Consider the following 57671-nt stretch of genomic DNA (forward strand, 5'->3'; position numbering starts at 1 on the left):
TCTTTTGCCACACAATTGGAAAAAATCCAACGATTGCCAGAAATTTCCGGAAAGCTCCAACTAATTCCAAGAGATTCCAGTAGAACTTAGAAAATCCCAATTTCCCCGACTGGTGAAACCTCTGGTCGGGAAAAATCTTTACTTTTATACGTGGGAGGCCGATGGCTTACAACCTTTTTAATGCGGCTGTTGGCTATGGCTACACGGTTGACATACCGGCCCAGATATTCCACCACATGATTTGATCCCCTGACCGGCTTCTTGGCATAAACGACCCATTTACGACGGTAAAGTGGATGAAGCTGTTTTTGAGACAAGTCAATAGGTGCATCCTGTTTAATGGTGCCTCTTTCATGCAACTTTTGCAGTCCATCGGTGAACTTTCCCCTGAACATCTTACTCAGTGCTTTTACCGGGTAGAGATACTTACCTTTGGCTTTGGACCTGCGCCACTTCCCTTGCGGTGTTAATCCTCCGGCCGGCACCAAACAATGAATATGGGGATGCAGACTGATGTTTTGGCCCCATGTATGCAACACAGCAATCATCCCTGTTTGAGCACCAAGGGACTTCTTCCCAAAAGTCTGCATGGTTTTCCATACCGACTGAAACAACAAATTATATATCTCCCTCGGATGCTGAAGGCACAATGGATTTAATTCATGGGGCAGGGTAAAAACCACATGAAAATAACCCACCGGTAAGAGATCTTCCTTCCGGCTGAGAATCCATCGCTCTCGTTTGATGTGGGTACATTGGGGACAGTGACTATTGCGACAACTGTACCACATCAGATGGGTATGCCCACAACAATCACAGGCTTTTAATCGACCACCCAACACAGGTGTGTGGCACTGACTAAGATGGGTCATCACTGTTTTCTGACGACTGGTAAACCCGGTTTCATCCATACGATTCCGAAACCGCGAAATCACCTCTGCAATACCTGACCTTTTCATACAACGGGGAACATTTTATCCAAGGGATTTATCACATCACTCTTCATGCGATAATTGATGTGCAGATAGATCATGGTCGTCAGAATGCTTTGGTGACCCAGCAAATCTCGAATGACCATGAGATTTACTCCCATGCTTAAAAGATGAGAGGCAAATGAGTGACGAAGAGAATGTACATTAAGTCCTCGTTGCAATCCTTCCCGTTTAAGAGCCTGGCATAAGGCCCAACGGATGCAGGATGCTGTAATGGGAGTTCCTTTTTTGCGACCATTGAATAAATAATGTCGTGGCCAGAAATTATGGATATAGGAACGCAATTCTACCAACATGTGACGCGATAACATCACATAGCGGTCTCGCCGTCCTTTACCACCACGTACGCGTATTTGCATATTCTTGGTGTCAATGTCACTTAAAAGAATGTTACAGGCTTCACCCCGACGCAAGCCGGCAGAGTAAATCAGTTTTAAGAGTACGCGGTGCTTTTGATTTTTTATGCCCTGAAACAAACGCTTAAGCTCTGCACCGGTGAAAACTTCAGGGATATAACGCTCTGCTTTGGGATAGGGAAGCTGCTCGCAGATCTCAGCACGGTTCAAAAAATGTTTGTAGAGATAACGGATGCCGTTCACCGCGATACGCATGGTGTTGCGCTTTTGCTGCTTCTCTTCCCTTAAATACACCAAATAGGATAAAATCTGATCCGAAGTAATCTCTTCAGGGGGTTTGTTGTAGTAACGGATCAGTTGGCGCGGACCATTTAGGTAGGATACGATGGTGCGCGGCGAGAGGTTTTCCAGAACCATGCGTTGCCGCATCTTCTCCAGTAATGGAGCTGCCTGATTTAAGGCTGCTTCTTTTTGTTTTTCATGTTATTTACTTTTAGTTAAATTCTGTAAAGTAAACATTTTTAGCTATTTTTATTTCTCCCGACGAAAGGAGGGTTTAGTTCAACAATGTGTATAGCAAATAAGCCAGTCAAGTTATTGTTTCAATTAAAAGTTTCGTGCGTGGCTTACTTGCCATACACTCGTCCGTTCTCTTGCATTAAAAAAAATGAATCCATCATACTTATAACATAATATGAAAACATTACAGATAGTACTAATTATCATTGCAATAAGTCAACTAGGATTGGCACAAGTTCCTACTCTTAGTGTGCATCGAGAAAGTGGAAGTGAAAGTCTTGAAATCTCTGAGCTTAATATTAATGTTGAAATCTTGGGTAATATAGCCACAACAACTTTTGACATTGTTTTCTTCAATCCTTATAATAGAATCTTAGAGGGAGAATTATCAATGCCTCTGAAAAATGGGCAAGAAATCTGTCGCTATGCTTTAGATATAAATGGAAAACTACGCGAAGGTGTAATTGTTGAAAAAATTAAAGCAAGACAAACATTTGAAGCGGTTGTTCGACAACAGATTGACCCGGGAATAATAAATAGAACCAAAGGAAATAGTTTTAAAACAAAGATTTACCCCGTTCCTGCCAAAGGAAGCAAGCGTGTTGTTTTGGCTTTTGTAGAAACTCTTTTTGGAGATGCAGAAAATCTGCACTACTTACTCCCTTTGGAAAATATGCAAGAGGTAAAACAGTTTTCTCTCAATGTGAAAGCGATAAAAAGCGGTTTGAAGTCTAAGAAGATAAGTTCTGGTTTTCAAAATATAGAATTTGACAATCAAGATGATGCTTATGTGTTTCATTTAGAACGTGATAATTTTACAACAAACGAACCTTTAAATTTTACTGTTCCCCGTTTTTCAGAAGATAAGTATCAGCTTTTTACCTGCGATTATGATGGAGAAACATATTTTTATCTGAATATGAAACCCGATGAATTAGGAATCAAAAAAAAAGCTTCACCCAAAAATATTGCTATATTCTGGGATAATTCATTTTCAACAACAAAGCGAAAAATTGCAGCAGAGTTAAATCTTTTACACTCATACTTAAATACATTAAATTCAAAAGTAAATATCTCTGTTACTGTATTTAATCAGAATGTTTCTGAACTTAAAAATTTTACGTCTGCTAATGAGGTGATAAGTTACATTAAGAGTTTTGAAAATGATGGTGCAACCTTATTTGAAAACATAAAACTACCTAATAATGTAGATGAGATTTTTCTTTTTTCTGATGGTGTAAACACAATCGGAAAAGATGAACTGTTATTGACAAAGACACCCATATACGCAATAACATCAAGTGCAGGTAGTAATTACTCCTTTTTGAAACATATATGTGCTGAAACTAATGGAGAATTTATTGATTTAGGTGTGGTGTCAAACGATAGGGCATTGCGACTTTTAATGTATGATGAGGAGAAGTTTTTATCGTACGATTATGATTCCGGACTAATCAAAGAAATTTATCCAAAAGTGTCGAAAAGAGTTGATGATTACTTTGAAGTAGCAGGAATACTTATTGGAAATGAGGCAGAGTTAAAGGTCAATTTTGGGGGTAAAAGCGGTATAACGCAAACAAAATCCTTTACTATAACGAAAAAAACCGGTTCTGAAACCATTGCACGACTGTGGGCCGCTAAAAAAATCGCTGCATTGAATTCTAATTATGAGCAAAATAAAAATGATATACTTATTTTGAGTCAAAAGCACAACATCATAACAAAGAATACATCATTGTTGGTATTAGATAGAGTAGAGGATTATGTATTTCATAAGATTACACCTCCCTCTGAATTGCTGGATGAATACAACAGACTTTTGACATTGAGTAAAGATAGTGAACCCGAAAAGCCATCAGTTGATGTCATAGAGAAAAGAAATACTAACCGGTTTAAAAAATTAGAACAATGGTATGAAAGACCTTTGCAGCCAAATACTAAGAAACAGTCTGAAAGTGTATCTGAAGCTTTATCGGGATCAGTATCTGGATTAGCTGAAGAGGAGGAAATCATTCCTGTTACAAGACAAGAAGCTGTCACACCGCCACCACCACCTCCTCCTCCCAATGTTTCGGAATCGCTTAATATCGTTGACGATGATGTTGAGTTGGAAGAAGAGTTGGTTATCGAAGATCCAGAAGCCACGGAAGAAATGGAGCTCGATTTCTCTAATATGGAAAGTGAAGAAGAAGGTGAAGATGTTTTATTTATGGTGACAAGTTCAGCATCTCATTATACAACACCAAAATCCTCAATTAAGGTACTATCCTGGATTCCCGATGCTCCTTATATTAAAGAGTTAAGAGTTGCGAAAGATGAAGAACTTCTTCCGCTTTATTACAAACTGAAAGATGAAAATATAAGCCGTCCTGCGTTTTACATTCAAGTATCCGACCTGTTCTTTTCAAAGGGAAGGAAAAGCGAAGCTATCAGGATTTTATCAAATGCAATTGAATTGGATTTAGAAAATCCCGAATTACTTAAAGTCGTTGCAAGACGACTTTTAGATGAAGGTGAGTATGAACTTGCTATTAAAATCTTTTTGGAGATTAAAGATTTACGTCCTGAAGAACCACAATCATTCCGGGATTTAGCAATGGCCTATAATGAAAACAAAGAGTATAACAAGGCATTAGACATGTATTTATACATTTTAGATAATGAATGGGGGCGTTTTGAAGAAATTAAGGATGTAGTATTTAATGAATTAAACTGTCTTGTAGCATTATATGGAGATTATTTGGACTTGACCAAAGTAAGTAAGGATTACATAAAATCAATGCCCCTTGATGTTCGCATCACCATAGATTGGAGCAGTAATGAAAGTGATATTGATTTATGGGTAATTGACCCCAATGGTGAAAAATGCTTTTACAAAAACACGCACACAAGAATTGGAGGGAAGATAACAACGGATTTTACACAAGGCTATGGACCCGAGGAATTTTCTTTAAAAAATGCTAAACGTGGTTTTTATACGGTTTATGTAAACTATTATAGTGAATCCCGACAAACAATAACCGGACCAGTGACTGTTTATGCTGAGTTAACAACACATTATGGAACAGAGAAACAGGAAACAGAGAGGATAGCCGTTCAATTGGAAAATGACAATTACAAAAAAACAATGCAAATAGGACAATTGGAATTTAAAGAATGAAACGAGCATGACAAGAAACCTCAAAGTATCGTTGATTATTTCACTTCTATTTGTCGGATTGATAAGATTCCGACCGATTTGGGAAAGGAATCCGGGAGGGTCTTGGAATATTTTATTTTTTTTGGGAATTGCAGTTTTATTCTTCTGGCTGATTGTTAAGATTATTATTGAATTTGTCAGACTAATAAAGCAACGAAAAAACATGACTTTTAAGATATTCATCTCAATTATTATAATGATAATTTTACTTTTTGATGGGATGTTTAACCCATTGAAGATAAATCTGGATAAAATATACGGGCAAGTGGATTTTCGAGCATGTTATGAAGGAACACAGAATCAAGCAACTCTTAAATTAAGAGAAAATGGAAAATTTGATATTCATTGGACTGGAGTATTTTTTTCAGATAACTTCTATACAGGAGATTATATAAAATCTGAAGATACGTTATTGTTACATTTTGATACTGAGATTCCAAGAAATTTAAATGACACGTTGATTGTGAAAGGAGAATATATATATAGAATACAAGCTGACTCTTTAATTTCAACTCACTTTTATTTAGGACATTGCAAAGGGTTGAACTGATAATTTGAATTATACTTAAAGAATATAAAAAAACAAACGGAGAGATTATTAAATTACCTATAGGTTTAAGTATGTAAATAGAAGAAACTTCCAATTGTGTATATCAGGTTGATTAATTTGATGCTCAAGGACGAAGTGTTGACAATCATGGAACGGATTTGGTCGAAATTATTGCATAAGCGATTCTTAATTTAAACAGGATGAGACGAATTCAAAAAATATTTAAGTGGATAACCTTACTGTTCTTTGGAATTGCAATCTATGCAATGACTATTGGACAAGTAGTTCCAATTGAGTTCGCTGATTGGCATCATACGCATCTTTTCTATGATATAATTCTTCAAGGACTCCCTATTGCAATTTTGCTGACACTTGGATGGACTTTGAAAAAGGACAGACCCCAAAAAACAAACATTGTTATTGTAATTTTGACACCAATAATTGCAGGTGGAATGTTTATCGGAACAATCTTCCTGATGTTCTCATTTGGGTTTGGAGCCTGGGTGGATGAAGAAATAATTTATGAGAGAAGAGAAAACCCGAAAGTGACCATTAGGCACCAAATGTGGGACATAGGTGCATTTGGCTACGGCGGACAAAGGACCGTAAAGTTAACTCCGTTTTTAGGATTCTTGAATTTGGTTGAAATTGTAGATACGGCCACGATTGACAAAAAAAATTGGACTTTAGTTGAGAAAGAAGGAGAAATTAAATTTCCGTAAATTGAAAAGGAAAAACCAGGTAATTACCTGATAGTAAGTGTAAAAGATGTATTTCAACTATTTTAGATTTCAGCGTATTAATAATTTTTGCTTTCCTTTTTCAAAATCATTAAATCCAATTGCAGTCATATTTGAAATTTATCAAAAAATATAAGCAAAATTATGAGGTTCTACTTTATTGGTTCTATGACTTTAATAATTGTTATCCTCAGGTTCACAGCTTTTAATATAAAGTTTGAGCCAAGAAGGGAACATGGATTTTTATCTATATGGGAATATGGATTTATGATGACAAAAATAATCCCCAAAATAGCATAATGAAAAGCATGATATTGATAATACTCGGACTGGCTTTTTCTTTAAATTCTTACTCTCAAGATAAATTATTAACGATTGAGAGAGGGGTTAATGAATATTATGCTGATACACTTTATAATCAAATAGATTTGCATTATTTAAATTCATCTGACAGTGTTCTGGTCTTATGGATTGAGAAAGAATATGTTGATTCATTATCTAATAGTCAAAAAATTAAAAATCATTTTTTTACCCGGAAAGGCGATTCGTCTTTGATGCAGATGATTTGGGACGGGAATGTTGAATGCTTTGTTCCAGGTTTGTTTGATAACTTTATGAAAATTATTAAGCCCAAAGATCGATTTACAGTTTCCATTTTAAAAACAGGAAAAGTAAATTCAGAATTGATAAGGTCAATTGAGAAGCATATTGTGATTGTGAAAGCTAATGATATAAAAGGACTTCAAATTGATGACTCCATTAATATGTTTAATTATAAAGGAAATAATGTAATTTTATTAACTGAGTGGATGAAATGAACTATCCACAGCATATTGAAGGTTTGGTTTTACTTTTTTAATAGCTCCGGCCCGATAAAACCACAGCTGGTCAAAAAGCCACGCCCAAGCGCATTTTCATCCGGAAAGTTACGGTCATGCAGAGAATCCGCAATACGGAGATTAGCAGCAATAATCCAGGCATAATTTGCGGAGAAAGTTTCATTTGCGGAGAATAAAGACTATATTTATCGCAAAATATGCGGAGAATGAAGATCTATATACACGAAAAAGAGAATTGGACTGACTTCACATGGGACAGTAAAAAAGTGATGCTAAAACTGGGTGAAGCAAGAAATCTACAAGGCAGGCTGCTTGGGAAAATGGAATCGCTGGGTTTTGATTTGCAAAATGAAGCGATTTTGAACACGCTTACCTTAGACGTTATCAAATCATCTGAAATAGAGGGTGAATTCTTGGCAATAGAACAAGTCCGTTCTTCTATTGCCCGTCGATTGGGAATTGATATAGCGGGAGCGGTGGAATCGGAACGGCATGTTGACGGAATCGTTGAAATGATGCTTGACGCAACTCAAAGATATGATTTGCCTTTGACCAAAGAGAGATTGTTTGGATGGCATGCTGCATTGTTTCCGACAGGTTGGAGTAATCTGTATAAAATTACAGTTGCAGGCTGGAGAAAAGATACGACTGGTCCAATGCAGGTAGTGTCAGGTCCTATGGGAAAAGAAAAAGTTCATTACCAGGCTCCGGCTTCAGACAGAATAGAACCGGAAATGAAAAAGTTCCTAAACTGGTTTGAAAACGAGCATGAGCTGGATTTGGTTCTTAAAGCAGCTATTGCTCATTTATGGTTCGTTACAATTCATCCGTTTGACGATGGGAACGGACGAATCACAAGAGCCATTACAGATATGACATTGGCACGGTCTGATAAAAGTATCAGGCGCTTCTACAGTATGTCTGCACAAATCAGAATTGAGCGAAAACAGTATTATGAAAAGCTTGAAAAGACCCAAAAAGGAAATTCAGATATAACAGAGTGGATTCTGTGGTTTTTACAATGTTTGATAAATGCTATTCACTCCACTGACGACACTTTATCGAAAATACTTCATAAAGCAGAATTTTGGAAAATCCATTCAACCACAATTCTGAATGACAGGCAGCAAAAAATAATAAACAGACTACTTGATGGATTTGACGGGAAGTTAACAACCTCCAAGTGGGGGAAAATTAATAAGTGTTCACAAGATACAGCTCTTCGGGATATTCAGGATTTGATAAAGAAGGATATCTTACAAAAGGATGCAAGCGGTGGGCGAAGCACAAATTATGAATTGAAGGAAATTCCGGGTGGGTAACAGGTATTAAAGCAAATAATTATTTTGAATGAGGATTCATTTTATTGGGGCACGTGGTACACAATGTTGAACAGCACAACCTGGATATAAGCAGCATTGAAGCTTTGGTCAAAGATTTATCACAGAGGTTTAAGGCCAATGTGGAATAAAGGGCTTTTGATGATTTCTACTATGATTGGGATGTTTTTTCGGGAGCCATCTTATGAATTCTGGCAATTTGGAAAGGTCTATTTTCCCGGATGCAAAGACTTATGTTATTACTCTTCCTTCTGATGAGAGAACAAGGCAATTAGAACGTAAGGCAAAGAAGAAGATTTTCTTTTCAAAAGTTGGTGCTGCAATTTTGGCTTTAGGTTTTTCATTTCAACTATTGAGCAATTTTGTGAATTAATGAAAGCTGTCTTTTCAACGGCAAAACGATTGCATTATTATTTTCTCACCTTCGTTCTTCTTTTAAATACCCGTTTTTGTTACTTTTATGGTGTAAAAAATAGTGACAAGATAAATAAGTATGATAAATTGGATATTCCGGTGATACTGACCCCCCTCTCCGGTGATATTGACCCCCATAAAATTGGACTGGTTCTGTAGACTTACCCGGTGTTTGACAATAGCGGCATCATTTTTTATCTGGAGTTTCTGGAATTTTCCTTTCGATATAATGTTTGTCTTTATTTTTCTGCCGGCTTTTTTGCCTGAAGTGATATTGAGCCTGTTAATGTTGAAGGTGTTTAGGATTAGGTTGACTTACTTAGCAGGATAAGGCCTTATAAACCAATAATTTTCTTGAAAACCGGATTTTACTAACCGAAATGCTATGAGCACAATTATGGAATACTCTTTTAGAAATTTAAAGCTAAAACTTTTTTTGGCTTTATTGATAGCAATCCTATTAACAAGCTGTTCCAAGGATAATACCGAAGCCGTTTATAATCACCTTGATTTAAGAAAAATGGCAAGCTTTATAGGAAAGCCTGTTGAAGATTTCGAGAAGCACTATAAACAATTTCGTTTAAACGAGGGAGTTATTCTTGAAAGACCACGATTTGAAATTGAAACTCAAAAGGGCAATTATGAAGTTTCAATATATGGAAAATCCAACCATATTGATACTGCTTCAGTCCAAAGAATATTAACTACGATTGAAGGAAAGCGGATTGCCAATAATGAATACTCCTCAAGCATTGAGTTGTTTGGACAATTGGTAAAGGAAAATTTCAAAGAGTTACCATCTATGACCAAAATTAAATTTGAGTCTTCATCTTTAGGGGAAGAAGTTGTTTTTGAGGATTATGCCACTTTTTATGCAAACGCTGAAAAAGAAGGTGTAAAATCAATTATGCATTTATGGGTTCTGGAAAATGAAAATGACAATGCTTATAACCTCCAATATTGGGACGATAATATATTTTTTTCGATTCGAGGATTGCCATTGATTTATACTGACCTCCTTTGGAAAAATGAATGATTACATCTGCATCTATGAATAAAGAGTTCAGAGGCGTTGTTACCCAATTTGATGTGAGTAAGGAATACGGATTTATTAAGGAAGAGATAACCGGAAAATCTTTCTTTTCCCGATATGAAAAAAATGAACAGATTTTGTGGGCCCGGCAAACCAAAGAACTGCCCATGGCTTGTCCCCGCAAGGACGATGTGGTAACCTTTCGTTTAAGGTCTTCCGATAACAAAGATCATGACTATCAGGCCTGCCGCCTGACTTTTATTAAGAACCCAACCATTGAGTCCATCAAAGAGAGGATGGGAAGGGGAGTAAGATTTTATGGGCGGATAACTTTCAGTAATTCCCGTTATTTTATTAACGATACCAAAACAGGAATTGTCTTTCCGGTAAGGATCCTTGTCAGGGAAAAGGAATTTATAGATTTTGAACAGTTGGACACCAATCCGGTTATGGAGTATATTCTGGAACAAAGGAGAAATCCTTCAAAGGTTTTTGCAAGGCTAAAGCTCCCGGTTGGGTAGGTGATGAAAAAAACAGTTTAAAACCCAAAAACCATGTGTTTCCGAACCAAAAACAACAAAACCTTCAAACAGCTTGAAGACCGTTTCAAAGCCCGGTTTTTGACACCGGAATGGTACACTCCGGAGATTTTTAATGCTTTTACTTTTCCGGTTACACCGGTAATTGCCAATGACAGGAAAGATGTCATTCAGGGTTTTTCATGGGGACTCCTTCCACCCTGGGCGAAAGACACCAACATTCGCAAAAGCACGCTCAATGCAAGACTGGAAACACTTGACCAAAAACCGTCGTTCAAACCATCACTTTCGAAACGCTGCCTGGTTCTGGCCGATGGGTTCTATGAATGGAAATGGCTTGATCCGAAAGGAAAATCCAAACAGAAGTACCTGCTAACACTGCCGGATAACAAGGCTTTTGCTTTTGCAGGACTCTGGAATACCTGGACAAATAGAAATACCGGAGAAACGCTGAATACATACACAATTATCACTACAGCTGCAAATGAATTAATGAGTGAGATTCATAATACAAAGAAACGAATGCCGGTAATACTGAATCCGGAAGCAGAGAAAAATTGGTTGGATGGGGGAGAGTTTGTGATGCAGAATGATCTGATACAAGCTGTTCCTTTAGAGTAGGGAATTTTCTTTTAAAAAATTTGTACACCCGAATTTACAGGCTTATATTTGCCCTCGGGTTAGGGTTAAGGTCAAAGGTCTGTCGGAATGCCGGCAGGCCTTTCTTTTTATTATTCACCTTGTTACTTTTGCTACAGAAAAGAGCTTATTGAAAAGATAGGAAGCATATCATGAATAAAAAAAGACAAATATCGATTATTGTTCTTTTGGTTGCCGTCTTGGCTGGCGTTGCGTCTTTTATTGGAATTTTCTTACAATTTGGTGACGGTTCATTTATATATCAATCTATACGTGGCCACGACATAGAAATTTATGGCAGAGGTCTATATCAACACATGCCGTCTGATGTTGCAGTTCAAGGCATTGCTCAGGATTATGTTACACTGTTTATTGCTATACCATTTTTATTGATCTCACTCCTGGGATATCTTAAAAACTCCATCCGGTCATTTTTTCTTCTAAGCGGAATACTTGGTTATTTTTTTGTAACATACTTGTTTTATACAGCAATGGGTATGTACAATTTTCTGTTTCTTTGCTATGTAACACTTCTCGCTTTTTCTTTTTTTGGTTTATTTATTTCAATCAGGGTATTAGAGCAAATCAGCCACTATCAATTCTCGGAAAAAACACCTGCAAAAAGTGTCGGAAGTTTTTTAATGATTAATGCAGTTGCAATTGCATGTCTTTGGCTTGGAATAATAGTGCCTCCTCTATTTGATGGCTCCATATACCCATTGGAGTTGAACCATTTTACAACGTTGATTGTACAAGGGTTCGATCTTGGGTTATTATTGCCTGTAAGTTTTGTGGTTGGATTCCTGCTTTTCAGAAAAAAGAAAATTGGATACATCTATTCAACAATTTATTTAGGGTTTCTATCATTGTTAATGACAGCTTTGACTGCCAAAATTATCGCAATGGCCATTAATGGAGTTAATGTTATTCCAGTTATATTTATTATCCCTTCATTTAACTTAATAACAGTTCTATGCACATTCTATATGATTAAAAATATTAAAACCAAACCACAATAATGGGATTTAACGCACATAGGCGGCAGCGGCATACTCAAAGGATAATTGCCATTTTTTGGGAAAAGGGAACGGGAATCATTACCTCAAAAAATTCAATCAAACCAATAGGGGGGCGATGCTAAAACGAAAGAAACAATATCCTGTGCAATTATTATACTTATTAGTAAAAGGATCGTTCTTGTATTTAAGTTTAATAACAGCGTTGACATGAAGAAAAGTGAAATCAAGCTTGGTTTTTGGTCTGCTATTTTTTCCGCATCCTTTGCAATAATATGGTTTGTAACCTTCAATATGCAAGATGTATTTCAACCTGTACCGGAATGGAAAAATTTAAAAGACTATGCAGAGGCCTTTAACATCTCCAGGTTGACATTGATCTATCCTTCTCTATTATTAGCATTAACCTATATCATTATGCTTGCATGCACACACAGAGTTTTGCCGGAGGATAAAAAGTTATGGAGTTTGATTGCGCTTTCAATTGGGATTCTTTATGCAGTTATGGCCAGTATTAACTACAATATACAAGCAGTTTCCGTTAGACAAAGTTTAGCAGCAGGGGAAATAGCCGGAATAGAAATGTTTATTCCTGATAATTCACATTCCATATACAATGCATTAGCAAATTCTTATGTGTACATGGCTATTTCCATGTTTTTTGCAAGTTTTATCTTTCAAAGTGGCAGACTTGAAAAATGGATTAGGGGCTTGCTTATGGTACAGATTATCTCTGCTGTTGGTCAAATTGGTTATAGCATGATGGATATCTCTGAGATAATTTTTATTGCTTCAAGTATGGTTTGGGTTGTTGGAGCTCCTACATCATTTATATTGATCGCAATTTGGTTCAAAAAGCAAATTCCGGAAAGAAAGACTTTACACGATTAGATCTAATGAAAACCCTTTCATAACTTTGAAATACCCTTTCAACCACTAATCTTTTTTGTCGCTATAATCTCGCTATACTTTTGCTCCGTCAATTTTTTTCAGAATTAAAGATAAATAAAAATGAAGACGAGAGCTTTAGTAAGTATTGTATTTGCAATCATGGTGTCAGTGACTACCATGGCACAGGAAAAGGAAAAACGCTTTGGATTTGAATTCAGCAGCGGGTTGTCAGTCGCTACAGGGAACCTGGGCGAAACTACCAGGGATACGGGATTGGGTTTTGAAGGAATTTTTCACTACCGCTTTTTGACCCATACAGGTGTTTATCTTGGTTGGGGCTGGAATCAGTTTGGTGCAAATGATTCTTTTGGAGGAAACGATGTTTGTTTTGAAGAAACCGGCTATGTTTTCGGTTTGCAATACAAACACCCTTTAGGGGATTCTCCAATACAGTATTATTTGCGCGTCGGAGGATTGTACAATCACATCGAAACAGAAAACAGCGAAGGAGAAATTGTTGACGATACCGGTCATGGTCTGGGCTGGCAGCTGGCCGGAGGGGTTGATATTCCATTAGGGAAAAACTGGAACTTTACACCGGGAATTAAATTCAATTCACTTTCAAGAGATGCTGAGTTTGAAGGTTACAATAGTGAACTCAAATACAATTATATCTCGTTTCGTCTGGGAATTTTAAAACGGTTCTAATACAAAAGTTAGTGGAATGAAACCGGAAGGAGATTCTCTTTTCGGTTTCTTTTGAATCTTTAGTCAATTGATTTTAGTGCTTTTTGTATGTTTAGAATAATTTTAATACTTCTGTTTCTGTATTTTTCCTTTTTAATATCAAATGCGCAGGGCCCGGAAATTTCGTACTATCATAATGATAAAACCAATCTGACCTGGACCTCTGCAAATATCAGTTTTAAAAGTGGATCAACGCAGAAAACACCTTTTGTGCCGGTTATAAACTCGAATTACTGTCCGTATGGTACGGGCAATTATGCCAAAGATGTTAAAGTCAGCGGTAAGCTGGTTTTACTTTCCGGTCTAAAAAGTGAGAAAATCGGTTCATCCGGATGCCTTGCCGGAAAAGTAATTCTTATGCCTTATTGCAGGGCCTCGGAAGAACCAGACTTTTTGGAGCAAATCCGGAGATTATGTCAGATGGATATTGAAGCAGTGGTTCTTTTTTCCGTAACCGGAACAAGGCAAACCTTGAATTTTCAAGATAAAGAGCTTACAAGCTCAAATGTTCCGATTATTTTTATTACACATAAAACAGCCTGCGAGATTTTCGCAGCATCCGGAATGTCTTTCCCGAAGATTTCGGAGAAAAAAAAGGAAGACGTTTTCTTTCGGGAGCTTATTTGCTCCTTTCATTTGAATATGAAAGGGGATTTTGAAGAGGTGCAATCGGAGTTTAGGACTATTCGGTTTAATGATAATCTGATAGATTCTTCTTCAATAAAAGAGCTGGGTGTTCTAACCGACAGTGCTATGTCTTTTGTGGCCAGGTTGTTTGCTCCAATTAATCCGGTTTTGTTTCATCAGACAGTTACCTGTTTTTCGGATTTTGATGAAAAAATATTCTATACCTCTCACTGGGGGCGGGGAATGGCTACTCAGCATGGAAATTTTTCTGTTTTTGAAGAGAAATTACCGGCCTATGAATTAGCTGTGCACGAAATGACTCACTCGGTATTCTATAAGAACTGGGGAGAAACCATCTCATTTTTAGATGAAGGCATTGCTATGTATGCTGAGGCAAAATCCGGAGATCCAGATAAAAATCATAAAAAAACAGCAAAGTATTTGACAAATAAGGAATTGCTGCCGCTGGAGGAACTTCTTAAAATAGATATAGGAGCGGACAAGAGGTTTACGGAAATGGGCTATGCGGCCGCCGGTTCATTTACCGGGTTTTTAATTGAATCCTATGGTATGAAAAAATTCCTGAACCTCTGGGTTTTGGGAATTAACTGGGAGGGGGTATATCACAAAACGACGTTTCAATTGGAGAGGGACTGGCACCAATGGCTGGCCAGCCAAAATCCAAAACAGCAAATGATTCATTAAAACATTTTATCTTTGAATATGAGTTCGAAAATAAAAATAGGTTTTCAATCAATTCACCAGCTGTTATCTTTTGGAAGACTTTTGCGGTTTTTAATTGGGTTTGTTCTGGCTGTTCAGTTGATTGTGATTTTATATAATCATTTATCGGGCTATCATGTTCTTACCAGTTTTGACTATTTTCTTTATCGATTATTTCGTGGAGTTACATTAAGCCTTTTTGCCGGCTTTCTTTTAGCCTATCCTAATCTTTTGATGATCCGCATTCTTAATAGGGTGGCACCCTGGAACTTTAAAATCCTCAAAAGAATTTTTATCCAGATCATCTTTTCCGTTACGCTGGCAATTCTGGTATCACTAATATTCACTTTGATAGCCAATGCGATTAAACCTTACAGTGAGGATTTTAAGCGGGTTGTGATAAGTAATATGTTGATTTTTAGCATGGTGAATGTGTTTGTCATGGCTATTCTTGAAGGATGGATTTTCTATATTGAAAGTAAACGCTCAGAGAAAAAAGCAAGGAACTTGCAGGAAGAACTATCGCAAATAAAATATGAGGTGTTGAAAAGTCAGATCAACCCTCATTTTATGTTCAATAGCCTGAATGTTTTATCCGGTATGATCAACAAAGACACAGGGAAAGCTCAGCAATTTATTGATGAGTTTTCGCATATATACAGGTATGTGCTGGAAACCATTGAACAGCCGGTAGCCACGCTTGAAAAGGAGATTGATTTTATGCGCTCGTATTTGTTTCTTCAACAAATTCGTTATGGAAATGATTTGTCGTATTCGGTCAATATTCAGGCCCATTTGCTGAAAATGTTCTTACCACCTCTTTCGTTGCAGGTGGTGCTGGAAAATGCAATCAAACATAATGTTATTAATGAGGCCAAACCATTAAGGATTGAAGTGTTTGGTCAGCGTGATTTTCTGGTTATACGGAATAATCTTCAGCCCAAACTGTCAATGAGTCCTACAACAGGCCTGGGGCTGAAGAATCTGACAAAGCGATATGCGATGATCAGCCATGAAGAACCAGTTTTTTTCATCGATGCGAATTATTACATTGCAAAACTTCCATTAATTGATATTGAGAAAGATGAAAGTTCTAATAATTGAAGATGAAAAGTGGGCAGCTGATAAATTGGAATCAATGCTGAGAATAGCTGACCCGGGAATAGAAATTTTGGCGAAATTAGGATCAGTCAATGAATCGGTAAAATGGTTTCTTCAAAATAAAGCTGATCTTATTTTTCTTGATATACAGCTGTCTGATGGCAGTAGTTTCAGTATTTTTGAGCAGGTGTCTGTTTCTACTCCTGTGATTTTCACCACCGCTTACGATCAATATGCAATTAAAGCTTTTCAGGTAAACAGTATTTCCTATCTTTTAAAACCTGTGCGACAGAGTGATCTTAACCAGAGCCTGCAGAAGTTCCGAAATCTGAAATCGGCATTCAGTATTGATTTCGATGCACTTCTTTCTCAAATTAAAGGTAAACAACCCGATTATAAAAAACGATTTCTCATTCAAATTGGTGAAAAAATCAGGAAGGTGGAGGTTGCTGAAATAGCTTATTTTTACATTTTTGATAAAGGGGTTTACCTGCGGACTTTTCAGGGCAACAATTACCCGCTGGATTATTCTCTTGACAGGCTCGAAAACCTTATTAATCCTGATAATTTCTTTAGGATTAACCGTAAGTATATGGTGAGTATGGATGCGATATCAAATATGACAGCCTACTCCAGAGGTAGGGTAAAGCTGGAACTTACACCTTCTCCGGTTGCTGATTCTGAAACAATTGTAAGTGTTGATCGTTCCTTATCTTTTAAAAAATGGTTGAATAAATAAATAGAATGAAATTCAATATTTTAGAGGTGTCCAGGCAAAACGGCCTGATAGATAAAGCAGTTGATTATTTTTGGAATTGCTGGGGAAACGATAATAACTTCAACTTTTACAAAGATTGTATTGCTCATTCATTGGATGCAGAAAAAGGATTGCCCGGTTTTTATGTTGTACTCAATCATTCTGAAATAATTGCTTCTTATGCATTACTGGTCAATGACCTTATTAGTCGTCAGGATTTATTGCCCTGGCTTGCTTGTTTGTATGTAGATGAAAAATACAGGAATAAAGGAATTGCAGAACAATTGCTCAAACACGGGCTTAAGGAAGCAAGAGGTAAAGGGTACGATAAATTGTATCTTTCTACCGACCTTGAAGGGTTCTATGAAAAATATGGTTGGAGCCATTTTGCAGATGGATTCAATATCGTTAACGTAAAGATGAAAATCTATGCAAAATCTACACTTTAACGCAAGAAGGGTATTCTCATGCCGGAATATCCTATATGACCTGATGTGTTGAAATATTCCAACTTTCGCTGGAATCTTCTGGAATTAGTTGGAATACCTCAGAAATGATTAAAAGGAAATATCGTAATTTTGGTTATTATTGATGCGGTAAATTTTGTCTTATGAAGAAAATTTTGACTTATTTCCTTCAGGGTTTGCTTTATATAGCTCCCTTTGGAATAACGGCTTACATTATCTATGTGCTTTTCAGTTTTACTGATAATATCCTGGAGGATCTCCTGAAGAAATATCTTGGGTCAGATATTCCGGGGCTGGGTTTAGTATTTATTTTCTTTTTTTTGGTGTTGGTGGGAATTATTGGTAGCAGCATTCTTGCCAGACCATTCAAAATTTTCTTTAACAGGCTCATTGAAAAGGCCCCTCTGTTAAAGTTTATTTATTCCGCTTTGAATGACCTTTTTTCTGCCTTTGTTGGAAAAGAAAGAAAATTTAAAAAGCCTGTCATTGTTCTGGTGAATCCTATTTCCAATTTGGAGAAATTGGGTTTTATTACAGAAGAGGATCTGAGCAAGCTTGATGAAAAAGAGAAGGTTGCTGTTTACTTTCCTCATTCCTATAATTTTTCAGGCGAGTTGTTTATTGTTCCTAAGAACCAGGTAAGGTCTATTGATGTAAATCCGGCCGATTTGATGAAATTTATCGTGTCGGGTGGTGCTACAGGGATTTGAATTACATATACTTATTAAGTTGTGATTAGAGATTATTGACGACTGGTTGTATCCGGCTGGTTTTTATTGAAATAAATACAGTAATTACCTGATATTCATATGGGTTGGCGTGTTTTCTTGTTTTACAATAAAGTCAGGATATTTTCTTGTTCATTCAGTTCTTATCGGGAATGAAATACTTGGCAAGTAAGTCTCTGGAGGTTTGATGTTAACGTTTCTATATTTGGTATGCAGATTGTGGGAAATATTACTTATTTTTGAAACAATGAAAAATTGTTCTTCGTAAAAACAGAATAAGTCAATATATTTTAAGGAGGAGGGAAGATATGCAGGGCACAATTGACAAAAGATTAATCTTCGTTGTTGTTATTTTTTTTCTGAATTTGGGACAAATTAGTTTAGGAAAAGAATCTGAAAAGCACAATAATCCTTCCAACAACATACTTACTGCTTATAATTCGCTTACTCCCGGGAAACAAAGACCATCTTTTGAAGCCTTTCGATTGGGCATGAAAGGGAAACAAAATTTAATGGAGGAGGGGAAGCTGAAAAACAAAAGATACCTGACTTTGATTGATTTTTCTCTTTCCTCTACACAAAAAAGACTTTGGGTTATTGATTGTGATAGTTTAAAAATTGTACAGCATACTCTGGTGGCTCATGGCAAAAATACGGGAGAAAATAAAGCTGAAAGGTTTTCCAATGTTCCGCAATCGAACATGAGCAGTTTGGGCTTTTTTATTGCGGGTGAAACTTACTATGGCAAACATGGTTTTTCCCTTCGTCTTGATGGTGTTGAACCCGGAATTAATGATAAAGCCAGGGAAAGAGCAATTGTTATTCATGCTGCTGAGTATGCTACGATGCAGTTTGTAAATAAGCATGGACGCCTGGGACGAAGCTTTGGTTGCCCCGCATTGCCCCCTGAAAAAAATAAAACGATTATTCAGTCCATTAAAAACAAGTCTTGTGTTTTTATCTATTATCCTGAAGAAAGCTATTTCAGCCTTTCAGAATATGCTTCTCAATCTAACCTGAATAATTCATAAATAATTTATTACGATGATCAACCAACTGCGAAATATGAACGTCCTCGACAAAATTGATTTGAAAATAGTTCACTATTTCCTTCATCAATTTCATCTGCGGTTGTCCATATTTCCTGCTGTTTGACCATCTCATCACAAAAATTCATGAATTAATCAGGCTAAATCATAAACTGGCCTGGAGTTAAGAGCGATGTAAATTGAATGATCGCGGTCATATATGTCTTTAGAAAAGTGATGATTCCCTTCCTGATCGATCCAGGCAGTCCAGTAAAGTAGATAAACCTCCGGCTTTCGTGTTAAACGAATAGTTTGAGTTTTATTTGTTTCAATAGCTTTCTTAATTGAAGTCTGTGACCATTTCCCTTGATCCGCGAGAAGTAGTTCTGCCAACTCAATAGGCTTTTCAACCCTGATACATCCTGAACTGAAGGCTCTTTCTGTTCTGTTGAAGAGCTCACGTGTCGGTGTGTCATGCAAATAGACATTGTAAGTATTGGGAAACATAAATTTTATCCTTCCCAAAGCGTTGCTTTTTCCTGGTTTTTGTCTATAGGTATAAGAGAATACACTATTGCTGTTCCAGTTAACTGAATCGGGATTAAGCATTTTTCCATCCGGGCTAAAAACAGTTATGTTTTTATCGGTTAGATAACGAACATTTTTTTGAATCTCGGGAACTAAATCATTTCTGAGAATGGTGGGTGGAACGGTCCATGTCGGATTAATATCCAGGTACTCCATAACGCTTTTGAATACCGGAGTTTTTCTGTAAGCTCGGCCCACAATAACCTTTTGATGGTTGATTTGCTGCTTGTTGTCTATTATTTCCAATTCAAAATTAGCAATATTAACCAAAACATAATATTGGCTAAACTCAGCCGGAAGCCAACGCCAGCGCTCCAGATTCACCTCAAGTGTTTTTATTCGTTCTTTCACCGGTGTATTCATTGCTATGGTTGTTTCGGGGCCTATATTGCCAAGTGCCTCAATTCCATGTTTTTTTTGAAACTTCACAACGGATTTTTGTAATTCATCATCATAAGTATTGTTTTCCTGGTCAACATAGGAATTATACTCACCTGTTACTCGTAGTCTTGCCTTTATTTGGGGAATACGCGGATCTGACATTCCTGGTTTTAACATAGCACCTAAGCTAATCTCCGGCCAGCCACCTTCCGCTTCTATTTTTCTGTATTTTTCAAGTTGTTGCTTCAACAAATCATAGTTTATATGCATTGGATATAGTCTTTCGAGTACAGGCAGTAATGGTTCTTTGCTGATATCATCTATGTAGGTTATGGGATTTCTTTCAGATTTAACCACATGCCATTGCGCATTCCTTGTTTTTGGATCTGTCTTTCCTGAGATGATGTGTGAAGTCAGAAGTAAAAAAGCATCTGTCAAAATAATATCTCTTAATACCTTCTCTTCAGCAGTGCGTGCAATCGACATTTGTTCGAGAATAGAAATGTGATAATCGGATGGTGAAAGTCCATGATCGTAACTTTGCTTAATGGCGGTAATGAGATCATCAATATCCTGTCTTCTTTCCCAAACAGGGTTGTAGTTTCGATTCCTGTAAGTTTTTATTACTGATGGGATCGCATAAATTTCAATTCCCTGATCAAGGGACAGGTACTGTTCCAGATGATCAATCTTTTCATGAAGAAGATTTTTTATACTTCCTGAATCAGGAGAAGGGATAGCCCCGGTAATAAAGACTTTCCATGGAATTATAATTAGAAGGCCTATCGCTAAAGATTTTAAGTAGGGGGAAATATTCATAAAACAGTTGTTTGTCATTAAAAAAAGACTTGCTTGGGGCATGAATTTACAAACCTTTAGCTTAACTTACAACCGACGAAACCTGGGTTTATATCATTTGGCAACATGTTTTTTAATATTATCGGATATGAAAAAGGAGCCGGAAAGAATAAAACTCATTAAGAGAGTAACCGTTACAGGGTCAATTGTAAATCTGATTTTGTCTTTTGGGAAAATTATCGCAGGCATTACCGGCAAAAGTTCTGCTATGTTGGCTGATGGGATTCATTCCCTTTCAGATTTAGTCACTGATTTCATTGTATTAATTTTTATCGGGGCTTCAGGGAAGGAGAGAGATAAAAGCCACCACTATGGACATGGTAAGTTTGAAACTTTTGCTACCATGCTAATCGGCTTTGCACTGGGACTTGTTGGAATCGGTATATTGTGGTCAGGAACAGCGAAAATTATAAGGTTTGCATCCGGAGAAACTATTCTTAAACCCGGAATAATAGCATTATATGCAGCCTTGATTTCTATTGCGGCAAAAGAAATTCTGTTTTGGTACACATTTTTAGCAGGCAAAAAAACGAAGAGTAGTGCATTAAAGGCTAATGCATGGCATCATCGTTCAGATGCATTTTCCTCGGTGGCAACAGCTTTAGGAATCTCCGGAGCTCTTTTTCTGGGGGAATCCTGGAGGATTCTTGACCCGCTGGCAGGTGTAATTGTGAGCATTTTTATCTTAAAAATAGGGTGGGACGCAGCTATTCCAAGCATCAAAGAGTTATTAGAAAGCTCTTTACCATCGGAGGTGGAGAACGCTATTTCGGATGAGATTGAAAGCACGGAAGGTGTCTTGGGGTTTCATAATTTAAGAACAAGACGGATTGGAGAAATTATAGCAGTTGACGTCCATATAAAGGTTGATAAAAATCTTACAGTTGAGGTTTCGCATAATATAGCTACAGAAATAGAAAATAAACTGAAAAGGAAATTTGGCGAAAATTCCCATATTGGAATTCATATTGAACCTTTTGCTGGGTTTAATTAGAAAAAAGAATATGCTGTCATTTTATATCTTATTAATGCTGGGATTTGCCCTTCTAAGATTGTATAATTTCGATATGAATAAAGACAAAATATAATTTTTCCTTTTCATCCTCGATAGATACCCGGTGTATAATAGTAATTTAACTTCATGGCCCTTGATTCTATTAACTTATATCCTCCGGGTGTCTTTTTCTATTTTATGAATATCCAGTTTTTACGATATAATTCATAGACTTTATTATAGCCACCGTTACGTTTTTTTGTTTAATACAAAAAACCAAACAACCACAACGGTATCTTATGTAAATGCCCCACCTCAATTCCATCAGCAACCACGTATGAGTTGTTAAGATGTTTAACCTGCTTGTTGGTTTTTCCACGTCCACCAATCTCAAATACTGAATCCTTAAAGGCAAAATCCCCTTCAGGAGTATATTTCATTGGTCCCAATACTCCCAGCTGATTGATAAAGAAGCTTTCTCTCACATTTCCGATATTGGGATTCTCAGAAGCTAATGCATATTGGAGGTTGGGATGATGCATATAAATCTTCTCAGGCTTTTGTAACGCACCGATCCCTTTGGTATCTGCATACAGGCATTTTATTACGCGGATGTCCTCCAGGTAACGAATAAACTGTATCAGACTGTTACGACTGATACCAATGCGCTCACTTAGTTTAGAAATATTAGGTTTAAACGGTACGGATTCTGAAATAACATGCAGAAGCAATCTTATCTTTTCCACACTACCAAAACTGATATCGTGAGAGGATGGTAAATCAATACTCAAGGCCAGTGAAATGGTTTCTGACAGTTTTTGGTGGTATAGCTTGGGCGCCTCTTTAAAATAAGGGTAATAACCATATTCCAAAAAATCAGAAAAATGAGCAAGTGGACGTATGTTTTCTGATATTTGTAGTGCGTGGTTGGTGTGATTTTCTATTATTTGGTCAAAGCTGACCGGTTTAAAGTCTTTTCCCTTGGTGAAGTTCAGGAATTCCCGGAATGATAATCCGGCCAGTTCATATATAACAGCTCTCCGGCTTAAATCGCCTTTTGCCTGATTCAGATTTATCAAAGAAGAGCCTGTGAAAACAATTTTAAGATCCGGCTGATCATCATAAATGTTTTTTAATTCCTGAGACCAGTTCTGATAACGGTGAACTTCATCAAGTAAGAGATATTTGCCGCCTTGAATGACAAATTGTTCAGCGAAATCGATAAGGGTATTTTCTGTAAAATACAGATCATCCAGACTTGCATATAGCGTCTGATTATCCTGTGGCAGAAATTCCTTTGCATACTGGAGCAAAAGAGTTGTTTTACCGGCACCGCGAGCTCCTTTAATTCCAATCAGGCGACTGTTCCAGTCAATTTTGTCTTCCAGATATCTCTTAAACTGATTTGGTACCCGGTATAGTTTCTGATATGATTTCTGAAAAATCTTCTCCATATTGTTTCGGTTATTAAACAAATATATAAAAAATTGCTTTCTGCAAAAAGCAATATGCAGCAATTCATCTAAAAAAAAGCCGGCCCCTTCCGGAACCGACTCCCTTGCACGGTGGAGGCAAAGCCCCCTCCGCAATTCAAAATTAATTAAAAACGGAGATTAAATCAATATCGCTATCGCCCGTATCCCGGATCTGCTAAATACTTTCCGCTGTTGCAAGCACCGGAAGCCAGTTGATCTATATGACAAATCCGGGGTTTTTGAGAATATCCCTTTATCAGTGACCTGAGACCTTGTGCTTTTGCATTATTATTCCAATTCCTGTCTGGCAGATTAAATTATATAAGATTTGTCAGGAAAAGTCAAACCTTTTATTTTCTGCATCGTACTCTTGCTTATAACAACTAAACCTAATCCCAAATGAGTTTTAAAATTTTTAAAGCAGTCTGATATGCACATCAAAACGTCTGATCAGGAGAAATTAAAACTCGGTTTGGGTAATTACACTTGCAACTGGGGAGTACATATTTGTGGTTTGTACGAAACTGAAAAGGAACGCGATGAAATAATTATCGGTTTCTTAAGTCAGGGGGTGCATGATAAGGATATTCAGATATATTGTCCGGTTGAGCAATCTCCTGAAACATTTAAGGAAAAATTCCAGAATGCCAATCCCGAATGTAATTGTGGCGCAGACGGATGTGAAGATTTTCATATCCTTAGTGCCAAAGAAATGTATTATCCCGATGGTCATTTTTCTCCAAAAGCAATGGATAAATATCTCAATGATTTTTTCATTGAATCACAGAAAAACGGCAAAAGAAATGTCAGAGCCACAGCAGAAATGGTCTGGGCCCTGGATGCTATTCCCGGAGTGGAAGATCTGATGGTTTATGAGTCTCGATTGAACTATTTTATTCCCGGTAAACCATGGATTAGTATTTGCCTCTATAATGTGAATAAGTTCTCTGGTTCTACGATAATGAATGTGCTTAAAACACACCCCTATACAATTAGTGGCGGCGTGATCACCCAAAATCCCTTTTTTGTTCATCCGGATAAATGGCTGGCAGAGAATGCGCCTGAATATCTTTATTAAAGTGATTTGTTAGTATAAAATTTAATTATAAAGGTCTAATGGAACTCGCCCCGAAAATTCGGGGCTCGTTTCATTTAAAGAAAATTCTGACCTATTGTTTTTCCTCCTGGGTTTTGAGTATATTTCAATTGTAATCCGGTTTCAGTTGTTTTGCTGCAACTGCCTTATTTGATTTTTATGCCAGACAAGACTTATGACCTTTTTCTTTTAATGGTCAACCTCTCACAATATAAAAACAAGGTTTTAATTATCAGTCTTTTTATTGAAGGACTGAATGCCTCATTTCAGCCGGTCTCATTTCAATGGAAAAACAAAAATGCTGATAATACATCCGGTTCCATTGAAGTTTGCACCCGGAATAATCGTTTTGGTTATATTGAGCCATCTTCCTTTGGGAATCTCTCTGTTGAGAATACTCAATTTCTCTTGAATGCCATTCAAATGCTGGCTATTATTCTTGAAAAAAACGACCAGGAAAAGGCTTTAAACACTCATAAAAATAACCTCACCAAATTGGTTGATAATAAGACCAAGGAGCTTAGGGATGTTAATGAAACGCTCAATAATCAGATAGCTGATTACCAAAAACTGACAACCATTCTGAACGAATCCAATAAGCAACTAATTGTTGCAAAAGAAAAGGCAGAAGAGAGTAGCCGGTTAAAAACATCGTTTCTACGAAACATCAGCCATGAAATCAGAACCCCGCTCAATTCTATTATTGGATTCTCTGAGCTCATGAATATGCTCGACATTGAAGATGATGTACTAAAAAATTACACACAGATTATATCAAAAAGCGGTACACAGCTGCTTTCCATTATTACGGATATTTTAACCATCTCATCGATTGATGCGGGGCAGGAGAAGTTAAAAAAAGAGATCTTTTCCTTAAATCAACTGATGGAAGAATTGCTTGAGGTGTTTAAGCTAAAAGCAACAAACAAGGATGTTTTTTTTAAAATAATCAGAGAAATACCCTCTGAACGAGATTTTATTATTCTTGACAAGACAAAACTTACCCAAATACTTTCAAGTCTTTTGTCCAATGCTGTTAAGTTCACAGAAAGGGGGCAAATCCAAATTGGATGTACCTATGAGAATCAACAACTCTCTTTTTTTGTTAAGGATACAGGCATTGGGATCCCTGAAAATAGAAGAAACGTGATTTTTGAACGATTTGCACAGGCCAGTGAAGCAATATCCGTGGATTATGGGGGGACGGGGCTTGGACTTTCAATAGCCAAAGGTTTTGTTGAACTGATGAATGGTCGAATATGGGTAGAATCAAAACCTGGTGTGGGATCTGTCTTTCACTTTACCATCCCGTTATCGGAAGATCAGATTTTTCCCAATCTGCAGACTATGTCGGGGCATATGAAATCTTTAATCAGTGGTTCGTCTTCTCACACAATTCTGATTGCCGAAGATTACATTTACAATTTTATGTACCTGAAAGCTGTTCTCGAACCATATAAAGTAAAAGTTATTCATGCTGAAAACGGTAAGGAGGCTGTTGATATCTGTCTGAAAGATGGGAGCATCGATCTGGTCTTTATGGATCTTAAAATGCCGGTGATGGACGGTAAGACCGCCGCATCTCTGATAAAAAGGGAGAAACCGGACCTTAAAATTATTGCACAGACGGCTTATGTAACTGACATATCAAAGGAGGAATCTGCCAATATATTCGATGATTATCTTACCAAACCCTTTTCCCCGCAGAAGATAATCTCCATCCTGGCCGAATATCTTTCATGAGTGTCCGTCTATAAAGTAGAGGAAAATTGTGATTGGAACTGTGTTGGTTCATATGGACAGACTAATGAGAGTCCGTCTATAAACTCAGCAAAATTTGGTTCTGGTCATGTGTTTGTCAAGAAAGTGCCAGTTACAAAGCCTGCCCCGATTTTTCTTCGGGGGCTTTCGAAGTCCGAAAATACGCAGTTTACTTGAGTAAATGAGTAATTTTCGGGCAAGCGTAACGCAGTAAATGGTACTTTATGGACAAACACTAATGAGAATTGAAATCTTAAGTTTTAGGCATAACTTAAATTTTCCTTTTGCGTATTAAAAAAAATTATCCCTTTCCCCACAGAAAAACGTTTAGCTTATCAAACCCAACCCCACAGGTTCTGTTGTATTTTGTAGCGCATCTACTAGCAGGCGATTGACCGCTGACCCCAAAGATTGCAATCACTTGATTAACCATTAGATTTAAACGGTAATTAATCTTCATATATGACAATTGACAACCAGCAATTTTTAGATGCTTTGCTGCATGGAGACAGGACTTTAGCTTCAGATATCCTGAAGAAAGTTCATCGGGAGGGGTACTCGGTTGAGGATATTTATGAGTTGTTAATAAAACCGGCACTTTATCAGGCAGGGGTACTCTGGGAAACCGGAAAGATCAGTGTGGCTACAGAACACCTGGCTTCTGCAGTGGTGGAAGCGTTGCTTAATGAAATGTATTATCACATTCTTTCTCTGAATCAAAAAAAGAATAAGGTGGTAGTTTCCTGTGTGGAAAACGAATTTCATCAGATTGGTAGTAGAATGGTAGCTGACATATTTGAACTGAATGGATGGAATACCTCTTTTCTGGGGGCAAATACCCCCACATCCGAGCTTATTCATTTTATTAAAGATAAGGAACCCCATATATTGGCTTTATCTCTAACATTGAGCCAAAACCTTTCTTTATTGGACAAAATGATCAATTCAATTCGTAAAGAATTACCTGATATCTCGATTATTATCGGGGGACAGGCATTCAACCATGGTGGTCACGATTTGGTTGACAAGTATGAGGATGTCAGACTTTTTGAAAACCTTAAATCACTGAACAGCTGCATTATAAATAATTGTTAAACATGATCAGCGGGGATTCTTCACTTTTTCTTTCTGAATGGACGGAAGAAATCAACCATTCAATTCATAACAACAAGTCTTTGTGTATTGCGGTTTTCTCGTGCAACAGAGAACTCCTGTATGCAAATGCTCCAATGCATTTTTTGCTGCAGGATGCTCCTTTTGACCAGTTACTGAATCCATCATTCGACCAATTGGTAAGTGCAAAATCAGAATCGGATGAAATTTTTGAGGGACATATTACTTTTGGTACCATTTCTTCATTAAATACCTCTATCGTTGCTAAAGTTTTTCGAAAAAACAATAAAATACTAATTGTTGGTGGCGCTGATATGAACCAACTGATGGAACAAAATGAGCAGCTTGTTTTGTTGAACAGAGAAGTGAATGACCTGCAAAGACAATTAATCAAAGAGAAGGTAGTCCTGGAAAATACATTGAATCAACTGCATGAAGTAAACAATAAATTGAATGAAGTCGTTGCAACCAAGGACAAATTTTTTTCCATCATAGCCCACGACCTCAAGAATCCGTTCAACACAATATTGGGATTAAGTGAATTGCTTGGCCACAGTTCTGATTCTTTCACATCGGGGCAGATAAAAACTTATGCTCAAAATATAAATCAAGGTGCAGATCAGGCATATCGGTTGCTGGAAAACCTTCTTAGATGGGCCCGGGTACAAAGAGGTTTGCTTAAGCCAATGTTCACCCGGATCACTGTTTCTGCCTTAGTTAATGAGGTGTTTGAGTTGTTGAAGGAAAATGCTGAAGCCAAAAAAATAGATCTCATTCTTGATCTTCAATTTACCGGATTTGTCACAACCGACAGGGAAATGCTGCTTACCATCCTGAGGAATCTAATTTCCAATGCCTTGAAATTTACACATACAGGGGGGAAAGTAATTCTGACTACTCAAAAAGAACAAGATCGTATTGTCTTCAAAGTTTCAGATACAGGGGTGGGGATGACCAGGGAGGTCATGGATAAAATTTTCCGCATTGACAGTGATGTAACACAAAAAGGGACTGCTCAGGAGACAGGGAGCGGACTTGGGTTAATACTCTCTAAAGAGTTTGTGCAAAAGCTTGGGGGAAAAATAACGGTGCAAAGCACTCCTGACGAAGGTACAATTTTTCGTGTATTCCTGCCATTGCCTCCTTACATTAGATAATGAAGCCATAAATAAGTTATCAGTTTCCTGTGTATTATTTTTAACTTTTCATGCAAAAATTAAAACCCTCGAAGAGGTTCTTCGTATTCTTTAATACCAAGCAACTTTTTTTGACACACAAAGATTGACACTTTATGCCTCAGGTTTTCATCCTTTCACGAGATACCGGCCTGTCCCAAAACATAGCTCAAATACTATCTAAAAGAGGAATCTCCTGTGATTATGCCAATGACCTCAATGAAAAAAAACTACCTTCCGGATGTAAGCATCGCGTTATTGTATTAGAAGAAACTCTTCACAGATCCTCATTGGACATCGTTCTCCAAAAAAACAATAAAGCAACCTGCCCATACCACATTATTGCTTTTGCCAGGTCAATGTCAACCTCGGGGGTGGTGGCCGCGATGAAAAAAGGGGTAGATGACTACATTACCTTAGATGAAACTCCCGGACATGAAGCTCAAACACTTGCTAATTCAATTACAGAAGCCTTAAATCGGGATATTCACGATTTTCTGGACAGTCCAAATATATATCATTCGGTTTTTGAAAACATCCGGGATGCGGTGTATGTTTTTTCGATTGATCCGAAAACTGGAAAGCCCGGAAAATTTCTTCGGTTCAATAAGGTTGCTCTTCACCGTCTGGGATACTCCGAAAAGGAACTTTTAAATATGAATCCGGAACAAATTGTTGCTCGGGACACAAAACATCTCACCAAAGTTTTCCACCGCGTAATAGAGCATGGTTTTGCCGTTTATCAGTCAGCGCACATCACAAAATACGGTAAAGTGATTCCTGTAGAAATTAGTGCCAGAATTGTCAGTGTCAGGAATACTCCTCTAATGATTTCGGTGGCGCGAAACATCACTTCCCAGAAAAAATTGCTGGAAAATCTGAAAACAAGTAATAAACGTTTTAAGTCAATTACCGAAAAATCACTAACAGGAATTTGTATTCTGAGTGAGGATGGGATTTTTGAATATGTAAATCCCTCTTATTGTGACATTTATGGATATAAAAAAAAGGAACTTCTCAATAATCATTTTTCCATTATTCTCCCGGAAGGAAAACACAGCTCCATTTATGATTTACCCAAACGTTTTTTGAATAATGATTTTGATGTTCCGGGGTATTATGATGTATTGGATAAATATGGAAATAAAAAATATGTTTATGCCGATGCTGCTGATATCAAAAACTTCCGGGGCATAAAGAAAGTGGTCATTTTTGTCAATGATTTCACCTCCACTGTAAAGCACGAAAAAGAATTGAAATTCAGTGAGATGAGACACAGGGCAATGATGGAGGCATTGCATGACCCTGTTTTCATTACCAATAAGAACTACGAAATTGTTTTTGCCAACAAAGCTTTTAATATCCGGTTTGGTGAGGTGAAACCGGGAAAAGCTCTTTGTCACCAAAAAGTTTTTGGCTTTGATGAACAGTGTCCATGGTGCAGGAAAGCAGATCATGGCCCTGAAAGAGCACAGCGGATTCAACGAGATGTAAAGAATCGGATTTATCATATTTCTGAGCAAAATATTACATTGGACAACGATCATCAGATGCGAATGACGATCATGCGTGATGTGACCAAAGTCGTTAAAGCCCGTAACAAAGCCATTGAAAGTGACAAACTCAAATCGGCTTTTCTGGCCAACATCAGTCATGAAATCCGCACCCCCCTGAATGCTATTCTTGGCTTTTCATCTCTGATGCAACAAGTAGAAATACCACGTGAAGAGCAATCCAAATACATCAATCAAATACATGAAGCCGGAAACGACCTTTTAAATGTCATTGACGACATCATGGATTTTTCATTTCTGGATTCGGGTCTTACACCAGTTACACTTGAAGAATTTAACCCAAAAGATATAGTTTCCAGAGTTAAACAAGAGATCTCCTCACTCAAACGAAAGGCAGGAACCAAAACCATCAACACCATAGTTCAGGATAATATTCATCCGGATTTGACTTTCAAATCCGACGCAGATAAAATTCTGAAAATCATTGTTCAGTTGTTACGCAATGCTTTCAAATTCACTAAGAAGGGGGAGATAAAGATTACTTTTAACACCGACCCAAAAGGATGGTTTCACATCGAAGTCAGCGATACCGGCATTGGAATCCCAAAAGACAAACAAAAAATTATTTTTACCCGGTTCCGTCAGGGAGATGAGAGAATTACCCGGGAATTTGGAGGTAATGGTCTGGGCCTTGCCCTTACCAAACACCTCTCTTTAATGCTGGGGGGCAAAATAACTGTAGCGTCAGAGGTTGGTCAGGGGAGTTCCTTTAAAGTTTCTTTACCTGTAAAACTGGACGATGACATTGTTAAAGCTGCTAATGAGGGGTAGGATGCAATGGATCTAACATCTCTTCAATGCCACATAAAATGCACTTCCTTTGCCTTCCTCACTCTCAACCCGGATCTCGCCATTCAGGAGGTCAACCAACTCTTTGACAATGCTTAGTCCCAATCCTGTGCCTGTATCTGTTCTGTTATTTCTTGCAAAGGAGTGAGCAACGTTTAGCAATTTCTTTGCTATAGAAGACAAATAACCATAATTGTCTTGTGCTCAGACTCTTTTTGTGTTAAATTAAGCTAGTTGTAAAAGAATCAGGTCGAAAGTTGTTTTTTCAAGGTTGGTAGGGGTTGATTTTCGGCTTTGCTGAAAATCAACCCCTACCGACCATCAGTGTCCTGCAAAGGCCAGTTCATTGCAAACGTTTTGAAGCAATCACAGGTTTTCAACCGGACACCAAAGGTAAATTTCAACCGGATAAAAGGAGTCCCGAATTTTGGGGAAGAGTTCCATTAGACCTTTATATTCAAATTTTATACGGATGAAAAAATCAATTGTACTTATCATGTTCACCGTTTTTGTCGTCTCTGGTTGTGATTTTATCGACAAAATTAAAGAGTTTCTGGGAATGACGGTGCCCAATGCCACGGAAGAAGCAGTTGCTGTAATAGACCGGGGTATTAGTGAATTGAGCGTAGCATCGGCCGACTGGCAGGATGTATTGACCGGAGTTTTGGAAGATTTACCGGAGGATGTTCAAAGTACCATTAGAACTGAGGTTTCAGAATTGATGCAACGCGGTATTGCTACCACGGGTACGGAACTCAGGTGTAATGTTGATTTTCTGCGTATTAGGATGAGGCAGGGGCTGGAGAGAATTAAAGCCCGGATTCTGGGAACCGAGCTGCCCCCGCTTGAACCACAGCTTTGTCAGGTGGTTCCGTCTGCCATTGATATGTCTTTGAACCAGAACAGACGGAATAAAATCGAATTTTTCGGATACGACTTTGATCGCACGGAAATTACTGTATTGTTGATTGAAGGAAATCGTCAAATTGATATTTCCCGAAATCTTGACCGTCCGTCTCATTACCATATGACCCTGAATCTTGGTTCATCAGGAGCCAATCTTACCGCCCAGAGTAGTAGAATTATTTTGAAATGGGGAGGGAGAGAAATCTCCTCCATCGGGATAATTCAGCCTGAGCCCAATATCTGCCAAACCCGGATGGATAACTTCCGGCCTGCAAATGTATCTTTAATGCCGGCTCATGCTACAAAACCCGGAAAGAGCAGAGGTGATAAAGAATTTGATGGCCATGGGCCTTATATGTATTGCCATGTAAAATTAATTAATGAGCGCACACGGTTAAGAGCTAAGGTCTATGTAACAGCCAGTGAAACCAGGCGTGACTGGACTTATGGAAAAGCTGAACGGATTTTCACCATTTATACTCCAGATCCCGGATATGAGATTGAGGAAGTTATTTCTTCTGTAGTGGCTTCATATTCTTATACCGATAACGATCATGCTGAGGATGTTTTTGCAGGTAGCGGACCTGTTCAGAAGTTTAAATTCAATGGTGATGGTGGTGGATCCGACATCGGAAGAAATACCAAAGTGGAGATACAATTCAATGCTTTGCGTGTTCAGTTAAAGGAAACCGGAAATTGTGTTTCCAGTGCAATGATACGTAGCATTCAACTGCAGGATGCCATAAGTCCTGTTTTAATTCGAAAAATGGAGCGTACCCCGCAAATCCGATTCCTGGCTCCATCTGAATACCAACTGAGAGATTCATTAATTCAGTAAGGATGCTGATAATTAATTGTTTGGGCAATAAAGTCAGTGAATGCATAGATGTATTATGAATGTAATACAATATTTAACTATCGGATAAGTAGGAAAAGTGTAAAAAATATTTTGCCATTTCCATTTACTCCATTATATTTGCATCGGGTTAGGGTTAAGGTTTGAAAGGTCTGTCGGAATGCCGGCAGGCCTTTCTTTTTTTATAAACATCCATCCTGTTTGGTTTTTAAAGATAATTAAGAGTAAAAATATCCTTCTGAACAAAAGTTCATTTAAATTTGCGCTTCATTTTAGTGCCCGTCTATAGACTAAGCGTTTTTCACCTGTTTGAGCTTTATAGACAAACACTATTCACATGGAACCGGTATCAGATGTTTTCCTTTTGTCAGGTATCCGGGATCTCCACTTAATTATTTTTTAAGGACATGAAGTACATTTTTAAGCCCAAGCTTATCAGTTTGTGGCAGCACAAGCTCATTGACAAAAACACCATTACAAAAGATGTGCTGGCCGGTTTAGTTGTGGGGATTGTGGCGCTTCCATTGGCTATTGCCTTTGCGGTGGCCTCTGGAGTATCACCCGAAAAAGGGCTGATTACAGCCGTAATTGCCGGATTTATCATTTCATTACTTGGAGGAAGCAGGGTTCAGATCGGAGGCCCCACCGGAGCTTTTGTAATTATTGTTTATGCAATTGTTGAAGCACATGGTTTGGAGGGATTGATGATCTCTACCATCATGGCAGGCATTTTCCTTATTGCATTCGGTTTACTGAAATTGGGAACCTTGCTAAAGTTTATTCCCCATCCTCTGGTGGTTGGTTTTACAAGTGGAATAGCCCTGGTCATTTTTTCCATCCAGGTAAAAGATGCTATGGGAATTGTTTCTTCCGGGGTGCCATCCGCTTTTATTGATAAATGGTTGTTCTATTTTAGGCATATACCGGCTGTCAATCTAAATGCTCTCTGGATAACTCTTGTTACGATTCTTATTACAGTAGGCTTTAAAAAGATAACTACCAGAATCCCGGGGTCATTTATTGCTATTATTGCTGTTTCAGCGGTGGTTGCTATTGCAAATATTGAAGTGGCCACCATTGGCTCGGTGTTTGGAGAAATTCCGGCAAAATTTCATTTTGATATGCCTGCTGTCAGTTGGGAGAAAATCCATATCTATCTTGGTCCGGCTCTTACCATTGCGCTACTAGGAGGAATAGAATCTTTGCTTTCTGCCGTTGTGTCGGATGGTATGATCGGTAGCAATCATCGTTCAAATACTGAACTGATCAGCCAGGGAATTGCCAATGTTGTAACTCCTTTTTTTGGTGGTATTCCGGCAACTGGTGCCATTGCACGAACAGCCACCAATGTGAAAAACGGAGGTCGCACTCCCATTGCTGGCATGGTTCATTCGGTTACCTTATTGCTGATAATGCTGTTTTTTGGGAAGTATGCGGCCTTGATTCCGTTGTCGTGTCTTGCCGGAATATTGATGGTGGTGGCCTACAACATGAGTGAATGGAAATCGTTCGTTTCCATTCTCAAAGGGTCTGTTTTCGATATTATTGTCTTGTTAACCACTTTCTTCCTGACTGTCCTGGTTGATCTTACCGTGGCAATCGAAGTAGGCATTGTATTGGCATCTCTGTTGTTTATGAAACGAATGGCTGATGTGGCAAAATATTCTGACAATGAGATTGATGTGGATGTGATTGAGAATTATTCTCATATTCCTCGTGAAGTGGGTATCTTCGAAATCAGTGGACCGTTTTTCTTTGGTTCAGCCAAGCAGTATGGAGAATGGCTGAAGTCGTCAGGACAAAAGTATGATGTTCTTATCATACGTATGCGTCATGTTCCTTTTATTGATTCTACCGGGGTTCACAATCTGAAGGAGGCCATCAGGAATATTCAGAAAAGAAATACAAGAGTAATGCTTTCGGGAATAAAGCCTGAAGTTGGAAAGGTGCTGGTAAAAGGTGGTGTGCTTGAACTAATTGGTGAGAAAAGTGTTTTTCTGAATTTCGGAGAAGCTCTGGATGAAGCCAGGGGTGTTCAAAATGATAAGAGTATAGACCATTAAGTTTTGTAATCATGCAGAAAATTTTAATTATTTTTAATCGGGAACCCTATGACAACACAGATGTAACCTGGAACGGACTGCGTTTGGCAGATACACTCCGCAAGCAGGGCCATGAAGTTCGTATCTTTCTTATGAATGACGCGGTGGATATGGCACGTGATGTTTGCAAACCTCCGGAGGGATATGATCAGGATTTGTCTCAAATGCTCAAAGGTTTAATCCATGAAGGGGTGCCTGTTGAAGTTTGTGGTACCTGCATGGCGCGCTGTGGCATTTATAAAAATCATCCTTATTTTGAAGGAGCCAACAGTTCTACAATGGGATTTCTTGCTGAGTGGGTGGCAGATAGTGATAAGGTTCTTACTTTTTAAGTTTTTTTTCTTCTTTTCCTCTAATCTCAGAGCATCAGGACTGTTCTAATTTCCTAAAATGTTGTTTCTTTGCATTACACGGAAAAAGAACTTTGATTTTTTTATGATCGAAAAACTTATTTATCTCGAATCTGTTGATTTGGTGGAGTTCATGGGAGTGAAAAATGCCAAACTGGATTTGATAAAAGCAAATTTTCCAAAACTGAAAATTGTAGCTCGTGGCAACTGGCTGAAAGCCATGGGCGATGCAGAAGAGGTGGCAGATTTTGAGGAAAAAATTAATCAACTCCTGGAACACTATGAGCGTTTTAATGTTCTGAAAGAAGATGTCATTAACGACATCATGAAGGGACATACGGTGGTTCAGCAGGAAAGCGCTGAAGATACCATTCTTTTTGGTGTAAACGGTAAGCCTATAAAAGCACGGACAGAGAATCAGCGGAAACTGGTAGAGGCCTATTCCAAAAATGATTTGATGTTTGCAGTGGGACCGGCCGGATCCGGAAAAACCTATACTGCCATTGCATTGGCGGTGAAGGCTTTGAAAAGCAGGGTGGTTCGCAGAATAATTCTGAGTCGTCCGGCGGTGGAAGCAGGAGAGAAGTTGGGGTTTCTGCCCGGAGATATGAAGGAGAAAATTGATCCTTATCTGCAGCCGCTCTATGATGCACTTCAGGATATGATTCCTGCAGTGAAGCTGAAAGAGTATATGGAAAACGGAACCATTCAGATTGCCCCGTTGGCATATATGCGTGGGCGGACACTGAACAATGCTTTTGTGATTTTGGATGAGGCTCAGAATACTACTACCAATCAGTTGAAGATGTTTCTGACCCGAATGGGGACCAGCGCTAAGTTTGTGGTAACCGGTGATATTACGCAGATTGACTTACCAAATCCCATGACTTCGGGACTTGTGCAGGCCATGCGCATACTGAAAGGCATAAAAGGGATAGAAAGGGTGAAGTTTTCTGTGAAAGATATTGTTCGTCATCGATTGGTCCAGGATATTGTGGAAGCTTACGAAAAAGAATAACTCTATATTTTACAGACCTATGCAAAACGCTATTGTAGAAACCAATTTCAATTTTCCTCGTCAAAAAGACGTTTACAAAGGGAAAGTCCGTGATGTATATAACATCGACGACAATTTTCTGGTAATGGTGGTCTCTGACCGCATCTCTGCCTTTGATGTGGTGCTGCCTAAAGGAATCCCGTTCAAAGGACAGGTGCTGAATCAGATTGCTGCCGGTTTTTTGGATGCTACCTCGGATATTGTTCCCAATTGGAAAGTAGCTACTCCGGATCCTATGGTTACTGTGGGACATTTTTGTGAGCCTTTTAAGGTAGAGATGGTGATTCGTGGTTATCTGACAGGCCATGCCTGGCGCGAATACAAATCCGGAAAACGTGAGCTGTGTGGAAATCCCTTACCCGATGGAATGGTAGAAAATCAGAAGTTTGAGAAACCACTCATTACGCCTACCACCAAAGCTGATGTTGGCCATGACGAAGACATCTCCCGTGAAGAGATTCTGAAACAAGGACTCGTGAGTGAGGAAGATTATGCCTTGCTCGAGAAATATACCATGGAGCTGTTTCAGCGTGGCACAGAGATGGCTGCCGAGAAAGGACTGATATTGGTGGATACCAAGTACGAGTTTGGCAAGAAAGACGGGAAAATTTACCTGATTGATGAGATTCATACGCCCGATTCATCAAGATATTTTTATGCCGATGGGTATGAAGAGCGCCTGAAAAAGGGAGAAGCCCAGCGTCAGCTCTCCAAGGAGTTTGTTCGTCAATGGTTGATTGAGAATGGTTTTCAGGGTCGTGAAGGGCAACAGATTCCTGATATGAATGAGGAGTACATTAATGAAGTATCAGAGCGATACATTGAGTTGTTTGAAAAAATCACCGGGGACTCCTTCCAGAAGGCAAAAGCGGAAGATGTGGCCGGTCGCATTGAGAAGAATGTGACAAGTTATCTGAAAGACTTGTTGAAATAATGAATTGTGAACATCAGCAAAGGCACCGTAGCTTCCTAATTGGAGGTATGGTGTCTTTGTGATTTTAAACAGAAACGATTGAGACTTTCTACCAGTAAACCATTGTCTCTGGCAGGCAAACTGCTGCCGGGCATGTTACCACTATTGATATTTGTCGGAGTTGAACTCGTCTGGGGCACCACCATCGGCCTGGTGGCTGCTTTGTCATTAGGATTGGTTCAATTTGTGTGGTTTTGGTTCCGGGAACACCGGTTGGATAAATTTATTCTGTTCGACATTGGCTTTTTGATGGTGCTGGGAGGGCTTGCCATTCTCTTTGACAATGCTTTGTTGTTTAAGCTGAAGCCGGTATTCATTGGTGCGGCATTATTATTAATAATCGGGTATTCTGCTTTTTCCAATGTCCGGTTGGTTATGCTGATGATGCAACGGTATTTTAAAGGACTGGTGGCCGGTCCTTTTGAGTCCTGGCTGATGCAGGATGTACTCAGAGTTTTCTTCTGGTTACTGTTGGCGCATACCTTGCTGACCTTTGGTGCAGCACTCTGGATGCCTCATGCATGGTGGGCTGCTATTAGTGGACCCGGTTTTTATGTTTTGGTTGGCGGACTGGTACTCTATTCCTGGCTTCTTAACAAGAAACGAAAAAGGAACTGGAGCCTGGAAGAGTGGCTTCCACTGGTAGATGAAGAGGGAAAAGTTCTTGGACATGCCCCGAGAAGTCTTGTACACAATGGTAAAAACCGTTGGCTTCATCCGGTGGTTCACCTTCAGGTGGTAACAAGGGAAGGACTTTGGCTTCAGAAACGTCCGATGCATAAAACAGTGCAACCGGGCAAGTGGGATACTGCTGTTGGTGGTCATGTATCAAAGGAGGAAACCATTGAGACCGCTCTTTTGCGGGAAGCTGCCGAAGAAATTGGTGTCAATTCGGGAGAGGCTGTTTCATTGGGACGTTACTTGTGGCGAAGTGGCGTGGAAAATGAACTCGTATTTGTATTCGCACTTTTTTATGAAGGAGAAATAATCCCCCATCCCGAAGAACTGGATGGAGGAAAAATTTGGTCATTTTCTGAGCTGGAGGTAGCCAACGGAACAGGCCTGCTTACTCCAAACTTCGAGGAGGAGTACCGCCGATATGGAGAAGTATTGAGAAAAATGAAGGAGAGATAGTTTTTTTGATTTGAATGACACTTGAACGGGGAAAGAGCGTTGATTTAAAAGCCTTTTAGGTTAAAAAAGCAATGGGCTGCTACAGAATTGGATGGTAATTCTTTAACAGCTCCACAGCTTTATATCCTCTCTACCCTTCCCTTGTTAGTTTTTCCCACTCTCTTCCCAGAATTTTTGCTCTTCCAGCTTTTCAATTCGCTGGTTCAGATATTTTATCATTCGACCTTTATTTTGGGTATTTGTGGTATCCTCTTCAATCATCGCAAGCGTGTTTTTATATCCATTAATGGCCTTTTCGGCATCTTTTAGCTGGTAATCCAGAATCATTAATATGTCCATACGGACGGACATATTTGTAGGATCCGATTCCAGAATTTCATTGTAAATTTTGAGAGCTTTATGCCACTGTGTTGCCCTTTTGTAGTTTTCAGCCAGTTCTTTGATAATCATGTTTCTGATGGCAGGTGGGGTGGTAATGATATCGAGTGCAGTGTGGAAATACCGCTCGCTCTCATCGGTTTGTCCGATATTTCTGCAACATATTCCCAGGTTGTAATACACCAGAAAATCATTGGGGTTTTGGAATACTGCCTGTTTTAAGGGTATTTCGGCTTCGAGATATTCGCCGTTTTTGCGGTAACTCATCCCCAGAAACTTAGTGGTGATAAACGAGGAATCGCCTTTTTGGTAGAGGTCATCAAATACTTTGATAGATTCTTCATACTCATTGAGCAGAAAGAATGTCTGACCATACAACCGACGCAAAGGTTTAGAGTCGTGAATTTCAGGATTGTAGTATTGATCAAAAAAAGAGAGGGCTTCTCCGGGCTTTTCCAGATCCAGAAACAATTGTCCTGCCTTGAAAAGAGTGATGTTTTTGGGGGAGACTTCAACGCTTTTCGTGTAATAGATCAGCGCACTGTCCAGTTTTCGAACCATATTGAAAATGTCTCCCAGTTGGTTTAGAAAGAAGGTGTTGGCAGAGTCTTTGCGAATCAGATCTCTGAAGATATGCAATGCTTCCGGCAGATTGCCTTCTTTTTTCATCACCAGTGCTTTGCGGGGAAGGTAAACAGCGCTGTCGATTCCCTGATCCAGTAACAGGTTAACAAATTCCAATGCCTTGGTGTTTTCAGAAGTGCTGTAGTAAATTTCTTCCAGCTCTTTGACCAATTCGATGGAGGAAGAGTCACGGGCATAAGCCTTTTCCAGTGTAACAATCGCGACGTCGATTTTGTATTCTTTCATCAATCTTCGTGCGTGTGCAATATGCAGGGCAATAGTATCCGGCGAAAGCCGATGGGATGTGGATGTCTGAAGTGTTGAATCCGAAATGATGATTTGGGTACTGTCTGATTTAGATATGGCAACCTGAAGGCTGTCATTTTTTGTGAAATTTCCTGCAACGATTCGGATTGTCAGGGTTAGGAGGATAATGATTAAGGATAAACGATGCATAGTTAGAATTTTGTGGGTTAGAAAAAATCCCCTGGCCCGTATTATGAAAACAGACCGGGGGAATGTTTAAGAATTAAAATGCCTATTTCGGTGATGGGTCGTTTCCCGAAGATAACTGAAAATTAATGGGTACTGTAAAATTAACCTTTACAGTTTTTCCATCCAGTATGCCCGGATTCCAGTCAGGTAAAACTGAAATGACCCTGAGAGCTTCTTCATCCAGTATAGGGTGGCCGGAGCTACGCACTATTTCCGGTTCGGTCACTTTTCCCTTTTCATCAATAATAAATTTGATAAAAACTCGCCCTTCCAAATTGTTTTGAACGGCTTCATCAGGATAATTTGTGTTGCTGATAAGGAACATACTTAATGCCTTATCTCCACCCGGGAACTCAGGCATTTCATCCACTATATCGTAAACGCCTGTTCCTGAATCCGATTTTAGCACTTCTCCGGATTCAGCAACCCGGGCATTTTCTTCTGTCTGATTACAAGCCATAAAACCGATGAAAAAGGTCAGTAAAGCGATGGTTGCAAAAAAAGTTGTTTGCTTTGAGGTATTATTATTTTTAGACATCATAATAAATCGTTTTTTAATGAATGATTTGTGAAAACTGTTTACCAGTTCCAGGCGGGCACCTGTGCGTTGGTAAAGCAGCAACTTTTTGTAGTTGACCAGTGCAATACCCTGATGCAAGACTTCCCTGTCGGCCTGAAATTCATGAATTTCTTTCAGGTTTCGGCGCAAAAGCCATACGACAGGATTGAACCACTGGAAAATAAGAACTGATTCAAGCAAAATTACATCGGCAGAATGCCAGTTTGCCGAATGGGAAATTTCATGGGAAATGATTTGGCTGATCTCCTCTTCGGTATAGTCGTTCTGTCCGATAAAAACCAGGTTGAAAAATGAAAACGGGCTGAAACTCCCTGGCAGATGTGCCACTTTGAAACGACCATGTCGGGCAAACACAATCTTTCGTGACCAGAAACCAAGTTTTATCAATCCTTGAAATAATCTTATCAGAAAAAGCATGACTCCAATGCCATAAATAATCCTGGCGGTTGGCCATTCAACGGCCGGGGTGGTAAAAAGGGTTTTTACTTCACCGGAGACAATGGTTACCGGAGCCATTAGAACTGCAAAGCCATCGTTACTGCCACCTGTGCCGAACAGGTTCAGGGGGAAAAAGGGCAGGAGCAGAGAAAAAATTAATCCACTCAAAAGGAAAAACCGGTTGAAGGTAAATGTTGTCTTCCTTTTGAGAAATAACTGATAAATGAAAACTGTCCCGGTAATGAATACCGAAGACTCGTACAGCCAGTTTACATAATTAATCATTTTTCTTTGCTTTTCTTGTTCTCCAATTCTTTCCGTACATCAGCCATGAGCTCATCAAATTCTTTTAGATCCATCTTGTCATTTTTTGCAAAAAAGGAGACAAGATTTTTGAATGAATCTTCAAAATAATTACTGATAAAGCGTTTCATGAATTTTCTGGTGTATTCCTGCTTGGAAATGATCGGAAAGTAAATGTGTCCTTTTCCTTCTGCGACATGGTCCACAAAACCTTTCTTCTCTAAAATGCGCACGAGGGTAGATACGGTGTTGTAGGCCGGTGTCGGCTCAGGTAGATGATCGATGATTTGCTTCACGGTGGCGTTGCCCATTTGCCACAGCGGGTGCATCACTTGTTCTTCTGCTTTGGTCAGTTCTTTCATCAGTAAGCAATTAATCTAAATGATTGTCTGATGGAACTCGTCCCGAACATTCGGGACTTGTTTCATTTTTCAACTAAAAGTTTAGTTCAAATCTATAACTAAAAACTTAGTTGATCAATGGTTTTGTTGTTAAAAAAGCTTAAAACGCTGTATGAGGGTAAAAAAGAACCACAAGATCGTGTAAAGTCCGGTCATTGAGAGTGCCTTCCCCAAAAAAGCTTGGGGAATAATGTGTAAATGACAGAATTGGCTCGTCCCTGAAAGGGGCAAATTTTAATAACCCCGGGTCGATAACCCGGGGTAAGGCTGAACGATTGGAATCAGGTCCGCAAATGGGGGCCAACTATTAATTGTTTGTCTGTTACAAAAATCTGTCATTGGTAACGTAGTGAAGCAATCTCAATTTTTTAGGGCACCAATAAAAATGAGTGGATATTTCTACTTATTCCAGATATCCCAGGCTGCTTCTGCCTGAAGATGCAACATCTCCAAACCATTCTTTACAACAGCACCTTTTTGGCTACATTTCTGCATAAAAAGAGTCGTTTCGGGATTGTAAATTAAATCAAAAGCGAGATGTTGCGAGGAGATTCCGTTGTAGGGAATGGAAGGACACTGATCGGTTTTAGGAGCCATTCCCATGGGAGTGGTGTTTACAATGACAGTATATTCTTTGAGAATTTCCTCGTTGAGCGACTCATAAGAAACATGTGATGGATGCTGGGGAGTTCGAGAGACATAACGGTAGAGTAATCCCAATTCTTTCAATGCATAGGCAACTGCTTTTGATGCTCCTCCTGTTCCCAGAATCAGTGCTTTGTTATGATGAGAGCGTAAAAGTGGTTCTATGGAACGCGAAAAACCAATAATATCACTGTTGAAACCCTTTAAACGGGGTTTTTTATCATCCCAGGCGATTTTTACAACATTAACCGCCCCGACTTCCCGGGCTATGATATCAATTTCGTCCAGGTAATCTATGACCTGCTGCTTGTAAGGAATGGTCACATTGAGACCGGCAAGATAGGGATGCTTTTCAAGTAAACTGGGAAACTCCCCAATGGTTTCAATGGGAAAATTGAGATACCGGGCTTCTATATTTTCAGCTTTGAATTTCTCTGTGAAATATTTTTGGGAAAAGGAGTGTCCCAGCGGATATCCGATCAGTCCGAAGGTTTTCATATAACAAGGTTTTTAGCAAAAACATCAAGAGCAAGGAGCTAACAGCTTCGAGCCAATTAGAGCCCTTTTATAGAATAAGAAAAGTTTGTTATTCGTTATGTGTCTGATCAGAAAGTGCTAATTGCAAGGCTTGCGAAGCCGCCAAAAGCGCAGTTTAATTACGTAAATGAGTACTTTGGCGGTGAGCGTAACGCAGCAAGTGGTCCTTTATGGATAGACACTAATTTTCTTCTGTTTGCGTTTTATCAGCCCAAATCTCAGTAATGGCAATACTTAAAACCCCTAAGATAATAAAAACAAGAGCAAGCGCAAATTCAGTGTTAACTTCCGGCAGATGCCAGTCATAAGCAATTACTTTCACTTTGTCGCCAAATGCTTGGGTAATTTCGGTTTTCCAGGGCCAGAGTATTCCCAGGGATCCTAAAATAAAACCTGAAAGCAGGGCAATGGTGGAGTCTGGAAAACGTTTCATCAGCCATGAAAGAAAGCGGCTGAAGACAATGAGTCCAACTACGGCTCCAATACCTACAGGCAAAAGGATCGAGAGATCGAAGTTGTTGATGGCATCAATCATAACCAGCTGATAGTTGCCCATGAGTACCAGTACAAAAGAGCCGCTTAGTCCGGGAAGAATCATGCTACAGATGGCTACAACGCCACACAGGAATAAATAATAAAAAGAGCGATCTTCTCCAGCAGGGGTAAGGACAGAGATGCTAATGGCAATGGTGGCTCCCACCAAAAAGGAAATAACGGCTGCAGCATGCCATTTTCGGACCGTACGCGCTACAAACCATACGGAAGCCAGCACCAATCCGAAGAAAAAAGCCCATACATAGATGGGATGATTTTCGAAAAGATATTCCAGTAATCTGGCCAGTGAAAGGATGGCTGCAAAAACTCCGGCAAACAAATAGAGAAGGAAAAACAAATCTGTATATGCTGCAAATTCTTTGAGCTGTCCCTTGATTAGTAATTTTAAAGCGGTTCCGTCAAATGATTTGATGGCATTGATCAATCGCTCAAAAATGCCGGTTATCAGAGCAATGGTTCCGCCCGAAACGCCGGGAATTACGTTGGCTGCTCCCATGGCAGCACCCTTTAGAAAAGGAAAAACAACTTTGTTAAGCATCTGAATCTTCTATTTGTTCTGCTCTATAAAATCATTTAACTCCGGACTTTCTTTGATGACAGGATTTAATCCCGGAAATGCTTCTAACAAATCATCGAGGTAACCCGGAGCTGAGCTTATGGCACCATTTAACAATTCTGTTGCCTGCTCGAGATCTTCGGTGATAAGAATATGGTAGGCTGCCAGAATGTATTGAAAAGAGACTGTTTCGATAAATTTGTCGCCATATTCATCCACAAACAGCTCTATGTTGTAAGCCGGGTTGAGTGCTTTGTTGAGTTTGAACAAGGCGATAATGTGACGCAAATCCCGACGGTTGCTAAGGATGGCTTTTACGAAAAATTTCTTCGACAATTCCCACTCTTCTTCCAATACATAAGATTGGGCTTTGATGTGATGAAACATTCCCAATTCGGAATCATGCATCATCTCTTTCTCCCTCATGGCCATAGCAATAACCGCCCGGCAGTTTTCGGGATCTTGTTGCTCCATATAGAATCGGGCAAAGCTTTCCCATGCATCTATATCCATAGGATCTATGCGGGTTGCCAGATCGAAATATTTCCCGGCCATAGTGGAGTTCCCCAACTGATTCCAGCAGTCGGCAATGTAATGATGGCAACGGGATTGAAAAATGTCGTATGAAATGCATTCCAGATAACTGTCCAGCGCTTCCTGATAGCGGTTTTGCTGTGCCAGACTGTTTCCCTTGTTAAAATATGCCTGAGAATGCTCGGGATTAATGGCCAGACAAAAGTCAAAGGCTTCATCTGCACCTCTGAGGTCACCCATTTTTACAAGTGTGATTCCCGAATTGTACCAGGCATTGTCCGACCATGGATTGATATCCAGCACCTGCTGGTAGGTGTTGAATGCTTTCTGATCTTCTTCTACTTTATCGTAGGCATAAGCCAATTCGAACAGGAGATTTTCGTTGGACCAAAAAAGATTTTTTCGTTTCTCCAGAATATCAATGGCTGCCTGATATTCGTGAAACTGGTTGAGGTACAGGATTACATCCAGCAAAACTTCGGTATCATTTCCAAATGCATATTTGAAACCTTCATTAAAAACAGCTTTGGCCTTTTCGTTCTGATCGTTTCGCAAATATACATAGCCCAGATTCAGGTAAACCTCGGAGTTGGATTTTTCAATCTGAAGCAGGTTTTCCAGCAAAGCAGTAGCTTTACTGAGCTTCCCGTTTTCGATGAAGATAATGGCCTGCTTAACCCTCAATACTGAAGCTTCGGGATGTTGACGTAAGCCAATCTCTATGATGCGCTCCGCTTTGTTAAACTGAAGCTTATCTATATAAAAGTCAAAGATATTTTCTATGCTGTGGACATCAAAAAAGAATTCCTGTCCCCTGTATTCCATTTTTTCAAACCGCTCAACAGCTTCCCTCACTTCATTAAAATGGCCAGACCATGAATCATACATACACACTTGTTTTTAATGGTGCAAAAGTACGCAATCTTTATGTAATGCCAATGCATCTGATTTATTTTAGTCTGTATGCTTGATTTGTTTTGATAATGTGCTGTTTATGTTTGTGTGACGATCGATGTTTAATGTTGAAAGTGAATTTAAGGAGATTGTCCGGGTGAAGTGTCTCATATCGATCGAATTCAGCCATGAAAAGGAGAGTCTGAAAGGAAAAAGCCGGAAGCGACCAACCGGCCAAATCCGACTTTCATGTTCAGAATTATTTCATACTTCTGCCTATCTGCCTTCTGCCTTTCAACTAACTTTTAATCATTCAGGCTGATGTGCTTTTCGCAACAAATCATTGACCGTTTTTACCGGATTAAAAGTGTCCACGGGAACTTCCACGAAAATGGTCAGCCAGTTGGCCATGGCACCGTTCCAAAGTCCCGGTCTTTCCAATGCTTTGATGGATTTGCCGTTGATGGATTTTTCGGAAATAAACCCGGTGTTTTCATCAATATATTGGAGCAGGTCAAACTTATTTCCTTCAAAATCGCGGGTTATGCAAACCAAATCCACCGGATTAAAGTGGGTACTTCCTTCAAATATTTTCTTTTGTTCCGGATCGGTCAGATTAAGCTGAGAACTTTCTACGATTTGCAGGGTTTCCTGTCCATCAGTGTTGCGCACCCAGAAAGGCCCCCCGCCGGGTTCTCCTTCATTTTTAACCATTCCGCAGACTCTGATGGGACGATTCAGGAAATGTAACAGATATGCCCCCTGCTCACCCAGAGAGCCATCTGCCAAATGCCCCGGGATATCGGTGTGAAGTGTCTCCTTCAGGAATTGTCGGATGGAGGTTATCAGGTCGATGGAAAGTTCATCTTCCAGTTGCCGGATGAAATCAAATACCTTGTTTCGAATATCAAGAGCCAGACCTCCCAGCGCTTGTTTATAGTCAGATACCTGTCCTATTTTTTCCGACGGCAGTACATTGTCAATGTTCTTTATAAAGATGATTCCCGCGTCGCAGTCGTTCAGGTTTTCGATGAGAGAACCATGTCCGCCCGGACGGAATACCAAATTTCCCTTCTCATCGCGGAACGGTTCATTGTCAGGCAATACAGCAACGGTATCGGTATGTGCTTTTTGGAAACTGTAGGTTACTTGAAAGGTGGTACCTGTCTGTTTCTGTATCGATTCAATATTTTCAGCAAATTCCTTTTTGAACATCTCCAGATGTTCGGGACTTACGGTAAAGTGAACTTGGGCATTATCTTCCCTGCTTTTTGCATAGCTGGCTGCTTCGGCCAGGTGCTCCAGCATTGCTGTGTGACTACCATCCTGATAGTGATGGAACTGAATCAGTCCTTTAGGTAGAAACCCGTAATTCAAACCTTCTTCATTTAATGCCTTCGCAATAATTTCAGTGGCCAGAGATTGACGCTCTTCAATATTATCAAGATTTTTTCCTGGAAAGAGCTCTTTTAGGGCATTAAAGAATGCAAACCGGGGGAGGTGGTTAATAAATTCTTTTGCCGGATGCTGATCATCCAATTGCTTCAAATCTTCCGGATTTTCCAGAAATTGATAAAGTGCCTTAAACATCCGGGTTGCTGCGCCGGATGCCGGAACAAATTTGAGAGGAGTCAGCCCCTGATTGATCTCTTTCCGGTAAAGTTCTTTCAGGGTGTGAAGAGAATCTTCCGATAATCCAATAATCCCGTTGGTAAGTGTGGCGGGACGCTCTGCTTTTAGCGGTGGAAAGCCCTCTTTAAAACGGTTGATCTGGTCTTCCAATACATCAACGGAAATTCCTTTCTCTTTAAGTTGCTTCAAATCTGTTTCTTGGATCATTTTCGTCGTTTTTTATTTGTCTGAAAATAGTGATTTTTCCTGTTTTTTTCAAATTTATAGAGGGATAGTAGCCATTCTGCCAAGGTCGGGCCCTTTCAAACCAGCCCGAAGTGTGAAATATTCCTTTAGGACAAAATTGGTTTTGCATTTAAACTAGAATATCATCCAAAATCATGCTTCATACGAAGAATGATTTTAAATTAAAGAAATTTTGCAGGAATTGTTCATAAATAATTTTATAGGTAAATAGTTACCGAAATCTTTTATATTTGAACGATGTTTATTGTAACTCTCTGCACCCCAGTAAAATCCTGCAATGAAGAATCGACCAAAAAGGACGAAAACTGTAATTGTTTGAAATTCAAATTACAACATCATTCCGGGTGAGGATTAAATTTCTATTTTCGCCAAGTTTTCCAATGGGATAAACTGTTCAAACAAATAAAGTAATCATTAATAGCTGAATGCTTTCGTTGGTTGTTATTCAAAGGGAGCATTTTTAATATCAACTGTTTATTATGAAGCAATTATTATTAAGTTTAGTAGGCTTAATATTGTCGCTGACGCCTGTATTGGCCGAAGGCTATCAGGTAAATGCGCAGGGACAAAAGCAAATTGGAATGGGACATACAGGAACAGCATTGTTGCTGGGGCCATCGTCCATTCATTTTAACCCCGGTGCCTTATCTTTCCTGGAAGGGAAATATATGTTTTCGGGAGGTGTAAGTGGCGTAATTTCGCAAAATACTTTTGTGAAAAGGCAACCATCGCTTTACAGTGCCGAAAGTGATAACCCTGTGGGAACTCCCTTTTCTGTTTATGGGGCCATGCGTATAAATGAAAAACTGGTGGTGGGAATCGGTGCCAATTCTCCTTACGGAAACAGTTTGGTTTGGGGCGATGATTGGGACGGACGCTATCTGATTCAGGATCTTGCGTTGCAGGCCATCTTTGTTCAGCCTACTGTTTCGTATGCCATCACTCCTAAAATAAGTGTGGGGGGCGGACCTGTTGCTGTTTTTGGAGCTGTTGAGCTCAATAAAGCACTTCCTTTGCAGTCGGAAAGCGGAGATGGGCAGGTTACTCTGGAGGGAAGTACCGTTGCCTATGGTTATAATGTTGGATTGTTTCTAAAACTGACTCCGGAGTTGTCTTTTGGAGTAAATTATCGCTCCGAGGTAAACGTGGAGATGGAAGAAGGTGATGCCACTTTCTCGGTGCCTGAAAGTATGCGGGGAAATTTCCCGGAAGGAAATACTTTCTCTGCGGCTTTACCCATGCCGGCAAACCTTACTTTCGGACTGGGATGGCAGGCCAGTGACAAGCTGCTTTTGGCTTTTGATTTGCAGCATGTTGGATGGTCGGCTTATAAAGAGCTGAACTTCGATTTTGAGCAAAATACTGCGGCTCTTCAGGATTCAGAAAATCCCCGCAATTTTGAAAATTCCATGATTTATCGGATTGGGGCCGAATACAAAGCCCTGGAAAGTTTGAAAGTTCGTGCCGGTGTTTATTACGATGAAACACCAATTCCTGCTGATTATCTGACACCGGAAACTCCCGGTACCAACAAAACGGGTATTTCTACCGGTTTATCGTATGCTCTGAATTCAAAGTTGTCACTCGATGCTTCACTGCTCTATATTACTGGTGAAGAGCGGGAAGACGGATATGCTCCATTGGATTTCTATGGAACATACAACACATCTGCATGGCTTCCGGGACTGGGAATCAGCTATACATTTTAAAAAACATTAAAACGAATGAAGATGATCAATAAGCTATTATATTTTGCCTTAGCAATTACATTTCTGAGTTCCTGCGATCAGGAGGCAGATGTTCCAACGCCAAAAAGTGGAGAAGCCGATTTTTCTGTGTTTGTATCGTTGGGTGATTCTTATTCTGCCGGATATACTGATGGTGCATTGAGCAGGGATGGTCAGGAGAGTGCCTTTACAACTTTGATGGCTGCGAATCTGTCCGGCCTGGGAAATGAGGGTTTTTCCGTGCCGTTTTTGCCCGCAGAAACCAGTGTTGGTTCATCCCTCGAAGGAAAAATGGAACTTCAGGTTACACAATCCGGTCTTGCCCCTGTTACCACAGAAGGAAACCCTGAGCTTTTGACAGATCCTTCAACCTGGATCAATGACGGGGCACCATACCATAACGTGGGAATACCGGGGGCCAGAAGTTATCATCTGGTCGCTCCCCAATATGGAGATTACACATTAGGTGCAGGCAATTTTAATCCTTTTTATGCGCGGTTTGCAACAGCACCGGGTGTTTCCACAGCTTTATCAGATGCTCTGTCATTAAATCCCACTTTTTTCAGCCTTTGGATTGGCGGAAATGATGTGTTGGGTTATGCTCTTGCCGGTGGAGAAGGCGAAAGTGCCGGAATGGGCGGAGATGATATTACTCCTGCCGGAGTTTTTGGTCAAAGTTATGATTTGATGTTATCGAGCCTGACAGGACAGGGAGCCAAAGGGGTGATTGCCACTGTTCCCGATATTGACCGTATTCCTTTTTTTAATACAGTATTGCCCGGCATGTTGGAATTGACCGCAGAGCAGGCTGCTGCACTGAATGCAGGTTATCAACAGTACAATGATGCTGAAGTGCAATATAACCTGGAAAAAATCACTTTTACCGAAGGTGCCAATTATTTTGTAGTGGAAGATGAAGATCATCCGCTGGGCATGCGACAGATAGAGACTGATGAAAAAATATTGCTTACTGCCCGGACCAATATCACTGCGGCAGGATGGGGTTCTCAAAGTCCGGTTCCTCAGGAATATGTGCTGGATAAAGCTGAGTTGACTGCTATTTCGGAGGCTACTGAAGCTTTTAATGGCGTTATCAGGGATCGGGCCGGTCAGTTTGATCTGGCTCTGGTGGAGACCAATGATTTACTGGGGGCTACTGCCGAAGGTCTGATGGTAAATGGCATATCCTACAATAATGCTTACATTACCGGAGGAGTATTTTCTCTGGATGGAATCCATGTTACCGCGCGTGGTTCGGCCATTTTGGCCAATGAGTTTATTGATGCGGTGAATGAGAAGTACGGAAGTACGATTCCTCATGTGGTTGTAAACAATCAGGACGGGATTATTTTCCCGTAATTATTTCCCAAAATACACTTCTGATTAATGAAAAATGCCGGTTTTTTGCCGGCATTTTTTTGATTCTTTGATAAAAAAATAACAACTCTACCACTTTTGCCTTATTGTCCTTGTTTTTCTACCATGACACAACATATTCCAATAAAGCAAACAGATGGTAAAATTGTTATTTGTAATGATCGTTTAAGTGGTTAAATTTTTATTCTTTGTTAAACTTGTCCATTGCTGTTTTCCAGCTGTTTTTCAAGTCGTCAAAAGCTTTTTCGGCACCTGATTTCAATTCTTCCCAGGCATCGTCCGAAGCATTCTTTATCTCGGTCAGTCGCCCTTTTAACTGATCCCTTTTGCCCCGGAGTTGTTCCAGTTCATCCTGGTATTTAATTTTCATGTCCGCTTCGCTCTGTTTGGCTTTTGCATCCAGCTTGTCGATGTCGGCCTGTAACTCCTTAATTTGGGCTTCAAATTTTTCAATATAAGCATCCTTGTTTTTCATGACTTTTAGGTTTTTGAAGTTTATTAATACAACATCCAATTGAGGCATATTGTTTGATAGCTTTGTTCTGATATGAAAATTCTTTAAACCCCTCAAAATTTTCTATTTTTAAGGCCTCAAATAATGAATCGGATGCTAAAACAATATATTTTTTCAATTCAACTATTTATTTTATTGCTGATTGCGGGACTTGCAGGGGCGCAGAGCATCAATGGCGAATGGAATTATCGTTTTCCGCTGGAGATAAAGCCAAAGGTGAGTGGTAGTTTCGGGGAGATCAGGAGCAATCATTTTCACTCTGGTCTGGATATTACCACGTATGGCAAAACCGGATTGCCTGTTTTTGCAGCCGATGATGGATATGTTTCCAGAATCGCCGTTTCTTCAGGTGGCTTTGGAAAGGCGCTCTACATTGATCATCCTTCAGGATATACCACAGTTTATGCTCATCTGGAATCGTTTTCTCCGGTTTTGGATTCTCTGGTTCTTGCCTTGCAATATCAGGAAGAGTCTTTTGATATTAATGAATATCTGAAATCCGGTGAATTCACAGTGGAAAGGGGAGATGTAGTGGCCTACTCAGGCAATTCAGGAAGTTCCGGAGGTCCTCATCTTCATTTTGAAGTGCGAATCACGGAGGGACAAAAACCCGTTGATCCGCTTGCATTTCCAACTCCGGTAAAAGACAATGTTCGACCCCATATCGCAGGTGTCAAAATCTATCCGCTTGACCCCGGAGCTACCATTAACGGTGAAAAGGAGCCGGTATATTACCCCGCAGTGTTTTATGATGGTGCTTTTCACCTGAAACACAGTCCCGATATTAAAGCTACCGGTACCATCGGCGTGGGAATTGAGGTGCTCGATTATTACACGGGTTCATGGCGCAAGTGCGGGGTACACAGCATAGGACTTAAAGTAAATGAGGATCTTGCTTTTTCAAGCGTGATGGATGGTTTCTTTTTTCATGACACCCGTTTTGTGAACAGCCATATAGATTATTCCGATAAAATGACCTCCGGACGTACCATTCAGAAAAGTTTTGTGGATCCATACAATCAAATAGATCTGTATGAATTTAATGCCCAGCGTGGGAAAATAGACCTTGAGCCCGGAAAAGATTTTCAGTTTGATTATCTTGTGAAAGATATTTCCGGGAACAGTTCCTCACTTCGTTTTTCGGTGGAGGGAGATCAATTTCTGGCTTCCGGAACGGGGGCAGAGGCGTCCCCGGTTTTTATTGATGCCGGAGCTCCCTTTTCGTATGAAGAGGCAAATCATTCGGTTTCCATGGAAAAGGGGACATTTTATGAGGATGTTAGGGGTGCAATAGGTGTGAGAGAATCGTTTATTTCGGAATCGGGTACCGTTTTTTCGATTTTTGATAAAACCATCCCCGTTCATAATGGTTTTGAAATAAGATTCCCATTGCCTGACTCAATAGAAACAAAAGGGTTGTGCGGAGCTGTATTGGATGGAAATCTGAAGCCTCAGTATGCCGGTGGCAGTGTCGATGGTTCAGAATTTGTGATAAACAGCAGGCTTTGCGGAGATTTTCTTTTGGTCAGGGATAGCGTTGCCCCGTTGTTGTATTTGAAGAATCCCCCGGTGGATAATAATTATTCCAACCGGGATAAAATGGTTGTCCGGATGGAGGATGATTTTTCCGGAGTGACACAGTTTGCGGGATACATCAATGATCAGTGGGCTCTTTTTGAGTATGATGCAAAAAATAATGAATTGATTTGTGTTTTTGACAGAGTGCCATTTCTGGAGAGGGGAGTTCATCAATTGAAAATTGAAGTGACCGACAATGCCGGAAATGAAGAATTGCTGGAAACCGGCTTCACTTACTAATGCTTATGCGGAAAATTATCTATATATTATTGGTTTTGACGGCTTTTGGAGGTGGAAGTGCGAAAGCGCAAATTGATACCGACCGCATGACCATTATTGGTCGTAATGCCCTCTATTTCGAGGATTACATTCTGGCCATTCAGTATTTTAACCAAATCATTAAGGTCAAACCTTATCTTGCCGATCCTTATTATTACAGGGCAGTGGGTAAATATCACCTTGAAGACTATCCCGGAGCATTGGAGGACTGTGATAAAGCGCTGGAAATAAATCCTTATATGATTGATGCATATAATTTGCGCGGAATTCTGCATCAAAAACTCGAAAATCCGGAAGCTTCCATCGATGATTATAATCGGGGACTGGAGGTGGATCCGTTGAATATGAACCTGATGATTAACTTGGGAATAGCCTACATCCAGACCAAAGATTTCGATGAAGCCATTCATGTTTATTCTGATATTTTGGATGAATCACCCAATTTGGTCACTGCTTATCTGAACCGCGGACTTGCCAGATTTTCAGCCAAAGATACGATTGGGGCATTGCAGGATTTTTCAGAGGCGGTGGAACGTAATCCATATATTCCGGATGGTTTTGTGAACCGGTCGATGATTTATTATCATCAGGGAGCATTTGAAAAAGCGCTCAAGGATGTGGATGCGGCAGTGAAACTAAGGCCCGAAGAGGCATCGCTTTATATGAATCGCGGAATTATCCGTTATCAGCTGGATAATTTGCGCGGAACGATGGCTGATTTCAATAAATTTGTTGAGTTGGATCCCCGAAATGCCATGGGGTACAACAACCGGGGGATCTTGCGGGCTGAAATCGGTGATTTGGATGGCGCCATTGATGATTTTTCAAGAGTGCTGGCACTTCGTGGCGAAGATCTTCCCACTTTGTTTTACAGAGGAATGCTTTATCAGGAAAAAGGAGAATACCGCAAGGCATTGTCTGATTACAATATTGTGGCGGATGCTTATCCCGATTATTCTCCGGTTTATTACAACAGGGCCGAGGTCAGGCTTGCTTTGGGACAAAAAGATGCTGCTCAATTGGATTACAATACCGCGATGAAACTCGAGATGGATCGAAGAGAAAAAATCGGCAAGGAGGAGGATCAATTGGCATCAGCAAATAAAGAAGAAGATGAACCTGCCGACAAGAAGAAGAGAAAAGAGACACGCGGCGAAAACGACCGAAACATCCGGAATTACGACAAAATGGCTGTTCTGGATGATTTTGGAACCGATCAACCTGAGGAACTCACCAGTTCGTCGTTGAGGGGGAAAATTCAGAATCGCAATATCATGGTGGATCTTCAGGGACCATACGGGCTGACCTTTTTCCCGGGAGATACACTGGTACACAGAGTACGCTATTTTGATCGGGATGTGGAAGAATTGGCAGAGCATTTCCACTCCGGACGATCTGTGGAAATAGCCAATGTTACAGGTGAAATAAGCCGGGAGGCATCAGCCATTTTGTTTGAGAATATTGCCCGTTTAAGTGCGCGATTGGAAAATGCTGATGATACTGAAAGCAGTGTGAACCTTTTGATGGAGCGTGGAATGCATTATCTGGCTGTTCAGAATCTAAATAATGCCATCGAAGATTTCAGCAGTGCGGTGTCGCTGGACAGTACTTGTTATTTGGCTTATTTCCAGAGGGCGTTTGCCCGGTATAAGATGGTGGAGACCGTGAAATCCTTTGAAGCAGAGGAGGCACCATCCATAGAAGAGCTCAAGCTTTCCGGTTCCGGAGATCCGTTGGGGGCTGGAGGAGCAGATCAGTCATCTATTCTGGATTATAACTTAATTATTGACGACCTGAATAAAGTCATTGAACTGGCACCCGAATTTGAGTTTGCATGGTTCAACAGAGCATTTATGAAAAGTCTTTTGCGCGATTTTGAGGCTTCGGTGGAGGATTACTCCAAAGCAATCGCGCTCAACCCTGACTTTGCTGAAGCCTATTTTAACCGTGGTTTGAACAGGATTTATCTTGAACAAACGACCGAGGGCACAATGGATTTAAGTAAAGCCGGTGAATTGGGTGTTTTTGAAGCTTACAGCATTATTAAACGATATGGCGCATTTGAAACTGAAAAGAAATTAGAAGAGGAGTCCGCGTATGAGTAGTGAATTGCCTGAAAATATGGATCTTGATAATGCGGAGTTTCGAAATGCGCTTCAGTTAATCCAATACACCAACTCTTCCGTGTTTTTAACGGGGCGTGCCGGAACGGGGAAATCTACCTTTCTGAAATATATTTGTGAGAATACGCACAAAAAACATATTGTGGTGGCGCCCACAGGTATTGCGGCTATTAATGCCGGCGGGGTAACCATGCACTCCTTTTTCAAGATTCCGTTCCGACCCATATTGCCCGATGATCCGGATCTGTCAACCAAAGATGGTCGCATTTTTGATTTTCTAAAGTACAATAAGGAGAAAATTAAGCTTATCCGTGAGACCGATTTGTTAATTATTGACGAGGTCTCAATGGTGCGGGTGGACGTGCTGGACTTTATTGACCAGGTTTTGCGGGTATATACCAAAAATAAAACGTTGCCTTTCGGCGGGAAACAGATTCTGATGGTGGGGGATGCTTTTCAGTTAGAGCCGGTGGTTCGTTCCGATGACTGGAAGATTCTCAGCCGGTTTTACAAGTCTCCATTTTTCTTTTCTGCCAGAGTGTTTTCACGAATCCCGTTGGTTCAGATTGAATTGAAGAAGGTATATCGGCAAAACGATAAGGCTTTTGTGCAGATGCTGGATAAAATACGGGTAAATGCTGCTGCTCCAACCGATATATCCAATATCAACAAGCGTCTTGACAGGTCTTTTGAACCTCCTGTGAGTGAGCTTTTTATTACTCTTGCGACTCGTCGTGATACGGTGAACTATATCAACGACAAGAAACTAGATGAATTGGAAGGTGATGCCGAGACTTTTACCGGTGAGATACAGGGTGAGTTTTCCGAATCGAGTCTGCCAACACTTAAAGAATTGGTGTTGAAGGAGAATGCTCAGGTGATGTTTGTGAAGAACGATTCTCAAAAACGCTGGTACAACGGAACGCTGGGATTGGTTGATGAAATTGGTGAAGACGGAATTTATGTGCGAACAGAGGATGATCAGACTCATTTGATAACCCGGGAAAAATGGCTTAATCTCAGGTACCGTTACGATGAAGAAAACAACCGGATCATAGAAGAGGAGATTGGGTCATTTACTCAGTTTCCGCTGCGTCTGGCCTGGGCCATCACCGTGCATAAAAGCCAGGGGCTTACATTCGACAAGGTAGTAATTGATTTTAGTGGTGGTGCCTTCGCAGGTGGTCAGTTGTATGTGGCTCTCAGCCGTTGCCGGTCGCTGGAGGGCATTGTGCTGAAAACTCCTGTTACCTCGCGCGATGTCATTGTCAACCCACAGGTGACACAGTTTGCCCAATCGGCCAATGACCAGCGGTTGATTCAGGAAGAGCTGAATAAAGCCAAGGCTGACGGGGCTTATATTTCGGCATTAAAAAGTTTTCGACAGGGAAACTGGCAAGAGTCGGTGAAATATTTGGCAGAAGCTGTAAAATATCGGAAAGATGATTTGGAAAGCCCCATCATTCAGCGATTTATGGCCAATGAAATGGTTTTTGCCACCAGATTAAAAAAGAAAATTGATGATTTGGAAGAAGAGCTGGCCCTTCAACAGAAGAATGTGGAGGAATTTGCTCGTGAGTACTTCCTGATGGCCAACGAATGTGAGGTGAAATTTAAGGACAAAAGAAGTGCTTTGGCCAATCTGAATAAAGCACTGAGTCTGAATCCCAGATTTATTGATGCCCTGCTTCGACGTGGAAATATCCTTGCCGAAACCGGTGACCTGGAAAATGCGGAAAGGGATTTTTCGTCGGTACTCAAATTGCGTCAACGCAATTTTGCTGCATTATTTGGCAGGGGAAAAGCCCGTTTTCAGCTGCGTCACTTTTCGGGGGCTTATCAGGATTTTCTGGAAGCTTCCAATTTGCAGCAGTCCGATCCGGAAGTTTATAAAAATCTGGGGGATGTTTGTGCCCGCCTCGGGGAAATGGACAAAGCTCAAACTTATTGGAACATGGCTTCCAGTCTGGATGATGATGATTAACCGGGTTAAGATTCAGGGGTTTTAAATACCGGAATAACCAGATTGAATTTGATAGACAGAAGCCTGATGGCAATGATGATACCCACGGTCAACAGTTCGTTGAGTGCCGGAGGAAAATTCAACCAGTTGAAGAACAGATAAAACAAGGCTCCCGTGATACATGCGGTGGCATAAATCTCTTTGTGAAATATCAACGGAAGATCATTGGTCAAAGTATCTCTGATAACTCCTCCCACAACGGCTGAAGTCATGCCCATTATTACCGCTACAGCCGGGTTAACTCCCAGGTTTAAAGCTTTTTCGAGACCAATAATGGTAAATACCCCTATTCCAATGGTATCAAATAGAAATAAAGTCCGGCGCATGCGGGCCACAAACTTTTTGAAAATGAGTGTGACAGCAAATCCACTGAAAATGGCAATGAGGTATCCGTAGCCCTGAAGCCAGGTGACCGGGGTGACCCCCAGCAGCAAATCTCTCGTTGTTCCACCTCCAATGGCGGTAACCACCCCGATGAACATGGCCCCAAAAAGATCCAGCCGCTTTGTTCCGGCTGTCAGTACTCCACTGATGGCAAAAACCATAGTTCCTAAATAATCGAGCCAGATGATGATGTCTATTTCCATTTCCTTTGACGGTTGTTATGGTGATGGTTGGTTTTATTTCCGATTTTGGCCGGCAAAAGTAATCAAAAACTCTGTTGGGAAAACGAGTTTGATTTTTTTCTTCAATTTTTATCAACTATTCAAGCGGACTAAACTGATTTCAGAGCATTAACAACTTTTAAAGAAGTTTTTCTTTAAATGAGATATATGAACATATAAAAATGTATATGTTTTTATAC

General features: G+C 39.8%; 47 protein-coding genes and 1 pseudogene. 34 read left to right on the forward strand and 14 right to left on the reverse strand.

Annotated elements, in window-relative coordinates:
• Positions 1–166: 166 nt before the first annotated feature.
• Both BY457_RS08540 and BY457_RS08545 read right to left on the reverse strand, forming a co-directional pair.
• Positions 167–959: pseudogene (locus BY457_RS08540) on the reverse strand (IS91 family transposase); the annotation flags it as partial.
• Positions 956–1777 carry a tyrosine-type recombinase/integrase gene (locus BY457_RS08545; protein ID WP_106152921.1) on the reverse strand — a complete coding sequence of 274 codons (822 nt, stop codon included), beginning with the start codon at positions 1775–1777 and terminating at the stop codon, positions 956–958. The pseudogene BY457_RS08540 and the gene BY457_RS08545, both read right to left, overlap by 4 nt.
• Before the next feature lie 265 nt (positions 1778–2042).
• On the opposite strand from BY457_RS08545, the gene BY457_RS08550 reads away from it, so the two are divergent.
• The 17 genes from BY457_RS08550 (at position 2043) to BY457_RS08640 (ending at position 19248) form a co-directional block, all read left to right on the forward strand.
• Positions 2043–5027, forward strand: a complete 2985-nt coding sequence (locus BY457_RS08550) for a VIT domain-containing protein (RefSeq protein WP_106152922.1) — start codon at positions 2043–2045, stop codon at positions 5025–5027.
• A 7-nt stretch (positions 5028–5034) separates the two neighbouring features.
• Complete coding sequence (locus BY457_RS08555; RefSeq protein WP_106152923.1) at positions 5035–5616, forward strand: hypothetical protein; 582 nt, start codon at positions 5035–5037, stop codon at positions 5614–5616.
• 200 nt (positions 5617–5816) lie between these two features.
• The gene (locus tag BY457_RS08560; RefSeq protein ID WP_106152924.1) at positions 5817–6338 is read left to right on the forward strand and encodes a hypothetical protein; all 522 of its coding nucleotides are present in this window, start codon (positions 5817–5819) and stop codon (positions 6336–6338) included.
• A 317-nt stretch (positions 6339–6655) separates the two neighbouring features.
• A complete protein-coding gene (locus BY457_RS08565; protein WP_106152925.1) occupies positions 6656–7174 on the forward strand; it encodes a hypothetical protein in 519 nt (172 codons plus the stop codon).
• 227 nt (positions 7175–7401) lie between these two features.
• A complete protein-coding gene (locus tag BY457_RS08570) occupies positions 7402–8517 on the forward strand; it encodes a Fic family protein (RefSeq protein ID WP_106152926.1) in 1116 nt (371 codons plus the stop codon).
• An 817-nt stretch (positions 8518–9334) separates the two neighbouring features.
• The gene (locus BY457_RS08585; protein ID WP_106152929.1) at positions 9335–9985 is read left to right on the forward strand and encodes a hypothetical protein; all 651 of its coding nucleotides are present in this window, start codon (positions 9335–9337) and stop codon (positions 9983–9985) included.
• Complete coding sequence (locus tag BY457_RS08590; protein ID WP_258176673.1) at positions 9982–10503, forward strand: hypothetical protein; 522 nt, start codon at positions 9982–9984, stop codon at positions 10501–10503. Before BY457_RS08585 ends, BY457_RS08590 begins: the two co-directional genes overlap by 4 nt.
• 33 nt (positions 10504–10536) lie before the next feature.
• The gene (locus BY457_RS08595; protein WP_106152930.1) at positions 10537–11142 is read left to right on the forward strand and encodes an SOS response-associated peptidase; all 606 of its coding nucleotides are present in this window, start codon (positions 10537–10539) and stop codon (positions 11140–11142) included.
• 170 nt (positions 11143–11312) lie between these two features.
• Positions 11313–12179: a hypothetical protein gene (locus BY457_RS08600; RefSeq protein WP_106152931.1), complete on the forward strand. Its 867-nt coding sequence runs from the start codon at positions 11313–11315 to the stop codon at positions 12177–12179.
• A gap of 207 nt (positions 12180–12386) precedes the next feature.
• Entirely contained in the window at positions 12387–13067 is a 681-nt protein-coding gene (locus BY457_RS08605; protein WP_106152932.1) for a hypothetical protein, read from the forward strand.
• A 120-nt stretch (positions 13068–13187) separates the two neighbouring features.
• Positions 13188–13775, forward strand: coding sequence for an outer membrane beta-barrel protein (locus BY457_RS08610; protein ID WP_106152933.1), 588 nt, complete (start codon positions 13188–13190; stop codon positions 13773–13775).
• A gap of 249 nt (positions 13776–14024) precedes the next feature.
• Positions 14025–15146, forward strand: a complete 1122-nt coding sequence (locus BY457_RS08615) for a hypothetical protein (RefSeq protein WP_146130963.1) — start codon at positions 14025–14027, stop codon at positions 15144–15146.
• An 18-nt stretch (positions 15147–15164) separates the two neighbouring features.
• The gene (locus tag BY457_RS08620) at positions 15165–16268 is read left to right on the forward strand and encodes a sensor histidine kinase (RefSeq protein ID WP_106152935.1); all 1104 of its coding nucleotides are present in this window, start codon (positions 15165–15167) and stop codon (positions 16266–16268) included.
• Positions 16249–17004: a LytR/AlgR family response regulator transcription factor gene (locus BY457_RS08625; protein ID WP_106152936.1), complete on the forward strand. Its 756-nt coding sequence runs from the start codon at positions 16249–16251 to the stop codon at positions 17002–17004. Before BY457_RS08620 ends, BY457_RS08625 begins: the two co-directional genes overlap by 20 nt.
• A 5-nt stretch (positions 17005–17009) precedes the next feature.
• Positions 17010–17471, forward strand: coding sequence for a GNAT family N-acetyltransferase (locus BY457_RS08630; RefSeq protein WP_106152937.1), 462 nt, complete (start codon positions 17010–17012; stop codon positions 17469–17471).
• Between the two features lie 161 nt (positions 17472–17632).
• On the forward strand, positions 17633–18199 hold the full coding sequence (locus BY457_RS08635) for a DUF502 domain-containing protein (RefSeq protein ID WP_106152938.1): 567 nt from the start codon (positions 17633–17635) through the stop codon (positions 18197–18199).
• 326 nt (positions 18200–18525) lie between these two features.
• A complete protein-coding gene (locus BY457_RS08640; protein WP_106152939.1) occupies positions 18526–19248 on the forward strand; it encodes a murein L,D-transpeptidase catalytic domain family protein in 723 nt (240 codons plus the stop codon).
• Positions 19249–19401: 153 nt separating this feature from the next.
• Here the strand turns inward: BY457_RS08640 and BY457_RS08645 are convergent, their stop codons facing one another.
• A complete protein-coding gene (locus BY457_RS08645; RefSeq protein WP_181256442.1) occupies positions 19402–21033 on the reverse strand; it encodes a L,D-transpeptidase family protein in 1632 nt (543 codons plus the stop codon).
• Between the two features lie 40 nt (positions 21034–21073).
• Between BY457_RS08645 and BY457_RS08650 the strand changes: the two genes are divergently transcribed.
• Positions 21074–22066, forward strand: coding sequence for a cation diffusion facilitator family transporter (locus BY457_RS08650; protein ID WP_258176674.1), 993 nt, complete (start codon positions 21074–21076; stop codon positions 22064–22066).
• A gap of 263 nt (positions 22067–22329) precedes the next feature.
• On the opposite strand, the gene BY457_RS08655 is transcribed toward BY457_RS08650, so the two are convergent.
• On the reverse strand, positions 22330–23520 hold the full coding sequence (locus BY457_RS08655; RefSeq protein WP_106152941.1) for an ATP-binding protein: 1191 nt from the start codon (positions 23518–23520) through the stop codon (positions 22330–22332).
• Positions 23521–23971: 451 nt separating this feature from the next.
• Here BY457_RS08655 and BY457_RS08665 point away from each other — a divergent pair, with 451 nt between their 5' ends.
• From BY457_RS08665 to BY457_RS08685, 5 genes are all read left to right on the forward strand, one after another.
• The gene (locus BY457_RS08665; RefSeq protein ID WP_106152942.1) at positions 23972–24619 is read left to right on the forward strand and encodes an MEDS domain-containing protein; all 648 of its coding nucleotides are present in this window, start codon (positions 23972–23974) and stop codon (positions 24617–24619) included.
• Positions 24620–24796: 177 nt separating this feature from the next.
• Complete coding sequence (locus tag BY457_RS08670; protein WP_106152943.1) at positions 24797–26380, forward strand: ATP-binding response regulator; 1584 nt, start codon at positions 24797–24799, stop codon at positions 26378–26380.
• Between the two features lie 480 nt (positions 26381–26860).
• A complete protein-coding gene (locus BY457_RS08675) occupies positions 26861–27493 on the forward strand; it encodes a cobalamin B12-binding domain-containing protein (protein WP_106152944.1) in 633 nt (210 codons plus the stop codon).
• A 2-nt stretch (positions 27494–27495) separates the two neighbouring features.
• A complete protein-coding gene (locus tag BY457_RS08680) occupies positions 27496–28668 on the forward strand; it encodes a sensor histidine kinase (RefSeq protein WP_106152945.1) in 1173 nt (390 codons plus the stop codon).
• Positions 28669–28802: 134 nt separating this feature from the next.
• The gene (locus tag BY457_RS08685; protein ID WP_106152946.1) at positions 28803–31031 is read left to right on the forward strand and encodes a PAS domain S-box protein; all 2229 of its coding nucleotides are present in this window, start codon (positions 28803–28805) and stop codon (positions 31029–31031) included.
• A 12-nt stretch (positions 31032–31043) separates the two neighbouring features.
• On the opposite strand, the gene BY457_RS08690 is transcribed toward BY457_RS08685, so the two are convergent.
• The gene (locus tag BY457_RS08690) at positions 31044–31232 is read right to left on the reverse strand and encodes an ATP-binding protein (protein WP_106152947.1); all 189 of its coding nucleotides are present in this window, start codon (positions 31230–31232) and stop codon (positions 31044–31046) included.
• Between the two features lie 289 nt (positions 31233–31521).
• Here BY457_RS08690 and BY457_RS08695 point away from each other — a divergent pair, with 289 nt between their 5' ends.
• The 6 genes from BY457_RS08695 to BY457_RS08720 all read left to right on the forward strand — a co-directional run bounded on the left by BY457_RS08695 (position 31522) and on the right by BY457_RS08720 (position 38427).
• The gene (locus BY457_RS08695; protein WP_146130964.1) at positions 31522–32793 is read left to right on the forward strand and encodes a hypothetical protein; all 1272 of its coding nucleotides are present in this window, start codon (positions 31522–31524) and stop codon (positions 32791–32793) included.
• A gap of 425 nt (positions 32794–33218) precedes the next feature.
• Complete coding sequence (locus BY457_RS08700; RefSeq protein ID WP_106152949.1) at positions 33219–34874, forward strand: SulP family inorganic anion transporter; 1656 nt, start codon at positions 33219–33221, stop codon at positions 34872–34874.
• 11 nt (positions 34875–34885) lie between these two features.
• On the forward strand, positions 34886–35245 hold the full coding sequence (locus BY457_RS08705; protein ID WP_106152950.1) for a DsrE/DsrF/TusD sulfur relay family protein: 360 nt from the start codon (positions 34886–34888) through the stop codon (positions 35243–35245).
• A 103-nt stretch (positions 35246–35348) separates the two neighbouring features.
• Entirely contained in the window at positions 35349–36281 is a 933-nt protein-coding gene (locus BY457_RS08710) for a PhoH family protein (RefSeq protein WP_106152951.1), read from the forward strand.
• A gap of 19 nt (positions 36282–36300) precedes the next feature.
• A complete protein-coding gene (locus tag BY457_RS08715; RefSeq protein ID WP_106152952.1) occupies positions 36301–37254 on the forward strand; it encodes a phosphoribosylaminoimidazolesuccinocarboxamide synthase in 954 nt (317 codons plus the stop codon).
• Positions 37255–37332: 78 nt separating this feature from the next.
• Positions 37333–38427 carry an NUDIX domain-containing protein gene (locus BY457_RS08720; protein ID WP_258176675.1) on the forward strand — a complete coding sequence of 365 codons (1095 nt, stop codon included), beginning with the start codon at positions 37333–37335 and terminating at the stop codon, positions 38425–38427.
• Between the two features lie 144 nt (positions 38428–38571).
• Here the strand turns inward: BY457_RS08720 and BY457_RS08725 are convergent, their stop codons facing one another.
• From BY457_RS08725 to BY457_RS08755, 7 genes are all read right to left on the reverse strand, one after another.
• Positions 38572–39885 (reverse strand): tetratricopeptide repeat protein, encoded by a 1314-nt coding sequence (locus BY457_RS08725; protein ID WP_106152953.1) that lies wholly within the window; start codon positions 39883–39885, stop codon positions 38572–38574.
• 82 nt (positions 39886–39967) lie between these two features.
• Complete coding sequence (locus tag BY457_RS08730; protein ID WP_106152954.1) at positions 39968–41227, reverse strand: M56 family metallopeptidase; 1260 nt, start codon at positions 41225–41227, stop codon at positions 39968–39970.
• Entirely contained in the window at positions 41224–41607 is a 384-nt protein-coding gene (locus tag BY457_RS08735) for a BlaI/MecI/CopY family transcriptional regulator (RefSeq protein WP_106152955.1), read from the reverse strand. The genes BY457_RS08730 and BY457_RS08735 overlap by 4 nt, the downstream gene beginning before the upstream one ends.
• A gap of 438 nt (positions 41608–42045) precedes the next feature.
• Positions 42046–42789, reverse strand: coding sequence for a shikimate dehydrogenase family protein (locus tag BY457_RS08740; RefSeq protein WP_106152956.1), 744 nt, complete (start codon positions 42787–42789; stop codon positions 42046–42048).
• Positions 42790–43009: 220 nt separating this feature from the next.
• Positions 43010–43921, reverse strand: coding sequence for a DUF368 domain-containing protein (locus tag BY457_RS08745; RefSeq protein WP_106152957.1), 912 nt, complete (start codon positions 43919–43921; stop codon positions 43010–43012).
• A 9-nt stretch (positions 43922–43930) separates the two neighbouring features.
• Positions 43931–45361, reverse strand: a complete 1431-nt coding sequence (locus tag BY457_RS08750) for a tetratricopeptide repeat protein (protein WP_106152958.1) — start codon at positions 45359–45361, stop codon at positions 43931–43933.
• Positions 45362–45676: 315 nt separating this feature from the next.
• Positions 45677–47206 carry a DUF4301 family protein gene (locus BY457_RS08755; protein ID WP_106152959.1) on the reverse strand — a complete coding sequence of 510 codons (1530 nt, stop codon included), beginning with the start codon at positions 47204–47206 and terminating at the stop codon, positions 45677–45679.
• A gap of 518 nt (positions 47207–47724) precedes the next feature.
• Here BY457_RS08755 and BY457_RS08760 point away from each other — a divergent pair.
• Both BY457_RS08760 and BY457_RS08765 read left to right on the forward strand, forming a co-directional pair.
• Positions 47725–48954, forward strand: coding sequence for an OmpP1/FadL family transporter (locus BY457_RS08760; protein ID WP_106152960.1), 1230 nt, complete (start codon positions 47725–47727; stop codon positions 48952–48954).
• A 15-nt stretch (positions 48955–48969) separates the two neighbouring features.
• The gene (locus BY457_RS08765) at positions 48970–50331 is read left to right on the forward strand and encodes a hypothetical protein (RefSeq protein WP_258176676.1); all 1362 of its coding nucleotides are present in this window, start codon (positions 48970–48972) and stop codon (positions 50329–50331) included.
• 199 nt (positions 50332–50530) lie between these two features.
• Here the strand turns inward: BY457_RS08765 and BY457_RS08770 are convergent, their stop codons facing one another.
• Positions 50531–50824, reverse strand: a complete 294-nt coding sequence (locus BY457_RS08770; protein ID WP_106152961.1) for a coiled coil domain-containing protein — start codon at positions 50822–50824, stop codon at positions 50531–50533.
• A 132-nt stretch (positions 50825–50956) separates the two neighbouring features.
• On the opposite strand from BY457_RS08770, the gene BY457_RS08775 reads away from it, so the two are divergent.
• Genes BY457_RS08775 through BY457_RS08785 form a run of 3 tightly spaced genes read left to right on the forward strand, consistent with a single transcriptional unit; the run spans position 50957 to position 56827 of the window.
• The gene (locus tag BY457_RS08775; RefSeq protein WP_106152962.1) at positions 50957–52681 is read left to right on the forward strand and encodes a M23 family metallopeptidase; all 1725 of its coding nucleotides are present in this window, start codon (positions 50957–50959) and stop codon (positions 52679–52681) included.
• A gap of 5 nt (positions 52682–52686) precedes the next feature.
• Positions 52687–54825, forward strand: a complete 2139-nt coding sequence (locus BY457_RS08780) for a tetratricopeptide repeat protein (protein ID WP_106153091.1) — start codon at positions 52687–52689, stop codon at positions 54823–54825.
• Entirely contained in the window at positions 54818–56827 is a 2010-nt protein-coding gene (locus BY457_RS08785; RefSeq protein WP_106152963.1) for an AAA family ATPase, read from the forward strand. Before BY457_RS08780 ends, BY457_RS08785 begins: the two co-directional genes overlap by 8 nt.
• Before the next feature lie 5 nt (positions 56828–56832).
• Here the strand turns inward: BY457_RS08785 and BY457_RS08790 are convergent, their stop codons facing one another.
• Complete coding sequence (locus tag BY457_RS08790; RefSeq protein ID WP_258176677.1) at positions 56833–57453, reverse strand: trimeric intracellular cation channel family protein; 621 nt, start codon at positions 57451–57453, stop codon at positions 56833–56835.
• Between the last annotated feature and the right edge of the window lie 218 nt (positions 57454–57671).

This window comes from Marinilabilia salmonicolor (assembly GCF_003003035.1).
Taxonomy (GTDB): Bacteria; Bacteroidota; Bacteroidia; order Bacteroidales; family Marinilabiliaceae; genus Marinilabilia; species Marinilabilia salmonicolor_A.

Excerpts from the sequence above, each read along its gene's own strand:
- BY457_RS08545 (WP_106152921.1), bottom strand. The coding sequence starts at position 1,777 with ATGCGGCAACGCATGGTTCTGGAAAACCTCTCGCCGCGCACCATCGTA.
- BY457_RS08550 (WP_106152922.1), top strand. The coding sequence starts at position 2,043 with ATGAAAACATTACAGATAGTACTAATTATCATTGCAATAAGTCAACTA.
- BY457_RS08555 (WP_106152923.1), top strand. The coding sequence starts at position 5,035 with ATGACAAGAAACCTCAAAGTATCGTTGATTATTTCACTTCTATTTGTC.
- BY457_RS08560 (WP_106152924.1), top strand. The coding sequence starts at position 5,817 with ATGAGACGAATTCAAAAAATATTTAAGTGGATAACCTTACTGTTCTTT.
- BY457_RS08565 (WP_106152925.1), top strand. The coding sequence starts at position 6,656 with ATGAAAAGCATGATATTGATAATACTCGGACTGGCTTTTTCTTTAAAT.
- BY457_RS08570 (WP_106152926.1), top strand. The coding sequence starts at position 7,402 with ATGAAGATCTATATACACGAAAAAGAGAATTGGACTGACTTCACATGG.
- BY457_RS08585 (WP_106152929.1), top strand. The coding sequence starts at position 9,335 with ATGAGCACAATTATGGAATACTCTTTTAGAAATTTAAAGCTAAAACTT.
- BY457_RS08590 (WP_258176673.1), top strand. The coding sequence starts at position 9,982 with ATGATTACATCTGCATCTATGAATAAAGAGTTCAGAGGCGTTGTTACC.
- BY457_RS08595 (WP_106152930.1), top strand. The coding sequence starts at position 10,537 with ATGTGTTTCCGAACCAAAAACAACAAAACCTTCAAACAGCTTGAAGAC.
- BY457_RS08600 (WP_106152931.1), top strand. The coding sequence starts at position 11,313 with ATGAATAAAAAAAGACAAATATCGATTATTGTTCTTTTGGTTGCCGTC.
- BY457_RS08605 (WP_106152932.1), top strand. The coding sequence starts at position 12,387 with ATGAAGAAAAGTGAAATCAAGCTTGGTTTTTGGTCTGCTATTTTTTCC.
- BY457_RS08610 (WP_106152933.1), top strand. The coding sequence starts at position 13,188 with ATGAAGACGAGAGCTTTAGTAAGTATTGTATTTGCAATCATGGTGTCA.
- BY457_RS08620 (WP_106152935.1), top strand. The coding sequence starts at position 15,165 with ATGAGTTCGAAAATAAAAATAGGTTTTCAATCAATTCACCAGCTGTTA.
- BY457_RS08625 (WP_106152936.1), top strand. The coding sequence starts at position 16,249 with ATGAAAGTTCTAATAATTGAAGATGAAAAGTGGGCAGCTGATAAATTG.
- BY457_RS08630 (WP_106152937.1), top strand. The coding sequence starts at position 17,010 with ATGAAATTCAATATTTTAGAGGTGTCCAGGCAAAACGGCCTGATAGAT.
- BY457_RS08635 (WP_106152938.1), top strand. The coding sequence starts at position 17,633 with ATGAAGAAAATTTTGACTTATTTCCTTCAGGGTTTGCTTTATATAGCT.
- BY457_RS08640 (WP_106152939.1), top strand. The coding sequence starts at position 18,526 with ATGCAGGGCACAATTGACAAAAGATTAATCTTCGTTGTTGTTATTTTT.
- BY457_RS08645 (WP_181256442.1), bottom strand. The coding sequence starts at position 21,033 with ATGAATATTTCCCCCTACTTAAAATCTTTAGCGATAGGCCTTCTAATT.
- BY457_RS08650 (WP_258176674.1), top strand. The coding sequence starts at position 21,074 with ATGAATTTACAAACCTTTAGCTTAACTTACAACCGACGAAACCTGGGT.
- BY457_RS08655 (WP_106152941.1), bottom strand. The coding sequence starts at position 23,520 with ATGGAGAAGATTTTTCAGAAATCATATCAGAAACTATACCGGGTACCA.
- BY457_RS08665 (WP_106152942.1), top strand. The coding sequence starts at position 23,972 with ATGCACATCAAAACGTCTGATCAGGAGAAATTAAAACTCGGTTTGGGT.
- BY457_RS08670 (WP_106152943.1), top strand. The coding sequence starts at position 24,797 with ATGCCAGACAAGACTTATGACCTTTTTCTTTTAATGGTCAACCTCTCA.
- BY457_RS08675 (WP_106152944.1), top strand. The coding sequence starts at position 26,861 with ATGACAATTGACAACCAGCAATTTTTAGATGCTTTGCTGCATGGAGAC.
- BY457_RS08680 (WP_106152945.1), top strand. The coding sequence starts at position 27,496 with ATGATCAGCGGGGATTCTTCACTTTTTCTTTCTGAATGGACGGAAGAA.
- BY457_RS08685 (WP_106152946.1), top strand. The coding sequence starts at position 28,803 with ATGCCTCAGGTTTTCATCCTTTCACGAGATACCGGCCTGTCCCAAAAC.
- BY457_RS08695 (WP_146130964.1), top strand. The coding sequence starts at position 31,522 with ATGAAAAAATCAATTGTACTTATCATGTTCACCGTTTTTGTCGTCTCT.
- BY457_RS08700 (WP_106152949.1), top strand. The coding sequence starts at position 33,219 with ATGAAGTACATTTTTAAGCCCAAGCTTATCAGTTTGTGGCAGCACAAG.
- BY457_RS08705 (WP_106152950.1), top strand. The coding sequence starts at position 34,886 with ATGCAGAAAATTTTAATTATTTTTAATCGGGAACCCTATGACAACACA.
- BY457_RS08710 (WP_106152951.1), top strand. The coding sequence starts at position 35,349 with ATGATCGAAAAACTTATTTATCTCGAATCTGTTGATTTGGTGGAGTTC.
- BY457_RS08715 (WP_106152952.1), top strand. The coding sequence starts at position 36,301 with ATGCAAAACGCTATTGTAGAAACCAATTTCAATTTTCCTCGTCAAAAA.
- BY457_RS08725 (WP_106152953.1), bottom strand. The coding sequence starts at position 39,885 with ATGCATCGTTTATCCTTAATCATTATCCTCCTAACCCTGACAATCCGA.
- BY457_RS08730 (WP_106152954.1), bottom strand. The coding sequence starts at position 41,227 with ATGATTAATTATGTAAACTGGCTGTACGAGTCTTCGGTATTCATTACC.
- BY457_RS08735 (WP_106152955.1), bottom strand. The coding sequence starts at position 41,607 with ATGAAAGAACTGACCAAAGCAGAAGAACAAGTGATGCACCCGCTGTGG.
- BY457_RS08740 (WP_106152956.1), bottom strand. The coding sequence starts at position 42,789 with ATGAAAACCTTCGGACTGATCGGATATCCGCTGGGACACTCCTTTTCC.
- BY457_RS08745 (WP_106152957.1), bottom strand. The coding sequence starts at position 43,921 with ATGCTTAACAAAGTTGTTTTTCCTTTTCTAAAGGGTGCTGCCATGGGA.
- BY457_RS08750 (WP_106152958.1), bottom strand. The coding sequence starts at position 45,361 with ATGTATGATTCATGGTCTGGCCATTTTAATGAAGTGAGGGAAGCTGTT.
- BY457_RS08755 (WP_106152959.1), bottom strand. The coding sequence starts at position 47,206 with ATGATCCAAGAAACAGATTTGAAGCAACTTAAAGAGAAAGGAATTTCC.
- BY457_RS08760 (WP_106152960.1), top strand. The coding sequence starts at position 47,725 with ATGAAGCAATTATTATTAAGTTTAGTAGGCTTAATATTGTCGCTGACG.
- BY457_RS08765 (WP_258176676.1), top strand. The coding sequence starts at position 48,970 with ATGAAGATGATCAATAAGCTATTATATTTTGCCTTAGCAATTACATTT.
- BY457_RS08770 (WP_106152961.1), bottom strand. The coding sequence starts at position 50,824 with ATGAAAAACAAGGATGCTTATATTGAAAAATTTGAAGCCCAAATTAAG.
- BY457_RS08775 (WP_106152962.1), top strand. The coding sequence starts at position 50,957 with ATGCTAAAACAATATATTTTTTCAATTCAACTATTTATTTTATTGCTG.
- BY457_RS08780 (WP_106153091.1), top strand. The coding sequence starts at position 52,687 with ATGCGGAAAATTATCTATATATTATTGGTTTTGACGGCTTTTGGAGGT.
- BY457_RS08785 (WP_106152963.1), top strand. The coding sequence starts at position 54,818 with ATGAGTAGTGAATTGCCTGAAAATATGGATCTTGATAATGCGGAGTTT.
- BY457_RS08790 (WP_258176677.1), bottom strand. The coding sequence starts at position 57,453 with ATGGAAATAGACATCATCATCTGGCTCGATTATTTAGGAACTATGGTT.